Annotated in this window: 53 protein-coding genes and 1 tRNA gene (2 of these 54 cut by a window edge); 30 read left to right on the top strand and 24 right to left on the bottom strand. The window is 73.6% G+C overall.

Annotated features, from left to right (window positions below):
- The 5 genes from FIC82_RS18265 to FIC82_RS18285 form a co-directional block, all read right to left on the bottom strand.
- Positions 1 to 788 carry the 5' portion of an aminoglycoside 3'-phosphotransferase gene (locus FIC82_RS18265; RefSeq protein ID WP_154799428.1) on the bottom strand. It extends 19 nt beyond the left edge of the window, so the window shows 788 of its 807 coding nt (coding positions 1–788); the start codon lies at positions 786 to 788; its stop codon lies beyond the left edge, outside the window.
- Positions 789 to 848: 60 nt separating this feature from the next.
- Complete coding sequence (locus tag FIC82_RS18270; protein ID WP_253691272.1) at positions 849 to 1472, bottom strand: type II secretion system F family protein; 624 nt, start codon at positions 1470 to 1472, stop codon at positions 849 to 851.
- On the bottom strand, positions 1469 to 1972 hold the full coding sequence (locus FIC82_RS18275) for a hypothetical protein (protein ID WP_253691273.1): 504 nt from the start codon (positions 1970 to 1972) through the stop codon (positions 1469 to 1471). The genes FIC82_RS18270 and FIC82_RS18275 overlap by 4 nt, the downstream gene beginning before the upstream one ends.
- Before the next feature lie 154 nt (positions 1973 to 2126).
- On the bottom strand, positions 2127 to 3485 hold the full coding sequence (locus FIC82_RS18280; protein ID WP_256390399.1) for a TadA family conjugal transfer-associated ATPase: 1359 nt from the start codon (positions 3483 to 3485) through the stop codon (positions 2127 to 2129).
- Positions 3482 to 4177, bottom strand: a complete 696-nt coding sequence (locus FIC82_RS18285) for a CpaE-like family protein (RefSeq protein ID WP_253691274.1) — start codon at positions 4175 to 4177, stop codon at positions 3482 to 3484. The genes FIC82_RS18280 and FIC82_RS18285 overlap by 4 nt, the downstream gene beginning before the upstream one ends.
- 165 nt (positions 4178 to 4342) lie before the next feature.
- Here FIC82_RS18285 and FIC82_RS18290 point away from each other — a divergent pair, with 165 nt between their 5' ends.
- The 7 genes from FIC82_RS18290 to FIC82_RS18320 all read left to right on the top strand — a co-directional run bounded on the left by FIC82_RS18290 (position 4343) and on the right by FIC82_RS18320 (position 13095).
- Positions 4343 to 5167, top strand: coding sequence for an HAD family hydrolase (locus FIC82_RS18290; RefSeq protein ID WP_168732084.1), 825 nt, complete (start codon positions 4343 to 4345; stop codon positions 5165 to 5167).
- 331 nt (positions 5168 to 5498) lie between these two features.
- Positions 5499 to 6881 (top strand): NAD-dependent malic enzyme, encoded by a 1383-nt coding sequence (locus FIC82_RS18295; RefSeq protein WP_154799430.1) that lies wholly within the window; start codon positions 5499 to 5501, stop codon positions 6879 to 6881.
- 154 nt (positions 6882 to 7035) lie between these two features.
- A complete protein-coding gene (locus FIC82_RS18300) occupies positions 7036 to 8352 on the top strand; it encodes an AAA family ATPase (RefSeq protein WP_154799431.1) in 1317 nt (438 codons plus the stop codon).
- On the top strand, positions 8352 to 8942 hold the full coding sequence (locus tag FIC82_RS18305; protein WP_154799432.1) for a hypothetical protein: 591 nt from the start codon (positions 8352 to 8354) through the stop codon (positions 8940 to 8942). Before FIC82_RS18300 ends, FIC82_RS18305 begins: the two co-directional genes overlap by 1 nt.
- A 47-nt stretch (positions 8943 to 8989) precedes the next feature.
- Positions 8990 to 9823, top strand: coding sequence for an RNA methyltransferase (locus tag FIC82_RS18310; RefSeq protein WP_154799433.1), 834 nt, complete (start codon positions 8990 to 8992; stop codon positions 9821 to 9823).
- A gap of 230 nt (positions 9824 to 10053) precedes the next feature.
- Positions 10054 to 12072, top strand: coding sequence for an acetate--CoA ligase (gene acs / locus FIC82_RS18315; RefSeq protein WP_253691275.1), 2019 nt, complete (start codon positions 10054 to 10056; stop codon positions 12070 to 12072).
- 141 nt (positions 12073 to 12213) lie between these two features.
- Positions 12214 to 13095 (top strand): pentapeptide repeat-containing protein, encoded by an 882-nt coding sequence (locus FIC82_RS18320; RefSeq protein ID WP_154799434.1) that lies wholly within the window; start codon positions 12214 to 12216, stop codon positions 13093 to 13095.
- 145 nt (positions 13096 to 13240) lie between these two features.
- On the opposite strand, the gene FIC82_RS18325 is transcribed toward FIC82_RS18320, so the two are convergent.
- From FIC82_RS18325 to FIC82_RS18335, 3 genes are all read right to left on the bottom strand, one after another.
- Positions 13241 to 14623, bottom strand: a complete 1383-nt coding sequence (locus tag FIC82_RS18325; protein ID WP_168732086.1) for an MFS transporter — start codon at positions 14621 to 14623, stop codon at positions 13241 to 13243.
- Between the two features lie 40 nt (positions 14624 to 14663).
- Positions 14664 to 15836, bottom strand: coding sequence for an FAD-dependent oxidoreductase (locus FIC82_RS18330; protein WP_253691276.1), 1173 nt, complete (start codon positions 15834 to 15836; stop codon positions 14664 to 14666).
- A gap of 198 nt (positions 15837 to 16034) precedes the next feature.
- On the bottom strand, positions 16035 to 17423 hold the full coding sequence (locus FIC82_RS18335; protein WP_216609935.1) for an MFS transporter: 1389 nt from the start codon (positions 17421 to 17423) through the stop codon (positions 16035 to 16037).
- An 89-nt stretch (positions 17424 to 17512) separates the two neighbouring features.
- Between FIC82_RS18335 and mshD the strand changes: the two genes are divergently transcribed.
- From mshD to FIC82_RS18350, 3 genes are read left to right on the top strand one after another with little or no spacing between them, the layout of a single operon-like run.
- Positions 17513 to 18571 carry a mycothiol synthase gene (gene mshD, locus FIC82_RS18340; RefSeq protein WP_253691277.1) on the top strand — a complete coding sequence of 353 codons (1059 nt, stop codon included), beginning with the start codon at positions 17513 to 17515 and terminating at the stop codon, positions 18569 to 18571.
- Between the two features lie 43 nt (positions 18572 to 18614).
- Positions 18615 to 20876, top strand: a complete 2262-nt coding sequence (locus FIC82_RS18345; RefSeq protein ID WP_154799436.1) for an RNA degradosome polyphosphate kinase — start codon at positions 18615 to 18617, stop codon at positions 20874 to 20876.
- A gap of 3 nt (positions 20877 to 20879) precedes the next feature.
- A complete protein-coding gene (locus FIC82_RS18350) occupies positions 20880 to 21917 on the top strand; it encodes an NUDIX hydrolase (protein WP_154799437.1) in 1038 nt (345 codons plus the stop codon).
- A gap of 10 nt (positions 21918 to 21927) precedes the next feature.
- Here FIC82_RS18350 and FIC82_RS18355 read toward each other — a convergent pair whose 3' ends face one another.
- From FIC82_RS18355 to FIC82_RS18365, 3 genes are all read right to left on the bottom strand, one after another.
- The gene (locus FIC82_RS18355) at positions 21928 to 22929 is read right to left on the bottom strand and encodes an inorganic phosphate transporter (RefSeq protein ID WP_168732087.1); all 1002 of its coding nucleotides are present in this window, start codon (positions 22927 to 22929) and stop codon (positions 21928 to 21930) included.
- 5 nt (positions 22930 to 22934) lie between these two features.
- Positions 22935 to 23555: a DUF47 domain-containing protein gene (locus FIC82_RS18360; protein WP_021482999.1), complete on the bottom strand. Its 621-nt coding sequence runs from the start codon at positions 23553 to 23555 to the stop codon at positions 22935 to 22937.
- Between the two features lie 1223 nt (positions 23556 to 24778).
- Positions 24779 to 25378, bottom strand: a complete 600-nt coding sequence (locus FIC82_RS18365) for a hypothetical protein (protein WP_154800541.1) — start codon at positions 25376 to 25378, stop codon at positions 24779 to 24781.
- 265 nt (positions 25379 to 25643) lie between these two features.
- Here FIC82_RS18365 and FIC82_RS18370 point away from each other — a divergent pair, with 265 nt between their 5' ends.
- The 3 genes from FIC82_RS18370 to FIC82_RS18380 all read left to right on the top strand — a co-directional run bounded on the left by FIC82_RS18370 (position 25644) and on the right by FIC82_RS18380 (position 29633).
- Positions 25644 to 27098: a sugar porter family MFS transporter gene (locus tag FIC82_RS18370; protein WP_154799438.1), complete on the top strand. Its 1455-nt coding sequence runs from the start codon at positions 25644 to 25646 to the stop codon at positions 27096 to 27098.
- Positions 27099 to 27273: 175 nt separating this feature from the next.
- Positions 27274 to 27777 carry a MarR family winged helix-turn-helix transcriptional regulator gene (locus tag FIC82_RS18375; protein ID WP_168732088.1) on the top strand — a complete coding sequence of 168 codons (504 nt, stop codon included), beginning with the start codon at positions 27274 to 27276 and terminating at the stop codon, positions 27775 to 27777.
- Between the two features lie 146 nt (positions 27778 to 27923).
- A complete protein-coding gene (locus FIC82_RS18380) occupies positions 27924 to 29633 on the top strand; it encodes an MDR family MFS transporter (protein WP_154799440.1) in 1710 nt (569 codons plus the stop codon).
- A gap of 97 nt (positions 29634 to 29730) precedes the next feature.
- Here the strand turns inward: FIC82_RS18380 and FIC82_RS18385 are convergent, their stop codons facing one another.
- Entirely contained in the window at positions 29731 to 30888 is a 1158-nt protein-coding gene (locus FIC82_RS18385) for a heparan-alpha-glucosaminide N-acetyltransferase domain-containing protein (protein ID WP_154799441.1), read from the bottom strand.
- A complete protein-coding gene (locus FIC82_RS18390) occupies positions 30867 to 31904 on the bottom strand; it encodes a hypothetical protein (protein WP_154799442.1) in 1038 nt (345 codons plus the stop codon). The genes FIC82_RS18385 and FIC82_RS18390 overlap by 22 nt, the downstream gene beginning before the upstream one ends.
- A gap of 154 nt (positions 31905 to 32058) precedes the next feature.
- Between FIC82_RS18390 and FIC82_RS18395 the strand changes: the two genes are divergently transcribed.
- Entirely contained in the window at positions 32059 to 32562 is a 504-nt protein-coding gene (locus tag FIC82_RS18395; RefSeq protein WP_253691278.1) for a MarR family winged helix-turn-helix transcriptional regulator, read from the top strand.
- A 19-nt stretch (positions 32563 to 32581) separates the two neighbouring features.
- Positions 32582 to 33067 carry a ribosomal maturation YjgA family protein gene (locus FIC82_RS18400; protein ID WP_154799443.1) on the top strand — a complete coding sequence of 162 codons (486 nt, stop codon included), beginning with the start codon at positions 32582 to 32584 and terminating at the stop codon, positions 33065 to 33067.
- Here FIC82_RS18400 and msrB read toward each other — a convergent pair.
- Entirely contained in the window at positions 33036 to 33464 is a 429-nt protein-coding gene (gene msrB, locus FIC82_RS18405; protein WP_154799444.1) for a peptide-methionine (R)-S-oxide reductase MsrB, read from the bottom strand. The genes FIC82_RS18400 and msrB overlap by 32 nt on opposite strands.
- Positions 33465 to 33600: 136 nt before the next feature.
- On the bottom strand, positions 33601 to 35124 hold the full coding sequence (locus tag FIC82_RS18410) for a DEAD/DEAH box helicase (protein WP_168732090.1): 1524 nt from the start codon (positions 35122 to 35124) through the stop codon (positions 33601 to 33603).
- Between the two features lie 376 nt (positions 35125 to 35500).
- Here FIC82_RS18410 and FIC82_RS18415 point away from each other — a divergent pair, with 376 nt between their 5' ends.
- On the top strand, positions 35501 to 36217 hold the full coding sequence (locus tag FIC82_RS18415) for a M50 family metallopeptidase (protein WP_253691909.1): 717 nt from the start codon (positions 35501 to 35503) through the stop codon (positions 36215 to 36217).
- A gap of 24 nt (positions 36218 to 36241) precedes the next feature.
- Here FIC82_RS18415 and FIC82_RS18420 read toward each other — a convergent pair whose 3' ends face one another.
- Positions 36242 to 36766: a hypothetical protein gene (locus FIC82_RS18420; RefSeq protein WP_154799446.1), complete on the bottom strand. Its 525-nt coding sequence runs from the start codon at positions 36764 to 36766 to the stop codon at positions 36242 to 36244.
- Between the two features lie 218 nt (positions 36767 to 36984).
- Positions 36985 to 37266: a HesB/IscA family protein gene (locus FIC82_RS18425; RefSeq protein WP_047231388.1), complete on the bottom strand. Its 282-nt coding sequence runs from the start codon at positions 37264 to 37266 to the stop codon at positions 36985 to 36987.
- A gap of 377 nt (positions 37267 to 37643) precedes the next feature.
- Here FIC82_RS18425 and FIC82_RS18430 point away from each other — a divergent pair.
- From FIC82_RS18430 to FIC82_RS18440, 3 genes are all read left to right on the top strand, one after another.
- A tRNA-Lys gene (locus FIC82_RS18430) sits at positions 37644 to 37716 on the top strand.
- A gap of 104 nt (positions 37717 to 37820) precedes the next feature.
- Positions 37821 to 38060 carry a three-helix bundle dimerization domain-containing protein gene (locus FIC82_RS18435; protein WP_154799447.1) on the top strand — a complete coding sequence of 80 codons (240 nt, stop codon included), beginning with the start codon at positions 37821 to 37823 and terminating at the stop codon, positions 38058 to 38060.
- Positions 38061 to 38133: 73 nt separating this feature from the next.
- Positions 38134 to 38421 carry a DUF4287 domain-containing protein gene (locus FIC82_RS18440; protein WP_154799448.1) on the top strand — a complete coding sequence of 96 codons (288 nt, stop codon included), beginning with the start codon at positions 38134 to 38136 and terminating at the stop codon, positions 38419 to 38421.
- 148 nt (positions 38422 to 38569) lie between these two features.
- Here the strand turns inward: FIC82_RS18440 and FIC82_RS18445 are convergent, their stop codons facing one another.
- Positions 38570 to 40219, bottom strand: coding sequence for a glycoside hydrolase family 64 protein (locus tag FIC82_RS18445; protein ID WP_154799449.1), 1650 nt, complete (start codon positions 40217 to 40219; stop codon positions 38570 to 38572).
- Between the two features lie 242 nt (positions 40220 to 40461).
- On the opposite strand from FIC82_RS18445, the gene rlmC reads away from it, so the two are divergent.
- The gene (rlmC, locus tag FIC82_RS18450; protein ID WP_168732091.1) at positions 40462 to 41586 is read left to right on the top strand and encodes a 23S rRNA (uracil(747)-C(5))-methyltransferase RlmC; all 1125 of its coding nucleotides are present in this window, start codon (positions 40462 to 40464) and stop codon (positions 41584 to 41586) included.
- Positions 41587 to 41607: 21 nt separating this feature from the next.
- On the opposite strand, the gene FIC82_RS18455 is transcribed toward rlmC, so the two are convergent.
- Positions 41608 to 42222, bottom strand: coding sequence for a DinB family protein (locus FIC82_RS18455; RefSeq protein ID WP_154799451.1), 615 nt, complete (start codon positions 42220 to 42222; stop codon positions 41608 to 41610).
- Positions 42223 to 42270: 48 nt separating this feature from the next.
- Between FIC82_RS18455 and FIC82_RS18460 the strand changes: the two genes are divergently transcribed.
- A complete protein-coding gene (locus FIC82_RS18460; RefSeq protein WP_154799452.1) occupies positions 42271 to 42873 on the top strand; it encodes a pyridoxamine 5'-phosphate oxidase family protein in 603 nt (200 codons plus the stop codon).
- A gap of 75 nt (positions 42874 to 42948) precedes the next feature.
- Here the strand turns inward: FIC82_RS18460 and FIC82_RS18465 are convergent, their stop codons facing one another.
- Positions 42949 to 43545: a hypothetical protein gene (locus FIC82_RS18465; RefSeq protein WP_168732092.1), complete on the bottom strand. Its 597-nt coding sequence runs from the start codon at positions 43543 to 43545 to the stop codon at positions 42949 to 42951.
- Between the two features lie 189 nt (positions 43546 to 43734).
- Positions 43735 to 45348 carry a class I SAM-dependent methyltransferase gene (locus FIC82_RS18470; protein ID WP_168732093.1) on the bottom strand — a complete coding sequence of 538 codons (1614 nt, stop codon included), beginning with the start codon at positions 45346 to 45348 and terminating at the stop codon, positions 43735 to 43737.
- A 224-nt stretch (positions 45349 to 45572) separates the two neighbouring features.
- On the opposite strand from FIC82_RS18470, the gene FIC82_RS18475 reads away from it, so the two are divergent.
- The 6 genes from FIC82_RS18475 (at position 45573) to surE (ending at position 50543) form a co-directional block, all read left to right on the top strand.
- Positions 45573 to 45755: a hypothetical protein gene (locus FIC82_RS18475; RefSeq protein WP_154799454.1), complete on the top strand. Its 183-nt coding sequence runs from the start codon at positions 45573 to 45575 to the stop codon at positions 45753 to 45755.
- Positions 45756 to 45991: 236 nt separating this feature from the next.
- A complete protein-coding gene (locus FIC82_RS18480) occupies positions 45992 to 47050 on the top strand; it encodes a 2,3-butanediol dehydrogenase (protein ID WP_154800546.1) in 1059 nt (352 codons plus the stop codon).
- Positions 47051 to 47186: 136 nt separating this feature from the next.
- Complete coding sequence (locus tag FIC82_RS18485) at positions 47187 to 47744, top strand: TIGR03086 family metal-binding protein (protein ID WP_154799455.1); 558 nt, start codon at positions 47187 to 47189, stop codon at positions 47742 to 47744.
- A gap of 91 nt (positions 47745 to 47835) precedes the next feature.
- Positions 47836 to 48681, top strand: coding sequence for a glycerophosphodiester phosphodiesterase (locus tag FIC82_RS18490; protein ID WP_154799456.1), 846 nt, complete (start codon positions 47836 to 47838; stop codon positions 48679 to 48681).
- Between the two features lie 29 nt (positions 48682 to 48710).
- Positions 48711 to 49706, top strand: coding sequence for a 1-phosphofructokinase family hexose kinase (locus FIC82_RS18495; protein WP_154799457.1), 996 nt, complete (start codon positions 48711 to 48713; stop codon positions 49704 to 49706).
- Between the two features lie 69 nt (positions 49707 to 49775).
- Entirely contained in the window at positions 49776 to 50543 is a 768-nt protein-coding gene (gene surE, locus FIC82_RS18500; protein WP_168732094.1) for a 5'/3'-nucleotidase SurE, read from the top strand.
- 58 nt (positions 50544 to 50601) lie between these two features.
- Here surE and FIC82_RS18505 read toward each other — a convergent pair whose 3' ends face one another.
- Positions 50602 to 52323 (bottom strand): mechanosensitive ion channel family protein, encoded by a 1722-nt coding sequence (locus FIC82_RS18505; RefSeq protein WP_154799459.1) that lies wholly within the window; start codon positions 52321 to 52323, stop codon positions 50602 to 50604.
- Between the two features lie 29 nt (positions 52324 to 52352).
- On the bottom strand, positions 52353 to 53063 hold the full coding sequence (locus FIC82_RS18510; protein ID WP_154799460.1) for an antibiotic biosynthesis monooxygenase: 711 nt from the start codon (positions 53061 to 53063) through the stop codon (positions 52353 to 52355).
- A gap of 182 nt (positions 53064 to 53245) precedes the next feature.
- On the opposite strand from FIC82_RS18510, the gene FIC82_RS18515 reads away from it, so the two are divergent.
- The 3 genes from FIC82_RS18515 (at position 53246) to FIC82_RS18525 (ending at position 56778) form a co-directional block, all read left to right on the top strand.
- Positions 53246 to 53662, top strand: a complete 417-nt coding sequence (locus FIC82_RS18515) for a pilus assembly protein CpaE (protein WP_154799461.1) — start codon at positions 53246 to 53248, stop codon at positions 53660 to 53662.
- 50 nt (positions 53663 to 53712) lie between these two features.
- A complete protein-coding gene (locus FIC82_RS18520) occupies positions 53713 to 54993 on the top strand; it encodes a threonine/serine exporter family protein (protein WP_168732095.1) in 1281 nt (426 codons plus the stop codon).
- A gap of 336 nt (positions 54994 to 55329) precedes the next feature.
- Positions 55330 to 56778 carry a M15 family metallopeptidase gene (locus tag FIC82_RS18525; protein WP_154799463.1) on the top strand — a complete coding sequence of 483 codons (1449 nt, stop codon included), beginning with the start codon at positions 55330 to 55332 and terminating at the stop codon, positions 56776 to 56778.
- Positions 56779 to 56863: 85 nt separating this feature from the next.
- Here the strand turns inward: FIC82_RS18525 and FIC82_RS18530 are convergent, their stop codons facing one another.
- Positions 56864 to 57671, bottom strand: partial view of a prenyltransferase gene (locus tag FIC82_RS18530; protein WP_168732096.1) — the 3' portion only. The gene runs 62 nt beyond the window's last position; only the last 808 of its 870 coding nucleotides appear in the window; the start codon falls outside the window, past its right edge — the gene reads right to left on this strand; the stop codon is at positions 56864 to 56866.

The following is a 57671-nucleotide window of genomic DNA, read 5'->3' on the forward strand; positions in this document are numbered from 1 at the left end:
TCCAGGAAGAGGTGGAAGCGGAGCCGGTCGGCGTCGACCGGAGACCCGTAGAGCGACGGGAGCTGGTCCTGGATGTGCTGGGCCTCGTCCGGCCACGTGTCCTGCGCGCTCGCCAGCAGCAACGAGAGGTCGGCGTGCCGGTCGGCCACGCCGAGACGACCGAGGTCGACGAACCCGGAGACCTCGAGCGTCTCGGGGTCGAGCAGGACGTTGGGCAGGCAGAGGTCGCCGTGGCAGACCACCCGCTCGCTCGCCTCCTGCTCCAGGCGCACGGGCAGCTCGGTGGCGAGCTCGGCGAGGAGATGGTGGCCCTCCCGGCCCTCCTGCTCGGGGCGGAGGAACTCGGGGTGCACGGCGTCCCGGGCGACCACGTCCTGCGCCAGAGCCAACATGGTGCGCAGACCCCGGTCGAAGGGGCAGGCGTCCAGGGGGAGATCATGGAGCTCCCTGACAGCGGCCACGACGTTCGCCCAGGCTCTGCCGACCTGGTCGGGCCGGACCTGGTCGGCGGGCACTCCAGGCACCGCGCCGGTCGTCAGGACCGCCCCGTCCGCGCTCTCGACCCATCCGAGCACCTGCGGTCCACGGACCCCGCGGTCGGCCGCCCACCGTGCGCGGTCTCGCTCGCCGGCCAGCTCGGCCATCTGGTCGACGCTCGCGACCTTCGCGTACCGAGCACCGTCCGCGCTCGCGAAGACGCGGGAGGACGACTCACCGCTGCCGACCTCGACCCAGTCCTCCGACGCCAGGGATCCGAGCGCGGAGGGGTCGCCCGTCGTCGTGCCCATGCACCCACCCTAGTGAGCCGGTCCGCCGGCCCGGAGCGACGCCGCACGGGACGGGAGCGACTACCTGCCCAGCAGTCCCGACCCGAGCGAGACGAGGACCGGCACCAATCCGACGAGCACGAACGCGGGGAGGAAGCACGCCCCGAGCGGGAGGACGAGGTGCACGGCGAGGCGCGCCGCGGCGGCCTTGGCGGCCGCGGTCCGGTCCTGTCGCGACGCCTGTGCCGCGGCACGCAGCGCGGGAGCGGGAGCTGCTCCGTGCAGCCAGGCCGGGCGCAGCGCGCGCTGCACGACCTCGAGCCGCGGCGGGGCACCGGCCCAGGCCGCGTCCCACGAGGAGCCGAGGAGGAGGGCCGCACCGGCAGCGCGCAGCCCGGCGCCCTCGCGACCGCCGACGCACGACCCGACCACGTCCAGGACACGGGGCAGCGCAGCGCCGGCCCGGACCGCCGCCGCGAGGAGCTCGAGGAGCACGCCGGTCTCGACCACGGGCTCGGCGCGGTCCCGGCGTCCATGGCTCCCGCCCCCGGCGAACCGCCCACCCGCGCCGGCCGCGACGTCACGGCCGCCCGTGCTCTCCCCACGTCGGGCCACGCCGACGACCCGTCGCCCGACGGCGGAGCGCGCGAGCCACCACGGCGTCGTCGCGGCCAGGACCCATGCCGCCACCAGGAGCGCCGTCACCCGTCCTCCCCCACGGAGCGCGCGCGCTCGACGAGCCGCGACGACCAGGCACGTCCCGCGAGCAGCAGGAGGAGGCCCAGCAGCACCCCGGCGGTCCCGAGGCCACCGTCGGTCGCGGTCCCGAGCGGGTCGGCGCCGAGGACGTACCCGAGCAGGACCCCGACGGCCGGGAGCCACAGGAGCACGCGCGCGGTCGTCCGCGGCCCGGCGAGCGCGGCGTCACGCTCCGCGCGGGCCTCGGCGTCCGCGGCGACGGAGGCCGCGACCTCGTCGAGCACCGACGCGAGCGGCGCACCGACCTCGACCGCCAGGCGGCAGGCGGCCGCGAGGGCGTGCGCCGTCGCGAGCCCGCCCACGTGCGGCGCGAGGTCGGCGACCCGGGGCACGCCGGCGTCGTCTACCCGCACCCCGACCGCCCTCTCCCAGGCGGCGCCGGGCGCGGCGCCGGACCGCAGGAGCGAACCCACCTGCGTGACGACGACCCGCACGAGCTCCGGCACGCCCGGCGCCCGCGTCCGCCGTCGGAGGGACGACGGCCGACCCGCGCGCCGCGGCGACGGACCGACGACCGTGCGCGCCGACCGACCTCCCCGTGCGACCGCGCACCAGACCGCGACCCCGACGAGCACCCCCACGAGCACCGTCACGTCGACCTCACACCGACCACCGGCCCACGAGCTCGTCCCAGGCCGGGCCCTCGACGGGCCCGGTGACGTGCCCAGCAACGGGCCTGGCGACAGGCACAGCGACAGGCACGGCGACGGGAACGGCGACGGGAACGGCGAGTGGACCCCCGAAGGGCCCTCCGACGGGCACGGCGGCGACGCCCGGCGACCACCCCGACCGCCCCGGCGCCCCGTCCCACGACCCCGCGACGTCGACGCGCAGCCCGCGCTGCTCGTCGCCGCGCACGAGCCCGATCTGGGCGAGCACGCGCCGGGTCGTGCCGCCCGCACGTACCCGGCGCAGGTGCAGCACGACGTCGAGGCCGCCGACGGCCTGGGCCGCCACGGCGGCGCGGTCCATCCCCGCGAGCGCCGCCAACGCCTCGAGCCGGGCGGGGATCACCTCGACGTCGTTGGCGTGGATGGTCGCCAGCCCACCCTCGTGACCGGTGTTGAGCGCCATGAGCACCTCGCGCACCTCGGCGCCGCGGCACTCGCCCAGCACGATGCGGTCGGGGCGCATCCGCAGCGCGGCGCGCACGAGGTCGGCGAGGTCGACGCTGCCGGCGCCCTCGACGTTCGGCCGCCGGGCGGTGAGCGGGACGACGTGCGGGTGGTCGGGGTCGAGCTCGCGCGCTTCCTCCACGCACACGATGCGCTCGTCGGGCGGGACGAGCGCGAGCAGCGCGGCGAGCAGCGTCGTCTTGCCGGTCCCGGTCCCGCCGGACACGAGGACGCTCGCGCGGCGGGCGACGAGCCCGCGCAGGACCGGCTCCCACGCGCGCGGGACCGTGCCGGACGCGACGAGGTCGGCCAGCCCGAACGTCCGCGTCCGCAGCACGCGCAACGAGATCACGGCCCCTTCCCCGCACACGGGTGCCACCACGGCGTGCAGCCGCGTCCCGTCCGGGAGCCGCGCGTCGACGACCGGCGAGGCGTCGTCGAGACGCTGCCCGCCCGCCGCGGCGAGCCGGACGGCCAGCGACCGGACTGCCTCCGGCCCGCCGAGCGGGACGACGACCCGTTCGAGACCGGCGCCGCGGTCGACCCAGACCTCCTCCGGCCCGTTGACGAGCACGTCGGTCACGCCCGGCTCGTCGAGGTAGCGCTGGAGCGGACCGGCACCGAAGATCTCCGCGTGCGCCGTGCGGGTCAGCTCGCGCAGCGCGGTCGCGCCGAGCACCCGCCCGGACGCCCGCAGCGCGTCGGCGACGGCCACGTCGTCCGGCGCCGCGACCGCACCGGCACCGTGCTCGGCGCCGGCCCTGACGAGTCGCTCCCGGACGCCGTCGAGCAACGGACCGCGCCCTCGCTCGGTCCGGCCCGGGGCAGGTTCCCGTCTGCTCACCGACCGCTCCCCAGGTACCGCTCCGCGAGCTCCCGACCCGCGCGGACGACCGGCCCGCGCCCGACGCACGGTCCTTGACCGCGCTCGATCGCGCCCGCGAGCGCCCGGTCCCAGCCGACGATCGTGGCGACGTCCAGCCCGACGGCGTCCGCGACCTCCCCGCCGGACAACCGCCCCGGGGCCGGCCGGCGCAGGACGAGCGCTGCCGGGCCGACGAGTCGGTCGCGCACCGCGGCGGCGCCCGCGACGCCGGCCACGTCGAGCGGCGTCACGACCAGCACCTCGTCGCACGCCCCGAGCAGGCCCGCGGCAGCGGCGCCCGTGCCGAGCGCGGCCCGGTCGACGTCGAGGACGAGCACCCCCGACCGGGCCGACGTGACCTCGGCGAGCGCCGCCACGACGTCCGCGAGCGCCGCGGGCTCCGGGCCGCCACCGCGCTCGGTGCTGACGACCGGGACCGTGCCCCACCGGGGCAGGCGCACGAGCAGGTCCTCGCCGTCGAGCCGTCCGCGCGCGTCGGCGAGGTCGGGCCAGCGCACGCCCGGGTCCTGCTCGACGCCGAGGAGGACGTCGAGGCCCCCGCCCACGAGCGCGACGTCCACCAGGCACGTGGGTGCGCGGCGTCGGGCCGCCGCACGGGCGAGCGAGGAGGCCACGACGCTCGCCCCCGCCCCGCCGCGTGCACCGACCACCGCTACGACCGCACCGCCCATCGCGTCCTCCCCCTGCCGTCCGTGGACCGCGGCCCACCCTGCCGTGACGGGCCGGGCGTCGTCGGGCCGCCCGCGCGACCTGTGGACGGGCGCCCCGGCGAGCGCTCCTGTGGACGGCCACGATCCGCGGCTAGGCTCGCGACCGTGACCCCGCTCCCGGACCCGACGAATCCCACCGGATCGCCACGCGCCGGCCGGGTCGCCGCGTTCTTCGACCTGGACAAGACGATCATCGCGACGTCGTCGGCCGCGGCGTTCTCCCGGCCGTTCTTCGCCGGCGGCCTCATCAACCGCGGGGACGTGCTGCGCAGCGCGTACGCGCACTTCCTCTTCATGGTCGGCGGGGCCGACGCGGACCAGACCGAGCGGATGCGCGCGCACCTGTCGAGCCTCGTGACCGGCTGGGACGTCGCCACGGTGTCGCGCATCGTGGAGGAGACGCTGCACGAGCACATCGACCCCGTCGTCTACGCGGAGGCGGTCGAGCTCATCGAGTCCCACCACGAGCACGGGCACGACGTCGTCATCGTGTCCGCATCAGGGAGCGAGGTCGTCGAGCCCATCGCGGCGGTGCTGGGCGCCGACCACGCGATCTCGTCGCGCATGGCCGTCGAGGACGGCCGGTACACGGGCGCGATCGACTTCTACGCGTACGGCGAGAACAAGGCCCTCGCGCTCCGCGAGCTCGCCGAGCGCGAGGGGTACGACCTGGAGGCGAGCTACGCCTACTCCGACTCCGTGACCGACGCCCCCATGCTGGGCGCCGTCGGGCACGCGTTCGTCGTCAACCCCGACCGGACGCTGCGCCGGCTCGCCGCGGAGCACGGCTGGGGCGCCCTGACCTTCTCGAAGCCCGTCGCCCTGCGGTCGCACCTCGCCGGGTCGACGCCGGCCCTCGCCGCGGCGGGGGTCGTCGCGCTCGGCGTCGTGGCCTGGCTGGTGTGGCGCGCGCTGCGCCGCCGGGGCTGAGCGCGGACGGCCGATCCGGACCTCCTGGACCAACCGCACCGTCGTGTTCGAACGGTCGTAGAACAGGGTGTGGAAGTCGGGGCCGACGGGTTGCGATCCCCTCCCGCCCGGGCTGTGATGGAGAGACAACAGCATCGCGGCGGTACCCACGCGCTGGAAGTCCACGTAGGGACTCGCTGACCGGACGGGACCCGGCCACGACGGCCACCCCGGACCGTTGCAGCGGACACGGTTGCACGCCTGATAGCCGCCACGATGCTGGCGGGACGGCGCTCCTGAGGGGGCGCCGTCGTCGTGCCGGGCGCGTGGTCGCCGCGCGATACTGGGGCCCATGACGTCAGCGCCGAGTGTCTCCTCCTCCATCACCGTCCGCCTCCAGGTCGAGGCGCGCCCCACCGCCGTGAGCGAGCTGACGACGGCGATCGAGCACACGGGCGGGATCGTCTCCGCCCTAGACGTCACGGCGTCGGGCCACGAGCGCATCACGGTCGACGTCACGGTCGCGACGCGCGGCGAGGAGCACGCCGGGCAGATCGTCGAGGCGCTGCGCGCGCTGCCGGGCGTCGTCGTCGACCGCGTCTCGGACCGCACGTTCCTGCTCCACCTGGGCGGCAAGCTGCAGATCGAGTCCAAGGTACCGATCCGCAACCGCGACGACCTGTCGATGATCTACACGCCCGGCGTCGCGCGCGTGTGCGAGGCCATCGCGGCCAAGCCCGACGACGCGCGCCGCCTCACGATCAAGCGCAACACGATCGCGGTGGTCACCGACGGCTCGGCCGTGCTCGGGCTGGGCGACATCGGCCCGCTCGCCTCGCTGCCCGTCATGGAGGGCAAGGCGGCGCTGTTCAAGCGGTTCGCCGGCATCGACGCGTTCCCCATCGCGCTCGACACGACCGACGTCGACGAGATCGTGCGCACCGTCAAGGCCATCGCGCCCGTGTTCGCGGGCATCAACCTCGAGGACATCTCGGCGCCGCGCTGCTTCGAGATCGAGGCACGGCTGCGCGCCGAGCTCGACATCCCCGTGTTCCACGACGACCAGCACGGCACGGCGATCGTCGCGCTCGCGGCGCTGACGAACGCGCTGAAGGTCGTGGGCAAGGACCTGCCGGACGTGCGGATCGTGCTGTCGGGCGCCGGTGCCGCCGGGACCGCGGTGCTCAAGCTGCTGCTCGCCGCGGGCGCGCACGACGTCGTCGTCGCCGACATCGAGGGCGTCGTCCACCCCGCGCGGCCGGGTCTGTCGCCGTCGCTCGCGTGGACGGCGGTCAACACGAACCCGCGGCGCGTCACCGGGACGCTGCGCGAGGCGGTCGTGGACGCGGACGTGTTCATCGGCGTGTCCGCGCCCGACGTCCTCACCGGCGACGACGTCGCGCGCATGGCGCCCGGCGCGATCGTCTTCGCGATGGCGAACCCCCGCCCCGAGGTCGACCCGGTCGAGGCGGCACGACACGCGGCGATCGTCGGCACCGGGCGCTCCGACTTCGCGAACCAGATCAACAACGTCCTCGCGTTCCCCGGCGTGTTCCGCGGCCTCCTCGACGCGCAGTCGCACCGCATCACCGACGCGATGCTGCTCGCCGCGGCCCGCGCCCTCGCGTCCGCGATCCACGAGGACCAGCTCAACCCCACCTACATCATCCCGAGCGTGTTCAACCCCGAGGTCACGACGCTCGTCGCGGCGGCGGTGGAGCGTGCCGCCGAGTAACCCAAAGCGGCGAACGAGATCGAAACGGCGTTGCCCTAGCGTTGCACCGGCATGGAGGGCCTATAGTGGTCGTCGATCAGAGCAAACCAGCCACCTTGCCAAACCGGTCGGCTGATGCCCGAGACTTTTCGCACGCGATACGCAAGGAAGGCGCATGCTCGAGTCGCTCTCATTGAAGAATTTCAAGAGCTTTGCTAATGCCAGAATTCCCTTGGCTCCGTTCACGCTCGTGATTGGAGCGAACGGAGCAGGCAAGAGCAACTTCTTTGACGCATTGCGGCTGCTTCGTGCAATTGGCGAGGGGCGGTCCGTACGAGATGCACTTGAGGGCCACGCCCTCCCTGGCGCCACGACAGCGACAGCAGTCGCCGGCGTAAGGGGTGGGGCAGGCGCGATAACACATTTCCTTAGCGGCTCGCAGATATTCTCCATCTCGGCGATCATTCGGAATGGCTACACGCGAATTCAGTACGACGTAGAAATTGACGCCTCCAAGTATCGAGTGGTAAACGAGGAGCTGCGGTCATCATCACACGCCGGCAGCTATGTCTTCTCCACGAAGCCCGACACTGGCCCACTGGATCAACTTGAAGAGTCACCGGTCATAACCGCCCGATTCCACAAAATGAGCCGCGGACTAAACCCGCGTCGCGACTTCTCCCCGCATGAGTTCATCTTGAGCCAGTTCACCGGAAGGCGCGCCGAGTCGCGCGCGAACGAAGAGGTCGCAGACTTGGTCCGCGAGGAGTTCGCCGCGATTACTCCGCTGGAACTTCGCCCTGAAGTCCTTCGCCAGTATTCCCCTCGAGGTAGGGCTGACCTCGGCGAGCACGGAGAAAACTTTGCATCGGTTGTGGCGAACCTTTGGGACCGGGCAAATGCACCGCAGTTCCGATTCGTCTCCGAAAGCGGCAGATCGCAGTTGGAGGAATTTGTAGACTCAGATGCGCGGGACTCGATGGCGGCGCTAAAGTCGTGGCTCGGAGAGATCACCCCGCGAACCATCACAGAGGTCCTCACACAGCAGACGCCCACAGGGGAAGTTATCTTTGCTGTGCGGGAGGAGCCCTACGATGATCCAATTGCGGCCCCCTCACTTTCGGACGGAACGCTGCGCTTCGCCGCGTTGGCCCTTGTGGCCACTGCCACTCCAGGGCGCCGCGCACTGGTCGTCGAGGAGATTGAGAACGGAATTAATCCTTCGAGAGTCGCCCTGCTTGTTCAGATGCTTGAGCAGGCAACGGCCGATTCACAGGTGCAGGTGATCGCGTCGAGCCACAGTCCGGCCGTCCTCGACTACGCCGGTGAGCGCGCGGTTGAATCCGCCGTTGTGATCGGATGGGATGAGGAAAATCAGTCATCACGCCCTGTGCTGATCAAGAGTCTTCCCAGCTTCGAAGAAGTCCGGAAGCACGAATCGCTTGGTGATTTACAGGTAGAGGGCTGGCTCCAACTTGCGGCAGGAATGTGATGTCCTTTCGAGTCTTCGTCGTTTGTGAGGACCACACACTCGATCAGTATGTCGCAAAGCCGGTTATTGAGGCTCTGCTTGGTCATCTTGGAAAGCCGCGATCGCAGGTGAAGGTCGTATCCAATCCCAGGCTGAACGGCATTGGGGACGTGGAGGCGCAATTTGAGAGCATCGCCACACGATATGCGGCCATTGGCGATCTACTTATTTTTGCGCTGGATCTTGACTGCTGCGATGGGCAGGAAGGCCGCAAGAACCGTCGGCACTCCTTTGACGAGAAGATTGCAAAGTTGCCGTCGAATGTCTTGGGAAAAGTCGTGGTAGTGCTCGCGGTTCAAGAACTTGAGGTCTGGGCACTGTGGGGTTCTCGCAGCAAGCTCAACGCGCAATGGAGTGCAGTTCGCGCGGAGAGGGACCCCAAAGAACTGTACTTTGATGGGATGACGACGGACGCGGACAGCAAGTTTCCGGGCAAGGGTCGGGCGCGATTGATCACGGAGAGCCTTGCAGCGGGATGGCAGTCCTTGGCCACGGGGTGCCCTGAACTGGGCGATTTGGAATCGCAGCTTCGGGCACGGTTCGCCGCGTGAGCGGGGCAACGAAGCCATCACCGTCACATCGTTGACTAGGGGTTAGTATGCAGCGCGTCACCACCCGTAACGCCGCGTTCCAGCAGTGGGAGGCGCTGCTCACCAACCGCACCAAGCGGCACCGCGCGGGCGAGACGCTCGTCCAGGGGGTGCGCCCGATCACGCTCGCCGTCGAGTCGGGCTGGACCGTGCGGACGTGGCTCGTCGACGCGGACCGGTCGCTGTCGAGCTGGGCGCACGCGATGCTCGACCGGGTGCGTACCCAGCGGTTCGCCGTGTCGTCGGAGCTGATGCGCGAGCTCGGCGGCAAGGAGGACGACGCGCCCGAGCTGCTCGCGATCGTCGCGACGCCGCCCGACGACCTGGGTCGGATCGCCGCGGATGGCCGCGACTCGGGGGACGACACCGCGTTCCTCGGCGTCGTGCTCGACCGGCCCACGAGCCCAGGGAACGTCGGGACGGTCGCGCGGTCGCTCGACGCGTTCGGGGGCCGCGGCCTGATCGTCGCGGGGCACGCCGCGGACCCGTACGACCCGCGCGCCGTGCGCGCCAGCACCGGCTCGATCTTCTCCGTGCCGACGGTCCGCGTCCCCGCGGGCCGCGACGTCCTCGACTGGGTCGCCGCACAGCGCTCCGCCGGGGTCCCGCTGACCCTGCTCGGGACGGACGAGCACGGCGACGTCGAGCTCGCCGAGCACGACCTCACCGGCCCGACGCTCGTCCTCACCGGCAACGAGACGACCGGTCTCAGCGCGGGCTGGCGCGAGGCCTGCGACGTCATGGTGAGCATCCCCATGCTCGGCACGGCGAGCTCGCTCAACGCCGCGAGCGCCACCACCGTCGTGCTCTACGAGGCCGTGCGCCAGCGCCGGGCGCGCTGACGCGGGCTGGCTCCGGGTCCGCGCGCGCGGCGCGGTTCCCACCCTCGGGGCATTTGCGAGCGATCCCGCCGAATAGTGGACCTCTGTGACCGCGCTCACGACAACGGGTCTAGACTCCCGAAGGTCGGGGCCCGCCACGGTGGGCGTCCGGCCGCCCTGCGTCCGCCTCCGCTCCCCCGGTGGCCCACGCGCGGGCGCCGCACCAGAGTCGATGCGCACCGGAGGTCAGCGTGCCAGAGAACGAGTCCACCACTGCTCAGCCCGGGTTGGAGAACCTCCTCCACGAGACCCGGAGCTTCCCGCCGAGCCCGGAGTTCGCCGCGCAGGCGAACGCGCAGCCCGCGCTCTACGAGGAGGCGCGGGCCGACCGGCTCGCGTTCTGGGCGCGGCAGGCGAACGACCTCGTCACATGGCGGACGCCGTTCACCGAGACGCTCGACTGGTCGCAGGCTCCCGTCGCGCGCTGGTTCGCGGACGGCACGCTCAACGCCGCGTACAACGCCGTGGACCGTCACGTCGAGGCGGGCCTGGGCGACCGGGTCGCGATCCACTTCGAGGGCGAGCCGGGCGACACGCGCACGGTGACGTACGCGGAGCTGCAGCGCGACGTGTCGCGCGCGGCGAACGCGCTCGCGGCGCTCGGCGTGGAGACGGGCGACCGCGTCGTCATCTACCTGCCGATGGTCGTCGAGGCCGTCGTCGCGATGCTCGCGTGCGCGCGGATCGGCGCCCCGCACTCGGTCGTGTTCGGCGGGTTCTCGGCCGACGCGCTGCGCAGCCGCATCGCCGACGCCGAGGCGAAGCTCGTCATCACGGCCGACGGCGGGTACCGCCGCGGCGCGGCCTCCGCGCTCAAGCCGGCGGTGGACGAGGCGATCGCACCCAAGGAGGGCGCGGACCCGACGACGGTCGAGCACGTGCTCGTCGTGCGCCGCACCGGCCAGGACACCGCCTGGACCGAGGGCCGCGACGTGTGGTGGCACGACGCGCTCGAGTCGGCCGACACGACGCACACGCCCGTGTGGGTCGAGGCCGAGCACCCGCTGTTCATCCTCTACACGTCCGGCACGACCGGGAAGCCCAAGGGCATTCTGCACACGACCGGCGGCTACCTCACGCAGGCCGCGTACACGCACCGCAACGTCTTCGACCTCAAGGCCGAGAGCGACGTCTACTGGTGCACGGCCGACATCGGCTGGGTCACCGGCCACTCCTACGTCGTCTACGGGCCGCTGCTCAACGGCGCGACCCAGGTGATCTACGAGGGCACGCCCGACTCCCCGCACCAGGGCCGCTGGTGGGAGATCGTCGAGAAGTACAAGGTCTCGATCCTCTACACCGCGCCGACCGCGATCCGCGCGTGCATGAAGTGGGGCGAGGAGATCCCGGCGAGGTTCGACCTCTCGTCGCTGCGCGTGCTCGGGTCGGTGGGCGAGCCCATCAACCCCGAGGCGTGGATGTGGTACCGCCGCGTCATCGGCGGCGACCGCACGCCGATCGTCGACACGTGGTGGCAGACCGAGACCGGCGCGATCATGATCTCCCCGCTCCCCGGCGTGACGGCGGCCAAGCCGGGCTCCGCCCAGGTGCCGCTCCCGGGCATCGTCGCGGACGTCGTCGACGACGAGGCGCACTCGGTGCCGAACGGCGGCGGCGGGTACCTCGTGCTGTCCGAGCCGTGGCCGTCCATGCTGCGCGGCATCTGGGGCGACCTCGAGCGCTTCAAGGACACGTACTGGTCGCGCTTCCCGGGGATCTACTTCGCGGGCGACGGCGCCAAGAAGGACGAGGACGGCGACATCTGGCTCCTCGGGCGCGTCGACGATGTCATGAACGTCTCGGGCCACCGTCTCTCGACCACGGAGATCGAGTCGGCGCTCGTGTCCAACGAGATCGTCGCGGAGGCCGCGGTCGTCGGCGCGAGCGACGACCTCACGGGCCAGGCCGTCGTCGCGTTCGTCATCCTGCGCGGCGAGCACGCGGCCCGGGCGGCGGACGCCGACGGCGCCGCCGCCGTGCAGACCGAGCTGCGCAACCACGTGGCGAAGGAGATCGGCCCGATCGCCAAGCCCAAGCGCATCCTCGTCGTGCCGGAGCTGCCCAAGACCCGGTCCGGCAAGATCATGCGCCGCCTGCTGCGCGACGTCGCGGAGAACCGCACCGTCGGCGACGCGACGACCCTCGCCGACTCGTCCGTCATGGAGCTCATCTCGGCGGGCCTGCAGAAGCCGTCGTCCTCGGACGACTGACAGGCCGCTCGTCGAGCACCGGGGTCGGTGTCGTCGTCCGCGCGACGGCGGCACCGACCCCGTCCTCGTGCACGGGCAGGCCCGCGCTCGGCGGTCGATATGCGCGTGCCGGGCGGCCCACGGACGGCGTAGCGTCGAGAGATGCCCCCCGTCCCCGCGGCCGACGACCGTTCCCTCCTGGTCGAGCAGCTCGACCTGCGCAGCGACTGCTCGCGCTGCACCGGCCTGTGCTGCGTCGGCCTGCACCTGGTGCGCTCCGCCGACTTCGCGATCGACAAGCCCGCGGGCACCCCGTGCCCGAACCTGCGCGACGACTTCGGCTGCCGCATCCACGCCGGGCTGCGCGAGTCCGGGTTCCCCGGGTGCGTCGCCTACGACTGCCTCGGGGCGGGCCAGCGCGTGACGGCCGCGGTCCGGTCCGCGCACGACGGCGCGACCTGGCGCGACGACCCGGTCGCCGCCCTCGACGCGTTCGCCGCGCTCCCCGTCGTCACGCAGATCCACGAGCTCCTCTGGTATCTCGCCGAGGTGTTGTCGCTGCCCGCCGCGGCGCCCGTGCACGACGACGCACGGCGGGCCCTCGACAGGACCGTTCCCCTCGCGGGCCTCGCCCCGGCCGACCTCCGCGCGCTCGACGTCGGGGCCGTCCGTCGCGACGTCGGACCGCTCGTCGACCGCGCGAGCGCGCTCGTACGGGACGCGGCTCGGCCGGACGCGGGCAGTGGCTCCACGCGACGGCGGGCCACGGCGGGTGCGCGCCGCCGCCTGCGTCCGGGCGCCGACCTCGTCGGCGCGGACCTGCGCGGGCTCGACCTCTCCGGGACGGACCTCCGGGGTGCGCTGCTGCTCGGCGCGGACCTGCGCGGGTCCCGCCTCGACGCCGTCGACCTCCTCGGTGCGGACCTCCGGGGAGCCGACGCGCGCGGCGCCGACCTCTCACGCGCGCTCTTCCTCACCCCGGCGCAGGCCGGCGCCGTCCGCCGGGACGAGCACACGGCGCTCCCCGCCGCGCTCCGTCCCTGACCGGGCATCGGCGCCCCCGGCCGAGGTCGGTGCTCACGGCCGAGGTCGGTGCTCACGGCCGAGGTCGGCACTCCCGGCCGAGATCGGCAACCGCGACCGCCGATCTCGGCCGCAACCGCCGATCTCGACCGCTCGTCGGCCGCCGTCAGCGGAGGGTGGCCCGCCGCGCCAGCGGTGCGGCGACGACCGCGCAGACGACGACGAGGACTGCCGCGCCCCACGCGAGCGCACCGTACGACGAGAACCCGATGATCGCGCCGGCGAGGATGCCGCCGACGGCCCCGCCGGTGTTCATCGCGAGGTCGGAGAGGCCCTGCACCGACGTGCGCGCCGGCCCGGGCGTGGCGTCGACGAGCAGCGCCGACCCGGCGACGAGCCCGCACGACCACCCGAGCCCCAGCAGCACGAGGCCCACCGTCAGCCGCGCCGAGTCCTCCCCGGGCGCGCCCGCCACCACGACCGCGGCGGCGAGGAGCAGCGCGCCCCCGACGTAGAGGACGCGCGCGTGCCCGACCCGGTCCGCGAGCCACCCCACCACCGGGCTGAGCGCGTACATGCCCGCGATGTGCGCGCTGATGACGAGCCCGACGACCTGGAGCGTCGCACCGCCGTGGTTCATGTGGACGGGGGTCATCGACATGAGCCCGACCATGACGAGATGGCTGAGGACGATCGCACCGAGGGCGAGGCGCGCCGTCGGGCTGGCCGAGACGACGGCCCAGCCCGCGCGCAGCCCGTCGCGCCACGACGATCCCTTGCCGCCGCCCGGCCCCGCCGCGGGGGACGCACCCGACCCGGTCCCCTGTACCGGGTCGGCGGACGCGCGCGACGCGAGCAGCGGGTCCGGCCGCAGCCACACCACGACGACGGTCGCGGCCAGCGCGAACGCGACCGCCGCGAGGAGGAACGGAGCGGCGCTCGGCGCCGTCGAGCCGTGGTGCGCGTGCGCGTCGCCACCGAGGCGCAGGCTGGGACCTGCGACGCGGTCCGCGAGCCCGGCGAGCGTCGGGCCGACGACGGAGCCGACCGTCGTCGCCCACACGACCACGGAGAGGTCGCGCGCCCGACGCTGGGGCGTCGCGAGGTCGGTCGCCGCGAAGCGGGACGCGAGGCCCGCCGCCGTCCCGGACCCGAAGAGCAGCATCGCCACGACGAGCAGGGGCCACCAGCCCACGAGCACGGCCACCGTCGCGAGCACGGCACCGCCCGTCGCGACGCCGAAGCCGAGGAGCAGGGACGGCCGCCGCCCGCGCTGCCCCGCGACGTGCGCGAGCGGGAGGGCGACGAGCGCGGCGCCGACGACGCCCGACGTCGAGGTGAGCCCCGCGATCGCGTCGGACCCCGAGAGCGCGGACGTGACGAGCGGCGCGACCGCGATCCCGCTCGCGACGCCGACCCCCGAGAGCACCTGCGTCGCGGCGAGCGTCGTGAGGGTGCGGCGCTGCGACGGGAGGACGGGGACGTCAGGGCTGGTCACGGGACCGGGAGGGACGGTCGACGGTTCGGGGGCGGGCGGTTCGGTGGTCACGGGTGCACCGTAGGCCGCGGCGGACCGCCCTGACGAGCCCTTACGCCGCCACCGGTCGCCGAGATCCTGCCGCGCCGTCACGGTCCGGGCGCCGTCCGAGAGCACGCAGGACACCGCGCGCGGCCTCGCGTCCGGCCCGGTTGGCGCCGATCGTCGACGCGCTGGGCCCGTACCCGACGAGCTGGACGCGGGGGTCGCGCGCCGCCGTCGTGCCGTCGAGGACGATCCCGCCGCCGGGCTCGCGCAGCGCGAGCGGCGCGAGGTGGTCGAGCGCGGCCCGGAACCCGGTGGCCCAGAGGAGGACGTCGGCGGGCTGGAAGAGCAGTCCGTCGTCGTTCGCGCCGGCCGCCCACTCGACACCCGACGGGGTCACCCGGTCGAACATCGGCCGACGGCGCAGCACCCCGCTCGCGATCCCCGCGCGGTAGCGCGGCGTGAGCGGCAGGCCCGTGACGGAGACGACGCTCCCCGGCGGGAGCCCGGCGGACGTCCGCTCGGCGACGCGTGCGACGGCGGCGCGGCCGAGCTCGGGAGAGAAGTCCTCCTCGACCCAGACGGGATCACGGCGCGTGACCCACGTCGTGCCCGACGCGTGCGGGGCGATCTGCAGCAGCAGCTGCGTCGCGGACGCCCCACCGCCCACGACCACGACGTGCTGCCCGGCGAAGTCCTCGGCGGCACGGAAGTCGTGCGTGTGGAGCTGGCGCCCGCGGAACGTCTCCATGCCTGGGTAGCGGGGCCAGAACGGCCGGGTCCACGTGCCCGTCGCGTTGACGAGGGTGCGGGTACGGACCACCAGCCCGCGCGCGTCCGTCCCGCCGCCGACCGCGGCACGCACGCGCAGCAGCGCGGGGTCGTCGGGGTCCTGCGCGACGTCGTCGACCGTCGCCGGGCGCACGACGCGCAGGTCGTTCTCGCGCTCGTACGCGGCGTAGTAGCGGGGCACGGCGACGTTCGCGCGCTCCGCGGGGTCGCCGGCCGGGAGCGGGACGCCCGGGAGGTCGTGCACGGCGTGCGTCTCGGCCATGGTCAGCGCGTCCCAACGCTCCTGCCACGCCCCGCCCGGGCCGCGACCGCCGTCGAGCACGAGCGGGTCCAGCCCGGCACGGCGCAGGTGGTAGGCCGCGGACAGCCCCGCCTGCCCGGCACCGACGACGACGACGTCGCGCACGAAGTCCCCCGGGCCACCGACCGTCCCCGCGTCCGCGCCCACCGCCCCCCCGCACGTCCGTCACCTGGCTCACGACGCCCTCAACGACCCGGCCCCGCCGAACCTTCCCCGCCACCCGGTGATGTGCCGAACACGACATGAGGGTCGTTGTCGGGTCGATGACGACCCCCATGTCGTGCTCGACGGCGGGCGGTGTCGTTCTCGAGGGCGCGCCGGAGCCGTCCGGGGTGTCGGGTGCGGTCAGGTGCGGTCCGGGACGCGCTGCAGCGTGCGGATCGGGCGGACCGCCAGGAGCGCGACGACCGTGAGGGTCCCGACGACCGCGCCGACCAGGAGCACCCGGTCCGTCCCGAACGCCGCGACGGCCGGGCCGGCCAGGGCGGCACCGATCGGGTACATGCCGACGGACCCCGCGACCTCGTACGCGTGGACCCGGTTGAGCACGTCGCCCGGCACCTGGGTCTGCACGCTCGTCGCCCACATGACGCCCCACACGCCGACCCCCACGCCCACGAGCACCTGCGCGGCCGCGAGCGCCCCCACCGGCCAGCCGAGCACGAGGCCGAGCGGGTAGAGCGGGTAGGCGACGAGCGCCACCGCCCCGGCCGCGAGCGGTCGCCGGGGCTTGAAGCGGATCGCGAGCAGACCGCCGACGACCGTCCCCACACCCAGCGCGCTGTTGAGGACGCCGAACGCCGTCGCGCCGTGCTCGGGCACGACGACGCCCGCCGCCACGGGGAGCTGCGGGCCCCACGCGAGCACGGCGTAGACCATCCAGATGACGATCACGCCCCACAGCCAGGTGCGGGAGCGGAACTCGCGCCAGCCGACGGCGAGGTTGTGCCAGAGCCCCGCCCCGGCCGGGGGCGCGGGCACGACGCCGAGCCGGAGCGCGAGGAGGCACACCGCACTCGTCCCGTACGCCACGGCGGAGAGGATCATGACCCAGCCCGTCGACCCGAACCCGACCAGGACGCCCGCGAGCGCCGGGCCGCCGAGGCCCGTGATCGCCTCGGAGGTGCGCAGGATCCCGTTCGCACCCTGCACGTCGCGGGCCACGAGCGGGACGGTCGACGCGGCCCCCGGCTGGAACAGCGCGTTGGCGGTGCCCGCCACCACGAGCAGCGCGTACAGGTGCCACAGGTGGTCGATGCCCCGGACGAACAGGACCGCGAGGAGCACGTGCGCGGCGAGGTTCGCGACGTCGGCGACGATCATCATCCGGCGTGCCGTGAACCGGTCCGCGAGCACGCCGCCGAACAGGACGAGGCCCGCGAACGGGGCGACGAGGAACGCCATGGCGTACCCCGCGACGGCCAGCCCGTACCCCGAGCTGAGCAGCCCGGCGGAGACGGCGACGGGCAGCATCGCCCAGCTCAGCAGGCCAGCGCTGCGGGCGGTGAAGTAATAGCGGAAGTTGCGCGACCAGATCGCCGGCTCGCGCGGCTCACCGAGAGACGGCGACGGCGACGGCGACGGCGACGGACCACCCTCGACCGGCCTCGCGTTCGCCGCCCGGGGTGAGGCCCCGGCCACCACCACCTCGGTCGTCTCCTCCACCGCGCACGCCCCCATGGCGCCCCCCTCCGTCGTCGATGCCGCGAACCGGTCGATCGTGACAACCGTCACCCGCCCGGGAACCTTCCCGACCAGCCACGATGCGTGCCGAGCCGCCCCCGCGTTCGGCCGTGGCCCGCGCCCGGGGGCAAGATGGACCGGTGGAGACCGCGATCCTCTGGCACATCGGGCCACTCATCGACGACGTCGAGATCGCCCAGGTCCACGACCTCGCCGCGGCGGCCGAGCGCGAGGACGGCGTCGCTCCCCTCTCCGAGCAGCCGCTGCTCAACCTGCGTGCGGCGACGGACGACGTCGTGCACCTCCTCACGTGGCGCGCGGGCGAGCTCGCGGGGTACGCCCAGGTGGACAAGCGCGGCGAGGCACCGAGCGCCGAGCTCGTCGTCCGCCCCGAGCACCGGCGGCACGGGCTCGGGTTCCACCTGCTCGGCAGCGCGGCCGACCGCGCGGCCGAGCCCCGCCCGAGCGACCCGGACCACGACCGCGACCACGACGGGCAGCCGCACCCGAGCGACCACGACCACGACGGGCAGCCGCGCCACGGCGCGGAGACCGACGGCGAGCCCACCCGGGCGCCGCGCCCGCCGCTCCGCGTCTGGGCCCACGGCGACCTCCCCGCGGCCCGCGGCCTCGCGGCGCGGGCGGGGTACGACGTCGTGCGCGAGCTGCTCGTCCTCGAGCGGCCCCTCGGCGAGCCGACGGTGCGCCCCGACGTCCCCGCGCGCGTGCGGCTGCGCGCGTTCGTGCCGGGGGACGACGACGCCGCGTGGGTCGCCGCCAACGCGGCGGCGTTCGCGCACCACCCCGAGCAGGGCCGGCTGACGGTCGACGACCTGCACGCCCGGATGCGCGAGGACTGGTTCGACGCGGCCGGGCTCCTGCTCCTCGAACGCACCCCCGGACCCGACGCCGGTGCCGCCGAGCTCGTCGGGTTCGTCTGGACCAAGATCCCGGCCGGTCAGCCCGACGGCGCGCACGAGGGCGAGATCTACGTCGTCGGCGTCGTCCCGACCGCCCAGGGCGAGGGGCTCGGCCGGCTGCTGACCGCCGTCGGGCTCGCGCACCTCGCGGACCGGGGTGCCACGACCGCGGTGCTGTACGTCGACGGCGACAACGTGCCCGCGGTGCGCACGTACGAGCGCGCGGGCTTCACCCGCCGCGCGGTGCACGTGCAGTACGCGCGCCCGACCGCCCGGTGACCCGTGTCACGCACCGTTCACCAACTGGTGCCACCATGAACCCATGACCGACACGTCCACGCAGCGCACGCTCGACCCGGACCTCGCCGCGCACATCGCCGAGCACATCGCGGAGGAACCCGAGATCGAGCCGGTCGGCGCGGAGCTCGACCTCGGTCCGCTGCCCGACGACCGGTTCGCCGACCGCGAGCTGAGCTGGCTCGCGTTCAACCAGCGGGTGCTCGAGCTCGCGGAGGACCCGGGCCAGCCGCTCCTGGAGCGCGTGCGGTTCCTCGCGATCTTCGCCTCCAACCTGGACGAGTTCTTCATGGTCCGGGTCGCCGGCCTCAAGCGACGCATGGCGACCGGCATCGCGGTCACGGCGGCGTCGGGTCTCTCGCCGCGCCAGGTGCTCGACGCGATCAGCGAGCGCGCGCACGAGCTCATGGCGCGGCACGCGCGCGTCTTCGCCGACGACGTGCAGCCGGCCCTCGCCGCGGAGGGCATCACGCTCGTCCACTGGGACGAGCTGGAGACGCGCGAGCAGGAGCGCCTGCACAAGTTCTTCCGCAAGCAGATCTTCCCGGTGCTCACGCCGCTCGCCGTCGACCCGGCGCACCCCTTCCCCTACATCTCGGGCCTGTCGCTCAACCTCGCGGTCGTGGTCGCCAACCCGACCACGGGCAAGGAGCACTTCGCGCGCGTGAAGGTGCCGCCGCTGCTGCCCCGGTTCATCGCCGTGGACGCGCGCGGCCGTCCGAGCGCGCCCACCTCCCAGACCGCGTCGGACCGCGGCCCGACGTCGTTCGTCCCCATCGAGGAGGTCATCGCCCAGCACCTCGACCACCTGTTCCCCGGGATGGAGGTGCGCGAGCACCACCTGTTCCGCGTCACGCGCAACGAGGACGTCGAGGTCGAGGAGGACGACGCCGAGAACCTGCTCCAGGCGATGGAGAAGGAGCTCCTGCGCCGCCGGTTCGGGCCGCCCGTGCGGCTCGAGCTCACGCCGGGGATCAGCCCGCGCATCCGCGCCCTGCTCGTGCGCGAGCTCGGCGTGGTCGAGGAGGAGGTGTACGAGATCCCGGAGCCGCTCGACCTCACGGGACTCAACCTCATCGCCGACCTCGACCGCGCGGACCTGCACTTCCCGCCGTTCGTCCCGACGACCCACCGCCTCCTCGCCGAGGTCGAGAGCGCGCAGCCCACCGACGTGTTCGCCGCGATCCGCGAGCGCGACGTCCTGCTGCACCACCCGTACGACTCGTTCTCGACGTCCGTGCAGACCTTCCTCGAGCAGGCCGCGGCCGACCCGTCGGTGCTCGCGATCAAGCAGACGCTGTACCGCACGTCGGGCGACTCGCCGATCGTCGACGCGCTCATCGACGCCGCCGAGGCGGGCAAGCAGGTGCTCGCGCTCGTCGAGATCAAGGCGCGGTTCGACGAGCAGGCCAACATCTCCTGGGCGCGCAAGCTCGAGCAGGCCGGCGTGCACGTCGTGTACGGGATCGTCGGGCTCAAGACGCACTGCAAGCTCTCGCTCGTCGTGCGCCAGGAGTCGGACGGCCTGCGGCGCTACTGCCACGTCGGCACGGGCAACTACCACCCGAAGACCGCACGCCTGTACACCGACCACGGCCTGCTCACGTGCGACCCCGACGTCGGGCAGGACCTCACTCGCCTGTTCAACCAGCTCTCCGGGTACGCGCCGCAGTCACGGTTCCACCGCCTGCTCGTCGCGCCGCGCACGGTCCGGTCCGGGCTCGTGGAGCGCATCGACCGCGAGGCGGTCGCCGCGCTCGCCGGCCACGAGGCGTGGGTCAAGATCAAGGTCAACTCCGTCGTCGACGAGACGACGCTCGACGCGCTCTACCGTGCGTCGCAGGCGGGAGTGAAGGTCGACCTGGTCGTCCGCGGCATCTGCGCGGTCCGCCCCGGCGTCCCCGGGCTCAGCGAGAACATCCGGGTGCGCTCGATCCTCGGGCGGTTCCTCGAGCACTCGCGCATCTACGCGTTCGCCAACTCCGCCGGCCCCGCCATCGGCGAGGGGCCGGAGAGCGGGCCCGAGGTGTTCATCGGCTCGGCCGACCTCATGCACCGCAACCTCGACCGCCGCGTCGAGGCGCTCGTGCGCATCACGGACCCCGACCAGGTCATGGAGCTGCTCGACCTGCTCGACGCGTCGATGTCCGAGCGCACCGCGTCGTGGCACCTCGACGCCGACGGTACGTGGCACCGGCCCCGGTCGGGCCCCGACGGCACGCCCCTCGTCGACCTCCAGGCGAGCCTCGTGCAGCGACAGCGCCGCCGGCTCGTCGGGAGGCGGTAGCGGATGGGAGTGCCCTCCTCCGCACTGCGCAGCGGCGTGCCCCTCGTGGACACGCTCGGCCCGACGCACGTCTCGCACGCCCCGGTCATCGAGTCCGCCGGTGCGCTCGTGTGGCGCGTGCGCGACGACGACCTGCAGGTCCGCCTCGTCCACCGGCCCCGCTACGACGACTGGTCGTGGCCCAAGGGCAAGCTCGACCCGGGCGAGACGTTCCAGGCCGCTGCGGCGCGCGAGGTCGCCGAGGAGACGGGCCGACCCGTCGTCCTGGGCGTCCCCCTCCCGGGCCTGCAGTACCTCACGCCCGAGGGCCGCGTGAAGCGCGTGCACTACTGGGCCGCGCGCAAGGCGTCACGGAAGGCGGACGCCGGCGCGCTCGCCGCCCGCGCTCCGGTCCCGCCCGTGTCGCCGCAGGAGATCGACGCCGCCGCGTGGCTCTCGGTGGACGCCGCCGCCCAGCGCCTCACGCGCCGCGCCGACCGCGCCCCGCTCGAGGCGCTCGTCCGAGAGCGGGACGAGGGACGGCTCGCGACGCACGTCGTCGTCATCGCCCGGCACGGCAAGGCCGTCACGCGCGCCGCGTGGCACGGCGACGAGCAGGACCGCCCCCTCACCCCGGCGGGGCACGCCCAGGCCGTCGCCCTGGTGCCCGTGCTCGCGGCGTACGGGGTCGAGACCGTCGTGACGAGCCGCTGGGACCGGTGCGCCCAGACGATCGCTCCTTACGCGGGCGCGTCAGGGCTGGAGACGGTGAGCATCGACCACCTCACCGAGGCGCAGCACGAGCGCTCCCCCGCGCGCGTCGCGCGGACCGTCCGCGAGCTCCTCGAGGCCGAGCGGTCGTCGGTGCTGTGCACCCACCGGCCTGTGCTGCCCACAGTGCTCGACGTGCTCGGGCAGCACTCGCGGCGGCCCGTCGCGAACGCCCTGCCGACGCACGACCCGTTCCTCGAGCCGGGCGAGATGATCGTCGCCCACGTGGCCCGCACGCCCAAGGGCCCGCGCGTCGTCGCCGCGGAGAAGGTCGCGCCGCCGCTGCACTGAACGCGTGGGCTCAGAGCAGGATCGGGCTGAGGATCCAGTAGACGACCGCCGCCACGAGCGCGGCCGCGGGGATGGTCAGCACCCACGCGGCACCGATGTTCTTGGCCACGCCCCAGCGCACGGCGGACAGCCGCTTCGTCGCCCCGACGCCCATGATCGCGGACGTGATCGTGTGCGTCGTGGAGACCGGTGCGTGGAAGATGAACGCGTTGGCGTACAGCACGACGGCGGAGACGGACTCGGCGACGAAGCCGCGCGCCGGGTCCAGCTCGATGATCTTGCGCCCGAGCGTGCGCATGATGCGCCACCCGCCGGCGTACGTGCCGAGCGAGATCGCGGTCGCGGCGGAGAGCTTGACCCACAGGGGGATCGTGTTGTCGTCCTGGAACCCGCCTGCGACGAGCGCGAGGACGATGACGCCCATGGTCTTCTGCGCGTCCTGGAGGCCGTGCCCCAGCGCCATGGCCGCCGCCGAGGCGGTCTGCGCGATGCGGAACCGGCGGAACGCCCGGGCCGGGGCCGCGTTCCGGAAGATCCACAGCACGAGGACCATGAGCGCGAACGCAAGACCGAAGCCGATGAGGGGCGAGAAGATCATGGGCAGCACGACCTTGTCGAGGATCGCGTCCCAGTGGACCGTGATGCCGGACGCGATGCCGACGCCCGCGAGACCGCCGATGATCGCGTGCGTCGACGACGACGGCAGCCCCAGCCACCACGTGATGAGGTTCCACGTGATCGCGCCGATGAGCCCGCACAGGACGATCACGAGGCCCTGGTGGGGCGGCACGTCGTTGACGGCCACGATGTCCTCGGCGATCGTCTGCGCGACGGCCGTGCCGAGCAGCGCGCCGATGAGGTTGAACACCGCGGCCATGAGGAGCGCTGCCCGGGGCGTGAGCGCCCGGGTCGAGACCGAGGTCGCGATGGCGTTCGCGGCGTCGTGGAAACCGTTGGTGTAGTCGAACGCCAGGGCGAACGCCACGACGACGACGACGAGCACGACCTCCACGGCGCTCAGGACTCCTTGAGGGCGATGGTCTCGACGGTGTTCGCGACCTTCTCGAACGCGTCGGCCGCCTGCTCGAGGACCTCGACGATCTCCTTGAGCTTCATGAGGAGGACCGGGTCGGACACGTCGTCGAAGAGCTCGGCGAGGAGCTTGCGGTGGACCTTGTCGGCCTGGTTCTCGAGACGGTTGACCTCGACCCAGTACTCGGGGAGGTCGTCCATGGAGCGCAGGCGCGGCATCGCCTCGGCCGTGAGCTCCGAGGCGCGCTGGAGCACCTGGACCTGCTCGGACACCCGGGCCGGGAGCTCGTCGACCTTGTAGAGGACGATGAGGTCGGCCGCCTCCTCCATGTAGTCCATGCAGTCGTCGAGCGCCGACGCGAGGGCGTAGATGTCGTCCCGGTCGAACGGCGTGACGAACGTCTGGTTGAGCCGCCGCATGATCGAGTGCGTCGCGTCGTCCGCGAGGTGCTCGGTCTCGCTGAGCTGCTTCGCGAGCTGCTTGCGCGTCGGACGGTCGGCGCCCAGCAGCTCCGCGAGGAGCGTTGACCCGGTGACCAGGTGCTGCGCCGAGGCGGCGAGAAGGTCGAAGAACGAGGTGTCGCGCGGTGTCAGGCGCAGGCGCACGGGAGGCTCCGGAAGGGACGCGGGGTAGGGGTCTGAGCTGGCGTCGGCCGCACTGGCCGCTCGGCTGCCGGGCGGGCCGGACGGCCGGGGTGGTCACGATCTCGGGTCGGATGATCTCTGGATGAACGCACGTCGAACTCTCGTCAAATGTAGCCGACGCTCGGGGCGATGCAGGAATCGTCGGGGCGAAGGTCCCGGATCCTCAGGACGCTCACAGCCCGCACCCGGCGTCCTCGCCGGGGTGGCCACCTGTTCCCTGCGCGACGGCGTGGTCGCGTCCGTGCGCGACGACGTGGGCGCGGCAGGAGACGCGGACGGGAGAAGTTGGCGACGCCGGGCCGGGAGCGCCTCTCGGCGCGTGGCCGCTCGTAGCGGCTGAGTGTGGAGCCCGGGGCTACCGCGGCCCGGCGTCGTGAACCATCGTACGTGCCGCCCGGCCCCCGAGGTACTCCCCCGCCCCCGTGTTCGCGCTCCGCGAGAACCCACCCGCCCGACGTGCGCCACGCCCGTCATTCCCGCACCCTCCGCCCCTGAGCACCCGCCACCCAACGAGGTAGAACCGTGGTCGCGCGAGGTAGAACCGTGGTCCGCCGAAGGAGAACCGTGGTCGGGTCCGCGGCGGGGGTGGTCTCGGTGCTCGGGGCTGCCGCGCCGTCACCTTCGGTCTTTCGGGCGTGGGTTATCTGAGCGCGGCTCTGACGCCCCTTCGCATCCGAGCCCACCCCCACCGCTCGGCCGTGATCGCACCATCGCTCGCCGAGGTGGAACCGTGGATGCGCGAGACAGCACCACGGTCGTGATGCCCGACGGCGGTCGGCCACCTCACGGGCCGGGTCAGGGCACAGCGTGGTCGCGCTCGACGGCGGTGGGAACCGGCCGTTTGTCGGCGTCGCGTCTCCAAGGCAACGGGACCGATGGCGGCCTGTTCGCCCGGAAAGCCGAGTCGAGACGAAGCCGGTCGGGGTGCGTGGTGGTGCCGCGTCGTGGCGGGCCTGGCGGGAGCCGCGAGGAACGAGCGGCGGATGGTAGACGCGGCACCACCACACACCCCGACCACCCAAGGCGACCCTTCGCCGTCGGCTGCAAGAAGCCAAGGTTCTACTTCGCGCAACCACGGTTCTACTTCGGCGGACCACGGTTCTACTTCGGCGGACTGCAGTTCTATCTTGCGCGACCACGGTTCCAACTCGGCGGAACGGGGTTCTCCCTCGGCGGCTGGCGGCTCAGTCGAGGCGGTCGGCGCGCCAGAGCTCGGCGGCGTGCTCGAGCTCTTGCGCGGTGCGGAGCAGCGACCCGGCGCCGCGGGTCATGCGGAGCGCGCCGTCGGGGTCGGCGACCTCGCGCGCGTCGGCGTCGAACGCGGCGCCGGTCGCGAGGATCCGGCAGAACGACCCGGCGCGTTCGAGCGCGACCGCGAGGTCGCCGGCAAACACGCCGGACAGGACGGCGTCGGCGAGGTCGCGCACGTCCTCGGGGCCGGGAGGACGGGGGACGCCGGCGATGGCCTCGTGGACCGGCGCGGCGTCGACGCCGAGGCGGTAGCGCAGGGTCACTGTCTGCGGGTCGCGACGGACCCACTCGCGCAGCACGTAGAGCCTCCAGAGCGCGCCCGGCAGCGAGTTCGGGGCGGCGTCGGACCACAGACCGGCGACGACGTCGAGCCCCTCCGTCTCGACGAGGTGGACCAGTCGCTCGACGACCTGCGGGTCCTCGGTGTCCCGGGCGCGGTGCACGATCGCGTGCGCGGTGGTGTGCGCGACCTGGTCGCGCAGCGCGGGGTCGAGCTCTCCGGGGAGCTCGTCGGCGTCGCGCGGGTCGAGCATCGCCGGGCGCCGGGGTCGTTGCGTGCGACCGGTCCGACCCGGGTCGGGCCGGTCTGCGGGGGTGGCGGGGACGTCGTCGGGCACGCGCCCAGTGTCCACCCGACGGCGGCACGGTCGCACCGGACGTGCGCCATGCCACGGTTGCCGCCCCCAGCCGGGCGAGGCCTCCACCGGGCGAGGGCCCGTTCGCCGCGCCGCCGAAAGCACCCCGCCCTACAGTGACGAGAGGGGCCTCGACGGGCTCCGAGACGGAGCGGAGGACGAGATGTCGAGCAGCGACGCAGCAGGTCACGCGACCGCAGGTGCACGCAGCGCGCACCGCAAGGCCATCGGCCTGGCCGTCGCCGCGGCGGTCGGCGGGTTTCTCTTCGGGTTCGACAGCTCGGTCATCAACGGTGCCGTCGCGGCGATCGAGGGCCAGTTCGACCTCGACTCCGCAGTCACCGGGCTCGTCGTCGCGATCGCGCTCCTCGGCTGTGCGCTCGGCGCCTGGTCGGGCGGTCGGCTGGCCGACCGCTGGGGCCGCACGCGCGTGATGGTGTTCGGCGCGATCCTGTTCTTCGCGTCCTCGATCCTCTCTGCGATCGCGTGGTCGGCGTTCGACCTCGCGATCTGGCGTTTCATGGCCGGCGTCGGCATCGGTATCGCCTCAGTCATCGCCCCGGCGTACATCGCGGAGATCGCGCCGGCCCGGCTGCGCGGCCGCATGGGGTCGCTGCAGCAGCTCGCGATCACGGTCGGCATCTTCGCCGCCCTGCTGTCCGACCAGCTCCTCGCGGAGGCGGCGGGCGGGGCCTCCAACGAGCTGTGGCTCGGGTGGGAGGCGTGGCGCTGGATGTTCCTCGTGTGCGTGATCCCGGCGGCCGTCTACGGCATCCTCGCCCTGCGGATCCCGGAGTCGCCGCGCTACCTGGTGGCGAAGGGACGTGACGACGAGGCCCGCGCGGTCCTCGAGTCCGTGCTGGGCCCGGACGAGGACGTCGACGACCGCATCGCGCAGATCCACCGCTCGATCGCGGTCGACGAGAAGAACGCCCAGGAGGGGACGCTCAAGGGCTCGACGTTCGGCCTCAAGCCGATCGTGTGGGTCGGCATCCTGCTCTCGGTGTTCCAGCAGTTCGTCGGGATCAACGTGATCTTCTACTACTCGACGACGCTCTGGCAGGCGGTCGGTTTCGACGAGAGCCAGTCGTTCCTCGTCTCGACGATCACGTCGGTGACGAACGTCGCGGTGACGTTCATCGCGATCGCGCTCGTGGACAAGGTGGGCCGTCGCCCGATCCTGCTCATCGGCTCGGCGGGGATGACGGTCTCGCTCGGCCTCATGGCGATCGCCTTCACACAGGCCGTCGGGAGCGGCAAGGACATCACCCTGCCCGACCCGTGGGGGCCCATCGCCCTGGTTGCCGCGAACGCGTTCGTCGTGTTCTTCGGTGCCTCGTGGGGACCTCTCGTCTGGGTGCTCCTGGGCGAGATGTTCCCGAACCGGATCCGCGCGGCCGCGCTCGGCGTCGCGGCCATGGCGCAGTGGCTCGCGAACTTCGCGATCACCCTCACGTTCCCGCCGATGCTGTCGGCCTTCGGTGCCACGATCCCCTATCTGATGTACGCGATCTTCGCGGCGCTGTCGTTCGTCTTCGTCTTCAGCAAGGTCCCGGAGACCAAGGGCATCGAGCTCGAGGACATGGGCGACGAGCGCGTGGGTCGCGCCGCGCACTGAGACTTCTCCTCCCGAACCCGGGGTCGGTCCTCACGGCACGCGCCGGGTGGGGACGGACCCCGGGTTCGGCCGTCTCCGGGCCGCGACGGGACGCCCGAGAATTCCTTGCTCCACACAATGGTTGCTGAAAGCAACTGCGAGGCGTATGCTTGCCTGCAGCAACCAAGGAGTAGTCGTGCCCGTCATCACCCCCGCCGCGGCCAGCGCGGCCCCGGAGCTCGCTCCCGACCCCTCCCCCGCGGCGGGGCTCATCCGCGCGCTCGACGAGCTGGCCCGCGCGCAGCGCGAGTCGGCCGTCCGCATCGCGCGCGACCTCGACATCCCGCGGTCGTCGTTCGGGCTGCTCCGCATGCTCCAGCGGTGCGGCCCCGTCCAGCTCGGGGACGTCGCCGCGAGGCTCCGCGTCGACCTGTCCGTGGCCAGCCGCCAGGTGAGCCACCTGGTCGACGAGGGCCTCGTCCGCCGCACGGTGGACGACGACGACCGGCGCGCCCGGACCGTCGAGCTCACCGAGGACGGGCGCACGCTCGTCCTGCGGGCGTACGAGCACATCGACGCCCTGGCCGCCACGACGTTCGCCGAGTGGCACGACGACGAGATCGTCGAGGCCACGCGCCACATCGAGCGCGTCGCCGCGGCGGTCGTCGCCGGCCACGACGCTCCCCGCACGACCGGGTGACCGAAGGCGCCCGCGGCACCACCGCCGTCGGGCACGCCCCCGACCCGCCGACCGCGGCTCCGCGCGACCGGCCACCGACCACCTGACACCGCCCCACGACACGGGTGCCTCCGACACGGCCCCGTGAGCAAGGAACTCAGCGCCTCATGACCAGCACCACACCAGAACGCACCGCACCGCCCGGCGCGACCGAGACGTCCATGACCCGCCGTGAGGTCATGGAGTCCCTCTCCGGGATCCTCCTCGGCATGTTCGTCGCGATCCTCGCGAGCTCGATCGTCTCGAGCTCGCTCCCCAAGATCGTCAGCGACCTGAACGGCTCGCAGTCGTCGTACACCTGGGTCGTCACGTCGACCCTGCTCGCCATGACGATCTCGACCCCGATCTGGGGCAAGCTCGCCGACCTCACCAACCGCAAGGTCCTCATCCAGATCGCCCTCGTCGTCGCGGTCGTCTCGTCCGCGCTCGCGGGCCTGTCGCAGAACGTCGGGACGCTCATCGCGCTCCGTGCGTTCCAGGGCATCGGCGCTGGCGGTCTCATGGCGCTCGCCACCGTGCTCATCACGGACATCATCTCGCCGCGCGAGCGCGGCAAGTTCATGGGCCTCATGGGCGGCATCATGGCCGTCAGCCAGATCGGCGGACCGCTCCTGGGCGGTGTCCTCACCGACGCCGTGAGCTGGCGCCTCAACTTCTTCGTCGGGCTGCCGTTCGCGATCGCCGCGATCATCGTGCTCCAGCGCACGCTGCACCTGCCGAAGGTCGCGCGCCGCGTCGTCCGGATCGACTACTGGGGCGCGATCCTCATCAGCGCCGGCGTCTCCTCGCTCCTGCTGTGGGTGACGTTCGCCGGGCAGAACTTCGAGTGGCTCTCGTGGCAGACGTTCGCGATGGTCGGCGGCGCGGTGCTCGCGCTCGTCGGTGCCGTGCTCGTCGAGCGCGTGACGCCCGAGCCGCTCATCCCGCTGCACCTGTTCAAGAACCGCACGTTCGTCCTCGCGGTCGTCGCGTCGGTCGCGGTGGGCGTCGCGATGTTCGGGACCGCCGTGTTCCTCAGCCAGTACATGCAGGTGGCGCGCGGCAAGACCCCGACCGAGTCGGGCCTCCTGACGATCCCGATGATCGTCGGCACGTTCGTCGCGTCGACCCTGTTCGGCCAGCTCATCACGCGCTACGGCCGCTACAAGGCCTTCATGGTCACGGGTGGCGCGGTCCTCGTGGTGTCGCTGTTCGCCCTGTCGACGATCGACTACCACACGAGCTTCACGCTCATCAGCGTCTACCTGTTCTTCCTCGGCGTCAGCATGGGCATGCTCATGCAGAACCTCGTGCTCGCCGTGCAGAACACGCTCGACGTCGACGAGATGGGCGCGGGCACCTCGACCGTCGCGTTCTTCCGCAGCCTGGGCGGCGCGATCGGCGTGTCCGTGCTCGGCGCGGTGCTCGCGACCAAGGTCACGACGTCGATCCAGGACGGCCTGACCAAGCTCGGCATCCCGGCCGACTCGATGGGCGGCGGCAACGCCGTGCCCGACGTCTCGACCCTCCCCGTGCCGATCAAGGACCTCGTGGAGAGGTCCTACGGCGACGGCATCGCCGAGATCTTCCTCGTCGCGGTGCCGCTCGCGCTGATCGCGCTGATCGCCGTGTCGTTCCTCAAGGAGGTGCCGCTCGGCACCAAGACCGGCCTCCAGGAGCGCCTCGAGAAGGAGGCGGCCCTCTCCGGCGCCGAGGCCCCGGTCGACGCGACCCCCGGCCGCGTGACCCTCGCCGAGGAGACCGAGTCGACGCTCCTCGAGGCGTTCGAGCCCGCGGGCGTGGTCGACGACGAGCGGTCGACACGCTCGTCGGTCTGAGCCTCACCCGCACTGATCCGTCGAGGGCGGTACCGGACCTGGTCCGGTACCGCCCTCGCGTCGCGCCGGGGCCCCGAGCGGTCTCGGCGCGACGCGATCAAGCCGTCAGATAGATCCGTCGGCGATGCAGGACGACGGCGAGCGTCGTCCAGAAGAGCAGCAGCGCGAGCGTCACGGCGATCTGCCCGGCCCAGCCACCTCCGAGCGCGTTCACGGCCTGGAAGAGGACGCCCTCCCCCCGGCCGCCCGGGTAGCGGCGCAACAACGAGCTGAGCACGTGGGACCCGAAGTAGACGAGCAGGCTGTTGCGCCCGAGCGCGACCAACCAGTAGAGGAGCGCGGTATCGAGCACAGGACGCGACTCGATCTTCCGGGTCACGACGACCGCCAGACCCATCGCGATCGCTACGCCTCCCGCGATCGCCAGGGCGAACGGCGGAGTCCAGAGCCTCTTCATCGTCGGGAGGTCGGCGCCGAGCAGGTCGGCCACACGCGGAAGGAGCCAGGCCGCGGCCAGCAGGCCGGCGCCGAGAAGCGTCAGCGGAGCGACGTAGCGACGCAGGGGGACGTCTGCCGACCGCCGGTGGATCGCCAGCACCAGGTGGCCGACCGTCGCTCCGGCAGCGACCGAGACCATGGAACCGTAGATCGCGACGAGACCCTCCGGGTCGTGCCCCAGGAGGCCACCCGCGTACATGTGACTGCCGAAGACGGCGCTGTCGATCGCCCCTGACGGGTTGCACTCCCGCGTGAGCGTGGAGTCGGGGCACCGCGTGCTCCACCACATGAGGAGCGCCGAGTACGTGGACGCGTAGAACGCCGTCCACCCCAGCCACCCACGCCAGGTCCTCGTGAGCTGGTGTCCCAGCGCCGTGAGCAGCACGACGACCGCGTAGAGCTGGAGGACCCCGGTGACGCGCAGCTCCCCCAAGGACTGCGTGCCGTCGACGACCCAGTTGTAGACGAGTCCGAGCCCGAAGAGCACGAGGACCCTGCGCGCGAAGCGGGGCCAGTCGGTACGCCTGTTGAGGGCGAAGGCGAGACCGCAGCCCGAGAGCGTGACGAAGATCGGGAAGATGACGTCCTCGAGGTTCACTCCGTCCCACGGGGAGTGGTGGAACGACGGCGGCAGGATCACCATGCTGTTGATCGTCACGGAGGCGACGAGCATGATGCCGCGGAGCCAGTCGAGTGCGGCGATCCGTGTCGACGGCCGGGTACGCACGGCCGCCGTCACGGTGCCACCCGGTTCCACGCACCGTAGTAGCTGAGGAAGGCCTGCTGACGCGACATGATGAGCGCCCGCCCGTTCCCTGCCTGGACGGGAACCTCGGTCTGGGGCCAGTGGTCACCGGGGAACGCGAGCCAGCCGTACCACGACTGCATCAGGCCGACGGGCACTCCGGTGTCGTCCGGGGACTCGCACATCAGCGAGCAGTAGGTGTCCTCGTCCAACGCGTGGCGGTAGGTGATCGCCATGGGCCGCGGCCATGTCGCGACGAGGTTCCCCTCGAGCGCACCGAAGTCGTTCTGCGCGAGTGCCGACGACACGGCGAGGTGGTCGGGATGCGGGTAGTCGGCGAACGCCCGGTTGCCCGTGCAGAGCTCCCGACGGCAGTCCGGTGTCGCGACGACGCGGGACGGGTCGTTGAAGTACGACGCGCCGATGATCCGTGACAGGTCGAGCTCGGGCAGGAGGGCGCCGCGCTGTGCCAGCACCCACGTCACCATGTACTCGACCTCGTCGGCCGTCAGGTTCCCGTCGCCGCCGTCGAAGGCGACCAGTGCGGCGTCTGCGCCGACGGAGTAGAGGATCGGAGACGCCTGCTCCTCGGTGTCCGTCGACCGCGGCACAGCCCCGATGCCCAGCTCCTGCGCGGGAACCTCCTGGAGCTCCGGGAGCTGTCCCGTCTCCGCGCCGAACGCGTCGCTCCCCTGGCGGTCCGAGAGGTCGCGGTGAAATCCAAGCCAGGACGCGAGCCGCGCCGTCCGGCACTCCGCGCTCTGACGGCCGGCCGGCGTCGGGACGGGCCACTCCCCGAGGGACGTGACCGACGGGCGCAGGAGGTCGGGCTCGCAGTATCCCGTCGACTCGCCCTGGGTGCCGACGACCCAGACGGTGAAGTCGTCGTCGTCGACCGCCGCGATCCCGAGGAGGTCGTCGTCGGGGTGCGGCGCGACGACGACCTGGAGGCGTCGCGGTGCGTCGAGAGCCGAGCAGCCTCCCAGGAGGGTGGAGAGGACGACCGCGAGGAGCACCACGGTACGCAAGGGACGGCGCCTCACCTGGCTCCACCTCCCCACGGACCACCCTCGGGCCCGGAAAAGGATACTCGACCCCGCCGGGTCGTCTTGGCGACCCGGAGGGGGTGAGGTTTCCCGGACAGGCGTGACCACGTGCCGTCCTGGGCGTCATGATGGGCCTGTGCCCGACGAGACCGCTCCCACCAGCCCCGTTCCCGACGCCGCGCGCGCCGCCGAGCCGGACGTCGCGTACGTCGACCTGGAACGCGAGCTGCGGGTCCTGCTGCGCCGCGCGGGCGCGGTCGCGACGGGGATGGCACGCCGCATCCACCCCGGGCTCGAGGCGAGCGCGTACCCGCTCCTCGCGCACATCGCCGACCACCCCGGGGTCCGCGGCTCGGAGCTCGCCGCGCACTTCGGCGTCGGGCGCGCGACGATCTCCCGCCAGCTCAGCCGGCTCCACGCGCTCGGCCTCGTCGCGCGCGAGGTCGACCCCGACGACTCGCGCGGCCAGCTCATCACCCTCACTCCCGACGGCGAGACCCGGCTCCACGCCGCGCACAGCGGCCGGGTCACGTCGATCACCGAGGCGCTCGACGGCTGGGACCGTCGCGACGTCGCGACGCTCGCGACCCTGCTGCACCGGTACTCCGAGGACGTCGTGCGCTGGAACGCGAACCGGTGACGGCACGCCCCCGTCGCGCGTGACCGTGCCCGACGGCGCCCCCACGCCGCGGCCGGTCGACGAGCCCGTCGACCGGCCCGTCGAGACGCCCGGTGCCTCACCGCCACGGCGTCGACGCCTCGTCGTCGGGCTCGTGCTCGCGGTCGTCGTGCTCACGGGTCTCGTCGTCGCCACCCGCGTGACCGACCCGTGGGGTGACGTCGGCGGGGACGTCCTCTACGCCGTCGCGACCTACGTCCTCGTGGTCCTCGTGCTCGCGCGCGTCCGACCCCTCGTCGCGGGCGCGGTCGCGCTCGGCTGGTGCTGGGCGGTCGAGGGGCTCCAGGCGACGGGGTTCGCGGCGGCAGTGAACGACGCGGTCCCGCCCGCGGCGTGGCTGCTGGGCAGCACGTTCGCGGTGCGGGACCTGGTCTGCTATCTGGTGGGCGTCGTGCTCGCGTGCGCGGTGGACACGTGGGCCGGCGCCCGGTCGGCTACTCCGCTCCGACCTGGAAGGTCAGGCTGACCGAGTTCATGCAGAACCGGTCGCCCGTCGGGGTCTGGGGCGCGTCGTCGAACACGTGGCCCAGGTGCGACCCGCAGCGCGCGCAGCGCACCTCGGTGCGCACCATGCCGAGGCTGCGGTCGGTGAGGAGCTCGACGCGGTCGCCCGCGAGCGGGCTGAAGAAGCTCGGCCACCCGCAGTGGGAGTCGAACTTGGTGTCCGAGCGGAACAGCTCGTTGCCGCACGCGCGACACGCGTAGACGCCGACGCGCTTCTCGTCGAGCAGCTCGCCCGTCCACGCGCGCTCGGTACCCGCCTGCCGCAGCACGGCGAACTCCTGCGGCGACAGCTCGGCGCGCCACTCGGCGTCGGTCTTGACGACCTCGTAGGGCTGGTTCTCGTGGATCTGGCTGGTCATGGTCCACACCTCCGACGATCCCAACCGCGCGCACAGCCCCGATGTTCCCGCCCCACCCACCCGCTGAGTGCATGAAATAGTCGCGGCCGAATCGGTTCGACCGCGACTATTTCATGCACTCAGCGTTTGGGGGGCGTCAGCGCGGGGTGGAGGTCGAGTAGACGGTGCCCGAACCGCCGGCGGGGCGCTGCGCGCGGCCGCGGCCGCCGCGACGACGGCCGCCGCCGCCCTGGCCGGCCGCGCCGTTCGCAGTGCCCGAGGCGCCGCGGCCGTCACGAGCACCGCCCTCCGGGCGTCCGCCGCCCGACGTGCGCTGGGCCGGACGCTGACCGCCCTGGCCGCGCTGCGCCGTCTGGCCCTGGCCCGAGCCCTGAGCGGCCGGACGACCGCCGCCCTGCCCGCGGCCGCGACGCGACGCGCGCGAGCCGCCGTTGGTCGACGTGGTGCCACGCTTCGCCTGCGTCTGCGGCGGCGTGATGTCCGACGGGCGCACGTACTCGGCGACCTCGCCGACCAGGCTCGTGATCGTCGCGTCGCCGGGGGCGACAGGCTTCGGCTGGGCCGTGATCTTCGCCTTGCGCGTGAGGTCGCGCACGTCGCCGCGCTGCTCCGGGAGCATGACGGTGACGACGACACCCTCCGACCCGGCGCGCGCGGTGCGGCCCGAACGGTGCAGGTACGCCTTGTGCTCGGCCGGCGGGTCGACGTGGACGACCAGCTCGACGTCGTCCACGTGGATGCCGCGCGCCGCGATGTCCGTCGCGACGAGCACCTTCACCGCGCCCGAGGAGAACGCCTCGAGGTTGCGCTCGCGCGCGCCCTGGCCGAGGTTCCCGTGCAGGTCGACGGCCGGGACGCCGCCGGCGGTGAGCTGCTTCGCGAGCTTCTTCGCCTGGTGCTTGGTGCGCATGAACAGCACGCGGCGGCCCGTGCCGGACGCGAGCTCGTGCACGATCTGCTTCTTCGCGTCCGCGTCGCGCACCGCGAGGATGTGGTGCGTCATCTGCGGGGGCGCGGCCGCGGCGTCGTCCACCGAGTGGCGCACCGGGTTGCTGAGGTAGCGCTTGACGAGCTGGTCCACGCCGTTGTCGAGCGTCGCGGAGAACAGCATGCGCTGCCCCTGCTTCGGGGTCTTGTCCATGATGCGCTTCACGCCCGGCAGGAACCCGAGGTCGGCCATGTGGTCGGCCTCGTCGAGCACGGTGATCTCGATGGCGTCGAGCGTGAGGAGGCGCTGGTTGAGGAGGTCCTCGAGGCGGCCGGGGCACGCGATGACGATGTCCACGCCCTTGTCGAGCGCGGCGACCTGGCGCGACTGCGCGACGCCGCCGAAGATCGTCGTCGTCACGAGGCCGAGGGCCTTGGCGACCGGCTCCATCGTGGCGTTGATCTGGTTGGCGAGCTCGCGCGTCGGGCACAGCACGAGGGCGCGGGGACGGCGCGGGTGGCGCGACGACTTCGCCCACGACAGGCGCGAGACGGTCGGCAGCGAGAACGCGAGAGTCTTGCCGGAGCCCGTGCGGCCGCGGCCGAGGACGTCACGGCCCTTCAGCGAGTCGGGCAGCGTGGCGGTCTGGATGGGGAACGGGGAGTCGATGCCCTGGCGCGAGAGCTCGCGCACGACAGGGGTGGGCAGGCCGAAATCGGCAAAGGAAGTCACAGGTGATGGGCCTCTCGGGGCTCAAGGTCGGGGTCCGCCGCACGCAATCCGGGGGGATCTCCACGACGCGGGGCGCGCGGGATCGCGCTGCCCTCGAACCCACAGTCTCTCATGCCCGACGCCGGGCCCACGGGTGAGGTGCGTCTCGTCGCCGCCGGCGCGCGCCGCGTCCACCGCCGAACACGACATGGAGGACGTCACGAGCGTCGTCGCGACCGCCATGTCGTGCTCGACCGCGCGCGGAGTCGTTCTCGGCGGACTCCGAGCCGTCTGTGGTGGAATGTCGCGCGTGCACGCGCCGACGCCCTCCCTCGCCGTAGCCCGCGCCGTGCTGTCCGACGACGGCACCACCTCGGGCGGCGACGTCGCCTCTTCCGTGGGGGACGTCGTCGGGCAGGTGTGGGAGGCCGCGACGACGCCCGTCGCTCCCCCGTCGACCGCCGTCGTCGTCGCGATGGGCGCCCTCGCCCTGGCGGTCGTGCTCGTCACGCCGGTCTGGCGCGTCGCGCGCCACGTCGTGACCATCGCGCACGAGGCGTCGCACGCGCTCGCCGCGCTGCTCACCGGACGACGCCTGTCGGGCATCCGGCTGCACTCCGACACCTCCGGTCTCACCGTGTCGTCCGGACGGCCCCGCGGGTTCGGCATGATCCTCACGGCTTTCATGGGGTACGTCGGCCCGGGGCTCATCGGGCTCGGTGCCGCCGCGCTCCTGCGGCAGGGCTACGCCGTCGGGCTGCTGTGGCTGCTCGTCGTGCTGCTCGCCCTGATGCTGCTGCAGATCCGCAACTGGTTCGGGCTGTGGTCCGTGCTCGTCACGGGTGCCGCGCTCGTCGGCGTGTCGTGGTGGGCGACGCCCACCGTGCAGAGCGCCGTCGCCTACGCCGTGACGTGGTTCCTGCTGCTCGGCGCGGTCCGGCCCGTGCTCGAGCTGCAGAGCGAGCGGTCGCGGGGACGGGCGGCGACCTCCGACGCGGACATCCTCGCCCGCCTCACGCGCGTGCCCGGGCTGTTCTGGGTCGGGGTGTTCCTCGTCGTGACGATCGGCGCCGCCGTGCTCGGCGGGTCGTGGATCGTGGGGCCGGCCGCCTGATCGCCGTCGCCCCGGCCCCGCCCGTCAGCGCGGGAGCTGGGCGCGCACGCTGACCTGCAGCTCGTCCCGCACGTCCGGGCCGCGGAGCTCGACGTGCAGCACGACCCCCTCGTCGGTCCGGACGCACACCTGCGCGCCGTCGTCGAGGAGCGTGGCGGGCAGCGAGCTCCCCGGGACGTCCCGGGTGTCCCCCTGGGTCGCCTCGAGGCCCACGATCCGGTCCGCGCACGACGCGGGGTCGACGTCGCCGTCGACGAGCGTCGCACCCGAGAGGAAGGCGACCCGGTCGCCGTCCCACGCGATCTCTGGACGGACCTCGCGCGACGTCGGCTCGACCGTCTCCCCGTCCAGGTCGACCTCGGACCCGGAGACGACGACGAGGTGCTGCTCCGCGGGCGGCGCCGCGGAGTCGTGGGCAGCGCGCGCGGTCGGCGCGTCCACGGCGGGCTCCGCGTCCGGCGCGGGGGCCGCGCCACAGCCGGCGGCGAGTGCCGCCACGCCGAGCGCGGCGAGAAGGGTGGACGTGGCGGTCGTGGTCCTGGACGTCATCGTTCTCCCCCTTGCTCCCGGCCCGGTGGCCGGGTTCGGTTGATCGGGACAACCACGTCGGGGAGAGAGCGGCAGAGCGACGCCTTTGATACAGGCGCGGAGCACGACGACGGGCCGCCCGCCGGAGCGGACGGCCCGTCGTGCGACCGCAGACGCGCCTGGAGGAGGAGAGGGACGCGTAGAGATCGTCCGGCGCGGGCGCCGGTGGTGCCTGTGGGTCAGCCCTGAGGGGTCAGGACGAACGCCGGGCCCTGCGCGTTCGGGTCCGTGTCGAGCGTGAGGTTCGAGAGCGTCGGGGCCGTGGCGGACTCCACGAACACCTTCGCCTCGCCGTCCTCGACGACCGTGTCGTCGGGCTGCGGGGCGGGTACGAGCGCGAGCTCGAAGCTGCCCGCCTGGTCCGCGGACTCCGCGATCCGCAGACCGCCTCCCTCCGGGACACCGGCCTGGGTCTGCAGGTCGTGGACAGCGGTACGGGCGTTGTCGGTCAGGGTGAGCACGAGAGCTCCTCTCGTCGCCGGGCGGAGCCCTGCGGGACACGTCCGTGCGGCCCACGCCTGGCCGGCGTGGCCTGCCGTCGGTGCACCCTCCCGCGGGCTCCTCGGTCTTCTCCACCGAAACAAGAACGAGCGCGACTCGCAAGCGAATCGCCCGGTTCTCACCGAATTTCTCACGGAGCAAGACCGCGCGTGACAGCCTCCGACGACGCGCGTAAGGTCCGCGCCCGCGCGAGCCGCCGGTCGCCCGGGCCGAGTTCGGCAGTTCCTGCCCAGATCGGCAGTCCCGGCTGCCGATCTCGCCAGGAGCCGCCGATGTCGTCGCGAACTGCCGACCCGGGCGCGCGGGTAGCCTGTGCGTGGACACCCACTGGTGTCCAGGGCCTCTAGCTCAACTGGCAGAGCTGCGGACTTTTAATCCGTAGGTTGTGGGTTCGAACCCCACGGGGCCCACCCGGTCACGGACGCGGCGAAGCCTGCGGAACGGTGGCGTAGCGGCGCCCTCTGTTCACCTGCCATTGGTTGCGCTCCGCGCTGCGGGGCCGCACCGTCGGGTCATGGCGATCGAGGACGAGGACCGCGAGATCGACGTCGTGGTCGAGCGGATCAGTGCGCGCTTCCCGGACGTGCCGGTGGACGACGTCCGCGACCATGTGCTCGCGGAGCTCGGGCGGTACCAGACCGCGCACGTGCGCGACTTCGTCCCCGTCCTGGTGGAGAACGCGGTGTCGGACGTGCTGCGGTCGGGCAACCGCCCGCCACGCCCCGCGCGGAGGACACCGCGACCGGACCGATGAGTCCGCGTGTGGGTGACCGTCGGTAGGTTCACCGGCGGGTCGATCGACCCGCCCCGACGACGAGGAGCCCCGCATGTCCTTCCAGGCCTATCTCGACGCGGTCGAGGACAAGACCGGCCTCACCCCGCGCCAGCTCGTCGACCTCGCGCACGAGCGCGGGTTCGACGGGTCCACGAAGGCGACGCCGATCCTCGAGTGGCTCCAGACCGACTACGGCATCGGCCGTGGCCACGGCATGGCGATGGTCCACGTCATCACCAAGGGCCCGCAGATCTCCTCGAAGCACGTGGGGTCCGACGGCACGCACCGCGACGAGTCCGACACCCTGTGGCTCGACGGCAAGGCGACCAGGCCGGCCTGACGCAGCGGCCCGACGCCGGGTCACCGCGAGACCTGACCGCCCGGCCAGGGTCGCCCACCCCGCCCGCAGCACGCCGGTGCCCGACGACGTCCCGCGAGCGGGCGGCGTCGGGCACCGGGCGTGCCGTCAGGTCAGCGACCGGGCGGCGTCAGAACGACCAGCGCTGGGCCTCGGTCTGGTTGCAGGTCCAGAGCTGGACCTTCTGGCCGTCGCGGAGCGGCGCTCCGCCCTGGGCGTCGAGGCACTTGCCGGACTGCGGGTTGCGCAGGGCCTGGGTGCCGGCGTCGTACACCCACTTCTGGGCGCCCGTCCCGTTGCACGTGTAGATCCAGACGACGGTGCCGTCCGCCGTCCCGCTGCGCGCGACGTCGAGGCACTTGCCCAGCGCCCGCACGGTCCCGTCGGACCCGCGCGTCCACTGCTGCGCCGCGTTGCCGCTGCAGCTCGCGAGCTGGACCTGGTTGGTGTCGGTCGGGTCGGCCCACGGCACGTCGAGGCACAGCGCGGCGCCGGCGCGGATCGTCCCGGTGCCGGCCGGCAGGCCGCCGCCGGGGTTCGGCTGCTCGGTGCCGCCCCCGCTGTCGCCGAGGGGCGTCGCGGTGCCCGTGAACGGGTCGAGCTTGATGTACGCGGCGGCCGGGTTGCCGTCGTGGACGAGCGACTCGTGCGCGCCGACGTCGTCGAACGCGAACGCGTACGCCTTGCCGTTCGCCATCTGCTGGTGCGCGAGCTTGGCGTAGACGTTGGTCCGGGCGTCCTGGTAGAAGCCGGCGTTGCTCGCGTCGGGCTGGTTCGGGTTCGTCAGCGCCGTGGTGCGGACGAGCGCGGCGCACAGCGTGCGGGCGATGGGTCCGACGACGTGGTCGTTCGGCGCCTGGAGGTCCTTGTGGCACCCGTACACGCTCGACGCGTCGGGCTTCTTGAAGGCCGCGACCTCCTGCCCGGACCCGTTCCTGAACCGGAACCAGTCGCCGTCGACGCGGCCGCGGAACTGCGTCCCGGGCTCGTGGGAGAACGGCGTGACGACCATGTCGCGCGTGCGGTAGGAGTTCCACACCTCGGTGACGTACGAGTCGATCGACGCCGAGGAGATCTTGCCGACGTCGATCCCGTGCGACGGGTTGAGCGCGCGCAGGCGGCTCCCGTCGGGCGCGCGCTGCACGAGCCCGCCCCACCCCGCGCTCTCGAGGGCCGTGTAGAACGCCTCGTAGCCGTTCGGCTTGAGCATCCCCGTGCTGAGCACGTGCCCGTCGGACCGCTTCACCCCGACCTGGTACGGCGCGGACCAGTGGTCCACCTGCGTGCTGTTGATCCAGATGCCGCCGTCGTTGAGCGTGTACTCGGTCCAGTTGAAGAGGACGTTCCGGTTGGGGTCGGAGTCGTTCTGGACCGCGGGCTGGACGAGCCGGCCGTCCAGCACGATCTGGAACGTCATCTTCTGGCCGTACGAGTAGTAGACGCGCCCGGACAGCTTCGGGAGCTGGATGGTCACGGACTGGCCGGGCCCGGGGCCCGCGATGGACGCGTCCGGTGCCGGGACGGGCACGGGGCCGACCCCACCGGGCCACGGGTGGAACGTGCCGCCCGCGTCCGCCCAGCCGGCGACGCCGTCGCGCTCGCCGAGGACGTACAGGTAGATCGGCCCCTTGCCCGAGTCGTTGGTGATCGTGAGCGGGATGGTCGCCGGGACCGCGCTCGCGGGCGCCGCCGTACCGACGACCGCCCCGCCCACCGCGAGGACCGCCGCGCACAGCGCGGCCCACGCTCGTCTGCTTCTTCTCCGCCTGTCGAGAGTCATGCCGGGTCTGCTCCTTGGTCGGTTGCTCCGTCGAAACCGCACTCGCCGGACCGGCCCGGCGACAGCACCGCCACACGATGTGGGAGCGCTGCCACGACCGTAGCCGAGACCGCGCGGACACGCCAGGGAGCGCTCCCACGAGGCGGCCCGACCTTCACCGGCGGCGCCGTCGACACCGCCCTCGCCGACGCGTCCCGGCCAACGACCCGCTCCGACCCCGCCCGGCACCTAGACTCGAACGAGTGCAGTGCCACCACTACGACGCCGGCCGGTGCCGGTCGTGCAGCCTCCTCGAGCTCGCGTACCCGGCGCAGCTCACGGGCAAGCAGGAGCACTGCGCCGACCTCCTCGCACCGCTCGCGCCGGACCTGACCTGGCTGCCCACGGTCGAGTCGGCGGAGTCAGCCTTCCGCAACAAGGCGAAGATGGTCGTCACCGGCACGACGGACGCCCCCGTGCTCGGCATCCTCGGTGAGGGCGGCGGCGTCGACCTCACGGACTGCCCGCTCTACCCGCCCGCGCTCCAGGCGTCGTTCCCGGCGTTCGCGGAGCTCGTCACGCGCGCCCGGCTCGTCCCCTACGACGTGCGCGCGCGCCGCGGCGAGCTCAAGTACGTGCTCGTCACGCTCTCCCCCGACGGCGACCTCATGGCGCGGTTCGTCCTGCGGTCCACCGAGTCGCTGCCCCGGATCCGCAAGCACCTGCCGAGCCTGCTCGACGCGCTGCCGTCGCTCCGCGTCGTCTCCGCGAACCTGCACCCCGAGCACAAGGCCGTGGTCGAGGGCGAGACGGAGATCCTCCTCACCGACGCCGAGACCCTGCGCATGCGCGTCAACGGGATCGACCTGCACCTGCGCCCGCAGAGCTTCTTCCAGACCAACACCGACGTCGCCGCCGCCCTCTACCGCCAGGGCCGCGACTGGGTCGACGACGCCGCGCCCGCCACGGTCTGGGACCTCTACTGCGGGGTGGGCGGGTTCGCGCTGCACGTCGCCGGACCCGACCGGGACGTCGTCGGCGTCGAGACGAGCGCGGAGGCCGTCGCGAGCGCTCGCCTCACCGCGCGTGACGCGGGCCTCGACCGCACGACCTTCCTCGCGCAGGACGCGACGGCGTTCGCGCTCTCCCAGAAGGACGTGCCCGACCTCGTCGTCGTCAACCCACCGCGACGCGGCATCGGCGAGACGCTCAGCACGTGGCTCGAGGGGTCCGCCGTCGGGCACGTCGTCTACTCGAGCTGCAACGCGACGTCGCTCGCGCGCGACCTGGCCCTCATGCCCTCGCTCCGACCGCGAGAGGCACGCATGCTCGACATGTTCCCGCAGACGTCGCACTACGAGGTCGCGGTCCTGCTCGAGCGCGTCTGATTTCGGCGCTCGATCTCGGGGTCAGTGCTGCTCGCCGACGCGCCGCGCAGCCTCGACGGCCGAGGCCTCCAGCCGCTCCCGGTACGCAGCCCACTCGTCGTCGGCCAGGTCGGGGAGGTTGCCACGGTCGTCGCCCGCCTCGCCGTCGACGAGCTCGCGGACGATGTCGGCGTGACCGGCGTGGTGGGCGACCTCGTCGAGCACGTGCACGAGCGCGAGGAACAGCGTGATCTCCCGACGCTCCGGCGGCCACCACGGCACCTCGCCGCGCGCGTCGAGGTCGAGCGACGCGACGGTCGCGTCGCACAGCTCCGACGACCGGCGGAAGAGGTCGAGGATCTCCTCACGCGACTCGTCCGCCGTCGCCCACATGTCCGCGTTGACCTCCGCGTCGTCGGCGAACCAGGGCATCGCGAGGTCGTGCGTGCCGCCGAAGGCCTCGTGGAGGTAGCCGAGCTGCACGCTGCCCACGTGCTTCACGAGCCCGAGGAGGTTGGTGCCCGTCCGGGTGAGCGGACGACGCACGTCGTGCTCGCTCAGCCCTTCAGCCCTGCTCAGCAGCACCTCACGTTCGCGCGTGAGGTAACGCTGCAGCGTCGCCTTGGGGTCGAGGTCCGGAGGTGTCGTGGCGCCCATCTACCGGACGCTACTCCCGACCTCCGACGCCGGTGCCAGACTCGGCCCATGGCGACCGTGCACCCCGAGATCACCGACCGGCTGGCAGCGTTCGTCCTCGCGCAGCCGGTGTTCTTCGTCGGCACCGCGCCGCTCGCGGCGGACGGCCACGTCAACGTCTCGCCGAAGGGCATGGCCGGCACGTTCGTCGTGCTCGACCCGCACCGCGTCGCCTACCTCGACTACACAGGCTCCGGCGCCGAGACGGCTGCGCACCTGCGGGAGAACGGGCGGGTCGTCGTCATGTTCTGCGCGTTCGACGGGCCGCCGAACATCGTCCGGTTCCACGGCCGCGGCCGGTACGTCGAGACCGGCACGGCGGAGTTCGACGCGCTGCGCCCCGTGTTCGCCAAGGAGCGCGAGCTCGGGCAGCGCGGGATCGTCGTGGTCGACGTCGAGCGTGTCTCCGACTCGTGCGGGTGGTCGGTGCCGCACATGGAGTTCGTCGAGGACCGCGACGTCCTCGACCGGTCGCACGAGCGCCGCACGCCGGAGTACTTCGACACGTACTGGCGCGATCGCAACGCCGAGAGCCTCGACGGCCTCCCGGCGATCGGCGACCCCGCCGATCCTGTCGGCACCTCGTCGCGGTCGAGCGCGACACCTCGCTGACCACTCGACGCCCCCGCGCCCTGTCAGCGGGTCGTCGAGGCCGGCGCGAGGAGGCGCTGACAGTTCTCGGGCGCGTCACGTCCCGGGTGCCGTCGCGTCGAGGTAGGCCCGGCCGCGCGGGGAGAGGCGGTAGCCGACGTCGAGGCTCTCGGTGAGGCCGAGCTCCTTGAGCCGGCGCACGCGCACCTTGAAGTCGTCGCGCGCCATCCCCAGACCGGCGGCGAGCTCGCGCGCGACGACGCCCTCGTTCGCGGCGACCAGCTCCAGGTATTGCCGCGTCCACGGCGCCGCGGCGGCGCGGTCCTTGCGGTCCAGGGCAGCGCGGATCTGCTCGACGGCGGCCGCGGCCAGGTGGGCGTCCTCGCGCAGTGCGACACGCGGGTCGGGCCCCGCGAGGCGGATGCCCACGCGGTAGAGGTCGCCCTCGCGGCCCGCGCCCCGGGTGAGCACCTCGGCGGGCGAGGCCATGCCCGCGAGCCGCGCCTCGTCGTCGGACACCAGCGGCTCGCCGTCCGGACCGTCCGGGACGCGCTCCACCGACGTCACCTCGACGACACCGACGCGGGTCCGCTGGAGCGTCCCGACCTTCACGCGCGCCGTCGTCCAGCGGCGGAACGCGAGCGTCACCGTCCCGTCCTGGAGGCCACGCTGGGTGCGGGCGTCGAGCAGCACGCCTTCGAGCGTACGACGGCGCGGCCCTGGCCTCGCGAGGAAGGGCCCCGACCATGACCAGGGTTCCACCTCACGCAACCAGGGTTCCACCTCACGCAACCAGGGTTCCACCTCACGCAACCAGGGTTCTACCTCGGCCGACCAGGGTTCTACCTCGGGAGGCCGGAACCAGGTCGGGACAGGGCCGGGTCAGGCCAGCTCGGGGCGGCGCGCGACCGTGAGGACGTGGGTGTCGGGCCAGTCGACGGGCTCGCCGGTCGTGGCGTCGTGCAGCGCCGCGACGGGCGCGAGGGCGTGCTCCACGACCCATTCGTTGCGCCACGCACCGCTGCCGGGCTCGAGCTCGAAGCCGGCGTCCGCGAGCAGGTCGGCCCAGCGTGGACCGCTGAGGTCGCAGAACCGCTCGTGGCACTCGGACAGCCAGTTGTCGACGTAGTCCTTGCGCGTGAGGAACTCCATCGCCTCGCGCAGAGTGAGCCGCCACGACCCGGGGCCGAGCTGCTCGGGCGCGAACGCGGCGCCGGACAGGCGCGGGAAGTCGTGCGCGAACTGGACCAGGCGCGCGTCGGTGGACAACGCCCCGACCCACGCGGCGACGTCCGCGCGCGCGAGGTCGTCCAGGTCCCCCCGCGCCCCGCCGGGCCCGTTCCCGGTCGCGGCGTCGCCGTCGTCGGTCCGCAGCGTGAGCACGACGACGCGGTCCGGCTCGGCGGGACCGCACACGTCGGAGTTGATCCACACGCCCCCGGGTCGCGTGTGGGCGTGGACGCGGCGCGCGAACGTCTCGACGTCGCGCACGCCGTCGCCGTACGACGAGATCTCGTGCGTGAGCGCGATCGTCAGGGTGGTGTCGACGCTCGCGTCGGGCATCACGGACCGGTCGAGGATGTTGGCCTGCACGAACCACACGTGGGAGTTCGCGAACGCCCCCTGCGCTTTTTTGTGCTCCGCCTCGGCGACGAGGTGCCGCGCGACGTCGACCCCGAACAGGTCGGACTCGTGCAGGCGCGGCTCGCGCGCGACGTGCTCGAGGAGGCCGCCGGTCGCGCACCCGATGTCGACGATCCGCCCCGGGCGCACGTGCTGCGCCACCTGCGCCCACTTGCGCGCCGAGGCGTCCTCGAACGCGGCGGCGTACGTGCGGTAGTCGCGCGTCGAGGTGAGGTCGCCGTCGCCCGAGACGACGGGGTCGGCGAAGATGCGCCGCACGTCGTCGACGAACCGGTAGCGCGCGAAGAACTCCGGCACGGCAGGGTGCGCGACGTCCCGCCAGCGGTCGTCGCCCGCCGCGATCTGCTCGACGACGTCCCACGGTCGGGCGGGTGCCTCGCCTCCGGGCTCGGTGGCGTCGAGCTCGACGCCCGCGACCCGGTAACCGAGGGCGCGGTACGCGTCGACGAGCGCGGGGGTCGAGCACGCGACCACGGTGTCGGCGGGGTCGGGCGCGACGCCCGTCGCCGTCGCGACGCTCGTCACGACGAGCCGCGCGAACCGGTCGTCGGGCGCGACGTCTGGCACGGGCACGACGACGGACGCGAGCCCCTCGCGGGTCGTCACGTTCTCGATCAGCGCCTCGCGGCGGTGGCCGGGCAGCGGGTTGCGCCGCGTGCCCGCGTGGTTCGCGGAGGTGACGACCCAGACGACCTCGACGTCGGGCGCGCACCGCACGCGGCGCCCGTCGAGGTCGCGCACGAGCCCGGCGCGCAGCGCACGCAGGTAGTCGACCTGGTAGCGCGTGACGACGTGGTGACGGCCCGGGAAGAGGACGCGGCGGACGGTCTCACCGTCGGACGAAGTGTGCACCCGCACACGGTGCGGGGCGGCGCCGCCCCGGCGCAACCCGTCTCGGCCCGCGGTCAGGCGCGTCCGGGCGTCCGGCGCTTCCGGGGCGTGTTCGCTCTCCGTGAAGGGCGCGAAGGAGAAACCGCTGATCTCCGCGGTGCGCGACCCCGGGACCGGCCTCGGGAGCCAGGTCCGGGCGCGTCCCCGCGAGCGCCGTCCGGGGGACGTATGGGACCGTGTTCGCGATGTTCTGGATCGTGGCAGGGGCTGTGCTCGTCGTGTCCGGCCTCGCGATCGCCGCGACGGCCGCCCGAGGCGCGCGCCGGGTCGGGTCGACGGGTGCGAACGGGCTGGCGATCGCGGTCGGCGGAGGCCTCGTCGTCTGGGGTGCCATCGCGCTCACCGCCGGGCTGCTCACCCAGGACTGAGCGGACCGTCGTCGAGCAGGACGCGCCCGACGTCCTCGGTGCGCTCCCCAGCGACCTCCCGGCGGCGACGGCCGACGACCGGCCCGCGCCCTGAGGACCTTCGGCGCGTCCCGGCTCGGCCGGCCCGGCCTAGCGTGGACGCACGGCCGGTCGCCCTGGACTCGCCGACGACTCCCGGGACGCCCGACCGTCGCGCACCGACCGGTGCGCGCGGCCCGACGGACGAGGTGAGCACGATGAAGGCGGCGCGGTACCACGGCAAGGAAGACCTCCGGATCGAGGACGTCCCGGAGCCCGAGACCCGGCCGGGGACGGTGAAGATCCGGCCGGCGTGGACGGGGATCTGCGGGTCCGACCTGCACCTGTACCTCGAAGGCCCGTTCCCTCCCGCGCCGTCCGAGACCCAGCCGCACCCGATGTCGGGCGAGACGCTGCCCGTCGTGTTCGGGCACGAGTTCTCCGGGGTCGTCGAGGAGCTCGGTGAGGGCGTCGAGGGACTCGCGGTCGGGGACGCGGTCGTCGTGGAGCCGTTCATGGTGTGCGGCGAGTGCCCGCCGTGCCGCGACGGCCTCTACAACGCGTGCGTGAAGATGGGGTTCATCGGCATCTCCGGGAGCGGCGGCGGGCTGTCCGAGCACATCGTCGTCGAGCGCCGGTGGGTGCACCCCGTCGGCGACGTCCCGCTGGACCAGGCGGCGCTCATCGAGCCGCTCGCGGTCGCGTACCACGGGGTCCGGCTGTCCGGGGCGCAGGCGGGCGACACGGTCCTCGTCGGTGGCGCGGGACCGATCGGCCTCCTCACGTGCGCCGTGCTGCACGCGATCGGGGCGCGCGCTGTCGTCACCGAGGTGAGCGGGGCGCGCAAGGCCAAGGCGCTGGAGACGGGCGTGGCCGACGTCGTGCTCGACCCGCGCGAGGTCGACGTCGCCGCACGCCTCTTCGAGCTCACGGACGGTCGCGGCGCGGACGTCGCCATCGAGTGCTCGGGCGCGCAGCCGGTGCTGGACACGCTGACGCACGCGCTCAAGGCGGGCGGGACGCTGCAGATCGTCGCGCTGTTCTCCGCGCCCCCGACTCTCGACGTCATGACGGTGCTCCTGCGGGAGCTCACCATCAAGGGCGCCATCGGGTACGCGGACGACCACCCGGCCGTGATCCGGCTCGTGCAGGAGGGCAAGATCGACCTCGCCCCGTTCGTCACGAGCCGCATCGCCGTCGAGGACGTCGTGGAGAAGGGGTACCGCGAGCTCATCGACCACAAGGACGACCACGTGAAGATCGTCGTGTCGGTGTGAGACGGCGGCCCGCGGCCCCACCGTCCCCGGGGCCGCGGGCCGCGCTCGACTCGTGCTCGTCGACGTGCCGCGCTCGACCTGCGGCGCGCCGCCCGGCGTGCCACGGTGGAGGTTCACGAGCCCCGGGAGGTTCGGCATGGACGTCCTCGCCGCCCACGGCGACGCGATCGGCGCGTTCGACGCGCTCGTCCGCCCGCTCCGCGACGACCAGTGGGCGCTGCCCACCCCGGACGCCGACTGGACGGTGCGCGACCTCGTCAACCACCTCACGGCCGAGCAGCTGTGGGCGCCCGAGCTGCTCGCCGGGCGCTGGATCGAGGACGTCGGCACCGTCTTCGAGGGCGACGTGCTCGGCGACGACCCGGTGGACCGGTGGGTCGACGCGTCCGTCCAGGCCCGCGAGGCGTTCCTCGCGCCCGACGCCCTCGACCGCCGGGTGCACCTCTCGTACGGCGACGAGTCGGGCGCGGAGTACTGCGCCCAGATGACGTTCGACCTCGTGGTGCACGCGTGGGACCTGGCCCGCGCCGTCGGGGCGGACGAGGAGGGCGAGCCCGCCCTGATCGCGTGGGCGCTGCACTACGCGGAGTCGCGCTCGACGTTCCTCGAGCCCGGCCCGCTGTTCCGCAGCCCGCTCGACGACGGCGCCGACGACCTCACCAACCTCCTCGCGCTCACGGGCCGCCGCCGCTGACGTCCCGTCGCCGGCTGAACGTTGGTGGAACGTCCCGCAAGGCGACGCGCCCGGCAGGACGGCTGCGCGGTTCGCGCGCGAGACTGGCCCCATGTCGCCCAGCGCTGCCGGCCGCCCCTCGGAGCGGCGCACGACGCACCCGTCCCCCCTGCTCCGGCCCGCCGCCGACGACGGGGGCCGCCCGCTCGTCGTCGGGCACCGCGGCAACTCGTCCGTGGCGCCGCAGAACACGCTCGCCGCGTTCGAGGCCGCGTGGCGCGCGGGTGCGGACGCGATCGAGCTCGACGTCCGGCTCACGGCCGACCGGCAGGTCGTCGTGCTGCACGACGATGTCGTGGACGAGACGACGGACGGGTCGGGCCGTGTGGACGGGCTCACGCTGGCCGAGGTCCGGGCGCTGGACGCCGGGTCCTGGTTCTCGCGCGCGTTCGCGGGCCAGCGCGTCCCGACGTTCGCCGAGGTGGCCCGGTTCGCCTCCGACCGGCCCGGCCTCGGGCTGCTCGTCGAGCTCAAAGGCGTGTGGACCGTCGAGGACGCTGTGCTCGTGACCAAGCAGGTCGACGACGCCGGGCTCGCGGACCGCGTGCTCGTCCAGTCGTTCTGGCCGCCCACGGTCGCCGCGCTGCGCGACGCCGCGGGGCACCTCGACCGCGCGCTGCTGCTCGCGCTGCACCCGGACAGCCTCGCCGAGCTCGTCGGCGTGTGCGCGGACCTGGGCGTCGTGGCCTGCAACCCGGAGGTCGCGCTGCTCGCGCACGAGCCGGGCCTGGTCGAGACGCTGCACGACGCGGGGCTGCGCGTGCACGTCTGGACCGCGAACACGTCGGACGAGTGGGACGACCTCCTCGTGCGGCGCGTCGACGGCATCATGACCGACCGCCCCGACCACCTCGCCGGCTGGCTCGACGCCCGGTTCGACGGCCGGTTCGACGGGTGAGTCGACCGCCGCGCCCCTAGCGTGGACGGATGAGCGCCACCCCGACGCCCGCGCCCGGTCCGCTCCCCGCCCCATCCGACACACCCAGCCCCGCCCGCACCCCGGCCGTGTGCGTGCTCGCCCTGACGCCGCTGCTGACCGTCGAGATCGAGCCCGCCGGGCCGTACGAGACGTCGCCCGAGGTGCACGTCCACCCCGGCGGCCAGGGCCTCTGGCTCGCCCGCATGGCGTACTCGCTCGGCGCGCAGGTCGTGGTGTGCGGGCCGTTCGGCGGGGAGACAGGGACGGTCGCGGCGCACCTCGCGCGGGCCGAGAACCTCGACCTGCGCGCGACGACGACCGGCGGGAACGGCGCGTACGTCCACGACCGCCGCAGCGGGGAACGGGTGGAGGTCGTGACCATGGACCCCTTCCCGCTCAACCGTCACGAGGTCGACGACCTGTACGGGACGGTGCTCGTGTCCGGGCTCGACGCCGCGGTGACGATCCTCACCGGGTCCGAGACCGCCGTGGGCGTCCCGGCCTCGTTCTTCGGGCGGCTCGCGCGCGACCTGCACGCGTCGGAGCGCCAGGTCGTCGCGGACCTCTCCGGGGAGCAGGCGCGCGCCGTCGCCGACGCGCCCGGCGCGGTGCTCAAGATCAGCCACGAGGAGATGGTCGAGGGCGGGTTCGCCGACGACGACACCGAGGCGGCGCTGCTCTCCGCGGCGCGCGGGATGGTCGACGCCGGGCCGCGCGCCGTCGTCGTCTCGCGCGCGCACGACCCGTCGCTGCTCGTGACGCGCGAGCACACGTACACCGTGCGCACGCCGCGCATCACGACCGTCGACCACCGGGGCGCGGGCGACTCCATGACGGCGGGCATCGCCGTCGGGCTCGGTCGCGGCCTCGACCTGCCCGGCGCGGTGCGCCTCGGCGCCGCGGCGGGCGCGCTCAACGTCACGCGCCGCGGCCTCGGGACCGGGCGCCGCGACCAGATCGAACGCCTCGCGCGCCGCATCACGGTGCGCGAGGCGCGCACCTGAACCTGACCGCTGGCCGAACCCCGAACCCCGACCCTCGACCCCGACACCCGACGACAGAGGAGAACCACCGTGCGCGCGCTCGTGACCAACGACGACGGGATCGACTCCCCCGGACTGGCCGTGCTCGCCGGGGCGGCGCTCGACGCCGGCTACGAGGTCGTCGTCGCCGCGCCCGCCCGCGAGTCGTCGGGCGCGAGCGCGTCCCTGCTCGGCGCCGAGCGCGACGGGCGGCTCGCCGTCGAGCCCCGGCGTGCGCCGGGCCTGCCCGACGACGTGACCTCCTACGCCGTCCGCGCGGCCCCCGCGCTCATCGCCTTCGTCGCCGCGTACGGCGGGTTCGGCCCCCGGCCGGACCTGCTGCTCTCGGGGGCGAACAAGGGCGCCAACACCGGCAACGCGATCCTGCACTCGGGGACCGTCGGCGCGGCGCTGTCGGCGATGACGCACGGGATCCGCTCGCTCGCGGTCTCGGTCGACGCGGCGGAGCCGCGGCACTGGGACACCGCGCGTCTCGTGACCGACCACGTGCTCGCGTGGATGGACGGCGCCGCCTCGGACGGCGTCCCGCTCGACCGCCGCACGCTCAACGTCAACGTCCCCGACGTCCCGCCCGACCGCCTGCGGGGGCTGCGGCAGGCGCCGCTCGCGACGTTCGGGCTCGTGCAGGCGAACATCCACGAGGACGGCGACCGGCACCTCGTGCTCCAGTACTCCGGCACGGAGCGGCACTCCGAGCCGGACTCCGACACCGGCCTGCTCACGCGCGGCTGGGCCACCGCGACGCTCCTCGTCGCGCCCTACGCCGACGCGACGGTCGAGGTCCCGGGACTCGGCTGACAGCGGCTCCCCCTCGGCCGAGGCCCCGGTCCACGACGGGGCACGGCGCTCCCGGCCGTCAGCCGCGTGGTCGGCCGTCGCCCTGGTCGCCGTCGCCCTGGACGCCGTCGCCGTGGTCGCCGTCCCCGTGGTCACCGTCCCCGTGGCCGTCGGCCTCGTGGGCGTCGGCCTGCCGTTCGCCGCCCGAGCCCGACGTGTCCGGCCTCCCCGGCTCGTCGTCGGGCACGACGCCGTGCTCGGCCGTGCGCTCCCGCTCCTCGATGACGTCCTGACCGGGCCCGGCGAAAGCCCGCGAGCGCTCCTCGCCCTCGGGCGTGCCGCTGAAGAAGGCGGACTCGGCAGCCTCGGGCGTGACGTCGTCGTGCGCGTCGTGCCCGACGACGGGCAGCGGGCGGGTGCCGCCTGGCACCTCGGCGTCGGCGGTGCTCCCGTCGCCTACGTCGCCGGGACGGCCCAGGCCGCCGGCCGGGCCCGGGACGACGCCCACGAGCCGCGTCGGGTCCTCGCTCGGCGCGGCGCCCGCGCCCCGACCCGCGCGTCGGATCGTCCCGAGGACGACGGGCGCGTCGGCGCGGCGCGACCCGCGCTCGGCGGGGAGCCGGGGCGGTCGCGCGGGGGCGACGGGCGCGCCGTCCTCCGCGGTGTCGCGATCGAGCCTCCCGGGCGCCTCTGCGCCGTCCGGCCCGAGAGCACCCGGCCCCTCCCGCTCGTCGGGTCCGCCGACCTCGAGGGCGTCGACCGCCCGCTCGAGGCGCGTCCGGGGCAGGCCCTGCGGGGCCGCGCGCTGCAGCCAGTCGACCAGGCCCTCGCGCACGAAGCACCGCAGGTCGAACAGCGTCGGCGCGTCGTGCGCGCTCACGAGCGCGCGCACGCGCACGAGCCCCCCGACGGCGTCGGTCACCTGGAGGATCCCGACGCGCTCGTCCCACAGGTCGGTGAGCGCCAGGAGCCGCCGCAGCTCGGCCCGCATCGGGCCCACCGGCACCTCGAAGTCGAGGTCGAGCTCGACCGTCCCCAGCAGGTCGGCCGCACGCCGGGTCCAGTTCTGGAACGGCGTCGTCGTGAAGTAGGTCGACGGCATGATGAGGCGGCGGTCGTCCCACAGGTGCACCACGACGTACGTCATGGTGATCTCCTCGATCCGGCCCCACTCGCCCTCGAGCACGACGACGTCGTCCACGCGGATCGCGTCCGTGAACGCGATCTGCATCCCGGCGAACACGTTCGCGAGCGACGTCTGCGCGGCGAGACCGGCGACGATCGAGATGAGCCCGGCCGACGCGAGCAGGCTCGCGCCCGCCGCGCGCGCCTCGGGGAAGGTCAGCAGGACCCCGGCGATCGCGCACACGACGATCACCGCGACCGTCAGCCGACGCAGGACCGTGATCTGCGTGCGCACCCGGCGCGCGTGCCGGTTGTCCGAGGTGTCCATGCGGTAGCGCTGGAGCGCGGAGTCCTCCAGCACGAACGCGATCGCGCCCACCCACCACGCCCCGACGACGATCAGGGCGATGAGCAGCAGGTGCTCGACGGCGGGGCGCCACGGCGTCGCGGCGTCGGTGGTCACCCGGACCGCGATCCACACGGCCACGACCGTGAGGACAGCGCGGTCGGGTCGGCGCAGCCGCCGCGAGAGGTCGCGCGCGAGCTCGCTGCGCCGACCCACCCGCCGCACGACGGCCGAGATCACCGTCCCCAGGACGAACGCGACGAGCACCCCCGCCGCGACGGCGCCGAGGGTGACGAGGACGTCGGTCGTGCTCTCGAGCTCTTCCTCCATCCCCCCAGGCTAGGCAGGGCGCACGGCCGTCACCTCCGGGCCGCGGGCCGCACGCGGGCCCGGCCGGTGCGCGGCGGGCGGGCGAGCCACGGTGCGAGCAGCCGCGTCACGCGGGGCAGCACGAGATAGGTCATCACCGGGGTGAGGACGAGCGTCGTGGCCAGGACGCGCGGCACGACCGGCACGTCGTCCCACGCGGGGACGAGGCCGCCCACGAGGAGGGTGAACGCGAGGTTCACCGGGAAGAACCCGAGCCAGATGCTCACGGACTGCTTCCAGCGCGGGGGCGCCACGGGCGCCCCCGCCGGGGCCGCGTCGGCCGTGGTCGGGGTGTCGAACCAGCCCTCGATGCCCGTACGCCGCTCGACCCGGGTCTCCTCGACGAGCCCTCTGCCCTGCGCGAGCCAGCGCACGCGGTCGGGCGACGTCTCCCACGCGTCGAGCGTCGCGGCGTCGGCGAACCGGTAGAGCATGTGCCAGTCGTGCGACCCCGCGGACGCGCGGACCCAGCCGGAGCCGAGGAACCCGGGGTAGCGGTTGGCGAGGTTGACGCCGGTCTGCACCCAGCGCGTGACCGCGGGGACGTTCTCGGGCAGGACCCGGCGCTCGATCGCGACGGTCACGGGCCCGGTGCCGGCGAGGGGCGGGCGTGGGTCAGGACGGGCAGGGAGTTCCGGGGGCAGGGCACGGGCAGGGTCGCCGCCCGTCCGCCGCTCGCCCTCGGGGACGTCGTGGGTCATGGGACGAGTGAACGTGGCGGGTGTTTCCGGGTGGTGAACGCGCGTAGGCGCGGGACGGATCGTCCCGAAGGTCGGGACGGGGCCGACGCACCGCCGACGCACGGGCCGAAGCGCAGGCCGGCGAGCGGGCCGACGCGCGGGCCGACGCGCGGGCCGCACGGCCCGGGCCTACCGTGGCAGGCATGATCTCGTGGGAGCTCGCGCTCGCCCTGCGGGACGCGGGGCTGCGCTGGTCCCCCGTCCCCGGCGACCGCTTCCGGCTCCTCGCCACGGGCGGCGACGGCGACGTCTTCACCGTGAGCGACATGACCATCGAGCCGCACGAGTTCGACACCGGTGTCGTGCTCGGCTTCAACGGGACGACCGAGTGGGCGCTCGACTCGGTCGCGATCGAGGACACGCTGTGGCACCCCCTCGAGGCGCAGCTGCGGGGGCTGCTCGGCAGCACGTTCCGAGCGCTCGAGCGGACGGACGACGGGTACGTCGTGCGCACCGAGGTCCTCGACGCCCCCGCGGAGTTCGCCGCGAAGGACGCCTCCGACGCCTACGCCCGTGCGCTGCTCGCGCTCGTCGCGGCGAGCGCCGAGGACCCGCCCTGACGCGGCGCCGTACGAGCCGGTCCGACGACGCGCGCCGCGCGCCGTCGCTCGTGCGCCGCGTCCTGCGCGCGCTGGGCGGCGAACCCCCCGTCGAGGCCGGGCCCGAGCCCCCCGAGGTGTCGCCCGACCTCGTCCCGCTGCTGCGGGAGCTCGGGACCGCGCTGCTCGACTCCGGGCGCTCCGTCACGGACGTCGAGGACGACCTGGAGGCCGTCGCGCGGCGTTCGGGGGCGTCGACCATCGGGACGCTCGTCCTCCCGACGGGGGTGTTCGTCCGGGTCAGCACCGCGGGCGGCACGGTCGCCGACTTCGCGGCCGCGGCGGGCAGCGGGCTCAACCTCGACCAGATCGGTGCCCTGACGACGCTCGTGCGCCGCCTGCGGACGACGGACGTCGCGCTCGCGGACGCCCGTGCCGAGCTGCGCGCGATCGTCGAGCGCCCGCCCCGCTTCGGGCCGGTGCTCACGGTCGTCGGCCACGGCCTCCTCACCGTCGGGTTCGGTCTCGTGCTCAACCCGACCGCACGGCTCCTGCCCGTCTACCTCGCCCTGGGCCTCCTCGTCGGCGGGCTGCGCTGGCTCGGCACGCGCTGGCCGACCCTCGCCACGGCACTGCCCGTGGTCGCCGCGTTCGTCGTCACGCTGCTCGCGGTCGACGTCGTCCGCCCGTGGCTCGGCGACGACCCGCTGAGCGTGGTCGTCCCGCCGCTCGTGTCGTTCCTCCCCGGGTCGGTGCTCACCGTCGCGGCCATCGAGCTCACGAGCAGCCAGATCGTCGCGGGCGCGAGCAGGCTCGTCTACGGGGTCGCGCAGCTCCTGCTCCTCGTGTTCGGGGTCGTGGCGGCCGCGGCCGTGGCCGGGCCGCTCGTCGCCGCGCCGGCGGGAGACCCGCTCGGCTGGTGGGCGCCGTGGGCCGGGATCGTCGTGGTCGGGCTCGGGCAGATGCTGTTCGCGTCCTCGCCGCGCGGGTCGCTCCCGTGGGTGCTCCTCGTGCTCCTCGGCGCGTACGCCGCCCAGCTCGCCGGGGCGCTCGCCGCCGCCCCGCTGTCCGGGTTCGTGGGCGCCCTCGTCATCGCCCCGCTCGCCGCACTCGTCGCGCGGAGCCCGCACGGGCCGCCCGCCGCGGTGACGACGCTCCCGGCGTTCTGGCTCCTCGTGCCCGGCGCCCTGAGCCTCCTGGGGCTCTCGGACCTCGTGAACGGCGGGCCGGAGGCGGCGCAGGAGATCGCCAACGCGGTCGTCGCCGTGTTCGGGATCGCGCTCGGCACGCTCGTCGGATCGGCCGTGACTCGGGACGCAGGACGCGTGACACGTACCCTCTTCACATCCTGACCACACGGTCGGCACCCCATTCCCGAGGCTTCCCCCCGTCAGAGAGCCTCGTTGGACGCATGTCTAGTTGAAGATGGAACAGCCGACCGGCCTCCGTGGTCCACCTTGCGACCAGACCGGGCGGCGTCGTGGTGTGAGGGCGTGCGCGCCCCGCCCCGGCAGCACGCCGTCGTGGTCACCCAGCGCCCAGTCCTGCGCCGGTGCACCAGGGATGGAAGCGCTCCCGCGCTCGACCGCCCGCGACCACGACCCGATGATCGGATCGTTCGCTTGACCACTGCACAGCACCAGAGCACCGCACCGCACACGACCGGCCTCCGCGGCGAGGCGCGCTAGATGGGCCGCCACACCGCGAGCAGGGCCTCGCTCCCCGGCACGGTCGTCGCCGCCGCACGCCGCAGCGCGTCCGGCAGCACCCGCCTCCTGCCCCGGCGCCCGCGGGTCCTCGGCGCGGCGGCCGCCGCCGTCGCGCTCACCGCGAGCACCGCCGCGGCCGCCTTCGGGAGCGGCACCGCGTCGTCACCCACCGCGACGACCGCGACGCCGTCCCCGTCGTCGACCACCCCGACCGACGCCGTCGCCGCACCCACCTCCCTGGGCGCCGTCACGGCCGACCCGGCCGCCGTCGAGGCGGCGAGCGACGCCCTCGTCCGCGCCCAGTTCCTCACCGAGGAGGGTGCCGCCGGGCTCACCCCCGAGCAGCGCGCCCAGATCGAGGACGCGCGCACCCGGCTCAGCACGGCCGTCACGGCGGCCTCCCCGACCGACGGGTCCTCGGCGTTCGCCGACGCGCCCGCACTCGCCGGTGGCTCCGCGCTCGCCGCCGCCCCGGACGCCACGTCCGGCACGACGACCGAGACCACCGACGACGAGGCTGCGGACGACGCGACCGCGACCGACTCCGAGAGCGACGCGCAGCTCACCGCCGCCGACACCCTCGACGCGAGCGTGCCCGACCTCGCCGGGCGCGGCGCCGACCGTGCCAGCCGGTCCTCCGCCCGCACGTCCCTCGACGACCTCGCCACCGCCCCGACCCTCGATCCGGCCCTGCCGGACCTCGCCGAGCCGTCGGAGGTGCCGTCGGGCGACGCCGAGACCACCACGAGCGCCGACGCCTCGACCGAGTCGCCCGAGGAGGACGCCGCGGCCGCCGACACGGCGACCGCGTCGCCCGACCTCACGACCGGTGCCGCGACGGGAGCGACCACCGACCAGGCACCGGCAGGGACGACGTCGACCACCGACGAGATCGCCGCGCTGACGACCGAGCTCTCCACGCTGCTCGACGCCGCGGGATCAGGCGTGACGGTCCAGGTCGTCCCCGGCCCGCCGTCGGCCGAGGAGATCGCGGCCCAGCTCGACCAGTGGGCCGCCTCCACCGCGGGGTACGGGAACGGGCAGATCCCCGCGAGCTCCCTGTGCGAGCTGTCGTTCGCGCCGGGTGAGCAGCTCCGCTGCGACGCCGCCCACCAGATCGAGGCGCTCAACGTGAAGTTCCGCGAGGCGTTCGGCGTGAACCTCTCCGTGACGGACTCCTACCGCTCGTACGCCTCGCAGGTCGCGGTCAAGGCGTCGCGCGGGTACTTCGCGGCGCCTCCCGGCATGTCGAACCACGGCTGGGCGCTCGCGCTCGACCTCGGCGGCGGCATCCAGGGCTACGGCACCGCGCAGTACGAGTGGATGCGCGCCAACGCGCCGGCCTTCGGCTGGGTCAACCCGGAGTGGGCGCAGGCGGGCGGCTCCAAGAACGAGCCGTGGCACTGGGAGTACGGCGACATCTCCTGATCGTCCGTCGCCCAGCGCACGACGGCCCCGGTACCGCGACGACCTCGCGGACCGGGGCCGTCGTCGTCCCGGACGCGTCCCGAGGTCAGGCGAGCGCGGTCGCGAGGAGCAGCATCGTCACGAGGAAGCCCGTGACGAGGTTGAGCCACAGGAAGGTGCGCCACCCGGCGTTCGCACGCTCGCAGTCGTCGTCGTGCACGTCGCGGAACCGCAGCACGTTGACCGCGTACGGGAGCGGCAGCAGCGCGGCGAGGACGCCGGGCCACGGGAGCACCACGAGCACGACCGCCGCCCCGACGTACGCCGCCGCCGCGGCGAGCACGGTCGCGTGCGCGCCGACCGCCGTCGCGACGGACGCGATGCCGCCCTCCCTGTCGGCCCGCACGTCCTGCACGGCGCCGAACGCGTGCGACGCCATGCCCCACAGCACGAAGCCGACGAGCACGGGCCACACCGTCCTCGCGGAGAGGTCGGCGTCCACGAGGACGAGCGCGTACAGCAGCGGGCCGGCGAAGTGCATCGCCGACGTGAAGGAGTCGAGGAACGGGCGCTCCTTGAACCGCAACCCGGGCGCGGAGTAGGCGACGACGCCGAAGACGACGAGCGCGAGGACCAGCCCGGCGAGCGGGTCGCCCAGGAGCAGGAGCGCGACGAGAAAGGGCACGTTCGTCACCACGCACGCGCGCAGGATGCGCCGGTGGGTCGCGCGCGCGGTCGCGGGGTCCGCGAGGGCCCCCTCGATCCCGCCCTTGCGCGGGTTGCGCAGGTCGCTGGCGTAGTCGAAGACGTCGTTCACGCCGTACATGAGCAGGTTGTAGGGCACGAGGAAGTACAGCGTCCCGAGGACGAGCGCGAGATCGATGCGCCCGCCGGTCGCGACGAGGTAGCCGGCG

It is taken from the genome of Cellulosimicrobium protaetiae (assembly GCF_009708005.2).
Taxonomy (GTDB): Bacteria; Actinomycetota; Actinomycetes; order Actinomycetales; family Cellulomonadaceae; genus Cellulosimicrobium; species Cellulosimicrobium protaetiae.

Coding starts and splice junctions, on each gene's coding strand:
- FIC82_RS18295 (WP_154799430.1), top strand. CDS start 5,499: ATGACGTCAGCGCCGAGTGTCTCCTCCTCCATCACCGTCCGCCTCCAG.
- FIC82_RS18300 (WP_154799431.1), top strand. CDS start 7,036: ATGCTCGAGTCGCTCTCATTGAAGAATTTCAAGAGCTTTGCTAATGCC.
- FIC82_RS18305 (WP_154799432.1), top strand. CDS start 8,352: ATGTCCTTTCGAGTCTTCGTCGTTTGTGAGGACCACACACTCGATCAG.
- FIC82_RS18310 (WP_154799433.1), top strand. CDS start 8,990: ATGCAGCGCGTCACCACCCGTAACGCCGCGTTCCAGCAGTGGGAGGCG.
- FIC82_RS18320 (WP_154799434.1), top strand. CDS start 12,214: ATGCCCCCCGTCCCCGCGGCCGACGACCGTTCCCTCCTGGTCGAGCAG.
- FIC82_RS18345 (WP_154799436.1), top strand. CDS start 18,615: ATGACCGACACGTCCACGCAGCGCACGCTCGACCCGGACCTCGCCGCG.
- FIC82_RS18350 (WP_154799437.1), top strand. CDS start 20,880: ATGGGAGTGCCCTCCTCCGCACTGCGCAGCGGCGTGCCCCTCGTGGAC.
- FIC82_RS18365 (WP_154800541.1), bottom strand. CDS start 25,378: ATGCTCGACCCGCGCGACGCCGACGAGCTCCCCGGAGAGCTCGACCCC.
- FIC82_RS18370 (WP_154799438.1), top strand. CDS start 25,644: ATGTCGAGCAGCGACGCAGCAGGTCACGCGACCGCAGGTGCACGCAGC.
- FIC82_RS18380 (WP_154799440.1), top strand. CDS start 27,924: ATGACCAGCACCACACCAGAACGCACCGCACCGCCCGGCGCGACCGAG.
- msrB (WP_154799444.1), bottom strand. CDS start 33,464: ATGACCAGCCAGATCCACGAGAACCAGCCCTACGAGGTCGTCAAGACC.
- FIC82_RS18420 (WP_154799446.1), bottom strand. CDS start 36,766: ATGACGTCCAGGACCACGACCGCCACGTCCACCCTTCTCGCCGCGCTC.
- FIC82_RS18435 (WP_154799447.1), top strand. CDS start 37,821: ATGGCGATCGAGGACGAGGACCGCGAGATCGACGTCGTGGTCGAGCGG.
- FIC82_RS18440 (WP_154799448.1), top strand. CDS start 38,134: ATGTCCTTCCAGGCCTATCTCGACGCGGTCGAGGACAAGACCGGCCTC.
- FIC82_RS18445 (WP_154799449.1), bottom strand. CDS start 40,219: ATGACTCTCGACAGGCGGAGAAGAAGCAGACGAGCGTGGGCCGCGCTG.
- FIC82_RS18455 (WP_154799451.1), bottom strand. CDS start 42,222: ATGGGCGCCACGACACCTCCGGACCTCGACCCCAAGGCGACGCTGCAG.
- FIC82_RS18460 (WP_154799452.1), top strand. CDS start 42,271: ATGGCGACCGTGCACCCCGAGATCACCGACCGGCTGGCAGCGTTCGTC.
- FIC82_RS18475 (WP_154799454.1), top strand. CDS start 45,573: ATGTTCTGGATCGTGGCAGGGGCTGTGCTCGTCGTGTCCGGCCTCGCG.
- FIC82_RS18480 (WP_154800546.1), top strand. CDS start 45,992: ATGAAGGCGGCGCGGTACCACGGCAAGGAAGACCTCCGGATCGAGGAC.
- FIC82_RS18485 (WP_154799455.1), top strand. CDS start 47,187: ATGGACGTCCTCGCCGCCCACGGCGACGCGATCGGCGCGTTCGACGCG.
- FIC82_RS18490 (WP_154799456.1), top strand. CDS start 47,836: ATGTCGCCCAGCGCTGCCGGCCGCCCCTCGGAGCGGCGCACGACGCAC.
- FIC82_RS18495 (WP_154799457.1), top strand. CDS start 48,711: ATGAGCGCCACCCCGACGCCCGCGCCCGGTCCGCTCCCCGCCCCATCC.
- FIC82_RS18505 (WP_154799459.1), bottom strand. CDS start 52,323: ATGGAGGAAGAGCTCGAGAGCACGACCGACGTCCTCGTCACCCTCGGC.
- FIC82_RS18510 (WP_154799460.1), bottom strand. CDS start 53,063: ATGACCCACGACGTCCCCGAGGGCGAGCGGCGGACGGGCGGCGACCCT.
- FIC82_RS18515 (WP_154799461.1), top strand. CDS start 53,246: ATGATCTCGTGGGAGCTCGCGCTCGCCCTGCGGGACGCGGGGCTGCGC.
- FIC82_RS18525 (WP_154799463.1), top strand. CDS start 55,330: ATGGGCCGCCACACCGCGAGCAGGGCCTCGCTCCCCGGCACGGTCGTC.